General features: G+C 52.1%; 61 protein-coding genes (2 of these 61 running past the window's edge). 16 read left to right on the top strand and 45 right to left on the bottom strand.

Annotated features, from left to right (window positions below):
- A protein-coding gene (locus KE531_15195) for an MATE family efflux transporter (GenBank protein MBR9954936.1) crosses the window boundary here: on the bottom strand, window positions 1-260 show its 5' portion. The gene continues 1,060 nt to the left of window position 1, outside the view; 260 of the gene's 1,320 nt are visible here — the first part of the coding sequence; it begins with the start codon at window positions 258-260; its stop codon lies beyond the left edge, outside the window.
- Window positions 261-482: 222 nt separating this feature from the next.
- Here KE531_15195 and KE531_15190 point away from each other — a divergent pair, with 222 nt between their 5' ends.
- From KE531_15190 to KE531_15180, 3 genes are all read left to right on the top strand, one after another.
- Window positions 483-1,208, top strand: a complete 726-nt coding sequence (locus KE531_15190; protein MBR9954935.1) for a tRNA threonylcarbamoyladenosine dehydratase — start codon at window positions 483-485, stop codon at window positions 1,206-1,208.
- Between the two features lie 323 nt (window positions 1,209-1,531).
- A complete protein-coding gene (locus tag KE531_15185; protein MBR9954934.1) occupies window positions 1,532-2,941 on the top strand; it encodes a spore germination protein in 1,410 nt (469 codons plus the stop codon).
- 113 nt (window positions 2,942-3,054) lie between these two features.
- Complete coding sequence (locus tag KE531_15180) at window positions 3,055-3,819, top strand: creatininase family protein (GenBank protein MBR9954933.1); 765 nt, start codon at window positions 3,055-3,057, stop codon at window positions 3,817-3,819.
- Between the two features lie 408 nt (window positions 3,820-4,227).
- Here KE531_15180 and KE531_15175 read toward each other — a convergent pair whose 3' ends face one another.
- The gene (locus KE531_15175; protein MBR9954932.1) at window positions 4,228-5,109 is read right to left on the bottom strand and encodes a PHP domain-containing protein; all 882 of its coding nucleotides are present in this window, start codon (window positions 5,107-5,109) and stop codon (window positions 4,228-4,230) included.
- A 150-nt stretch (window positions 5,110-5,259) separates the two neighbouring features.
- On the opposite strand from KE531_15175, the gene KE531_15170 reads away from it, so the two are divergent.
- Window positions 5,260-6,162, top strand: a complete 903-nt coding sequence (locus KE531_15170) for a helix-turn-helix transcriptional regulator (GenBank protein ID MBR9954931.1) — start codon at window positions 5,260-5,262, stop codon at window positions 6,160-6,162.
- 12 nt (window positions 6,163-6,174) lie between these two features.
- Here KE531_15170 and KE531_15165 read toward each other — a convergent pair whose 3' ends face one another.
- The 13 genes from KE531_15165 to KE531_15105 all read right to left on the bottom strand — a co-directional run bounded on the left by KE531_15165 (window position 6,175) and on the right by KE531_15105 (window position 17,229).
- The gene (locus KE531_15165) at window positions 6,175-7,728 is read right to left on the bottom strand and encodes an ABC-F family ATP-binding cassette domain-containing protein (GenBank protein MBR9954930.1); all 1,554 of its coding nucleotides are present in this window, start codon (window positions 7,726-7,728) and stop codon (window positions 6,175-6,177) included.
- Between the two features lie 32 nt (window positions 7,729-7,760).
- Window positions 7,761-8,672 (bottom strand): AEC family transporter, encoded by a 912-nt coding sequence (locus KE531_15160; GenBank protein ID MBR9954929.1) that lies wholly within the window; start codon window positions 8,670-8,672, stop codon window positions 7,761-7,763.
- Between the two features lie 97 nt (window positions 8,673-8,769).
- Window positions 8,770-10,224 carry an IMP dehydrogenase gene (gene guaB, locus KE531_15155; protein MBR9954928.1) on the bottom strand — a complete coding sequence of 485 codons (1,455 nt, stop codon included), beginning with the start codon at window positions 10,222-10,224 and terminating at the stop codon, window positions 8,770-8,772.
- A 148-nt stretch (window positions 10,225-10,372) separates the two neighbouring features.
- A complete protein-coding gene (locus KE531_15150) occupies window positions 10,373-11,440 on the bottom strand; it encodes an aminotransferase class I/II-fold pyridoxal phosphate-dependent enzyme (protein MBR9954927.1) in 1,068 nt (355 codons plus the stop codon).
- On the bottom strand, window positions 11,437-11,850 hold the full coding sequence (locus tag KE531_15145) for a bifunctional adenosylcobinamide kinase/adenosylcobinamide-phosphate guanylyltransferase (protein MBR9954926.1): 414 nt from the start codon (window positions 11,848-11,850) through the stop codon (window positions 11,437-11,439). Before KE531_15145 ends, KE531_15150 begins: the two co-directional genes overlap by 4 nt.
- A complete protein-coding gene (locus KE531_15140) occupies window positions 11,847-12,386 on the bottom strand; it encodes a bifunctional adenosylcobinamide kinase/adenosylcobinamide-phosphate guanylyltransferase (protein ID MBR9954925.1) in 540 nt (179 codons plus the stop codon). Before KE531_15140 ends, KE531_15145 begins: the two co-directional genes overlap by 4 nt.
- Window positions 12,383-13,486, bottom strand: a complete 1,104-nt coding sequence (locus KE531_15135) for a cobalt-precorrin 5A hydrolase (protein ID MBR9954924.1) — start codon at window positions 13,484-13,486, stop codon at window positions 12,383-12,385. Before KE531_15135 ends, KE531_15140 begins: the two co-directional genes overlap by 4 nt.
- Before the next feature lie 45 nt (window positions 13,487-13,531).
- A complete protein-coding gene (locus tag KE531_15130; protein MBR9954923.1) occupies window positions 13,532-13,744 on the bottom strand; it encodes a small, acid-soluble spore protein, alpha/beta type in 213 nt (70 codons plus the stop codon).
- Between the two features lie 128 nt (window positions 13,745-13,872).
- The gene (locus KE531_15125) at window positions 13,873-14,061 is read right to left on the bottom strand and encodes a PspC domain-containing protein (protein MBR9954922.1); all 189 of its coding nucleotides are present in this window, start codon (window positions 14,059-14,061) and stop codon (window positions 13,873-13,875) included.
- A 13-nt stretch (window positions 14,062-14,074) separates the two neighbouring features.
- Window positions 14,075-14,944, bottom strand: coding sequence for a DUF4097 family beta strand repeat protein (locus tag KE531_15120; protein MBR9954921.1), 870 nt, complete (start codon window positions 14,942-14,944; stop codon window positions 14,075-14,077).
- Window positions 14,937-15,704 carry a hypothetical protein gene (locus KE531_15115; GenBank protein ID MBR9954920.1) on the bottom strand — a complete coding sequence of 256 codons (768 nt, stop codon included), beginning with the start codon at window positions 15,702-15,704 and terminating at the stop codon, window positions 14,937-14,939. The genes KE531_15120 and KE531_15115 overlap by 8 nt, the downstream gene beginning before the upstream one ends.
- Window positions 15,701-16,021 carry a helix-turn-helix transcriptional regulator gene (locus KE531_15110; GenBank protein MBR9954919.1) on the bottom strand — a complete coding sequence of 107 codons (321 nt, stop codon included), beginning with the start codon at window positions 16,019-16,021 and terminating at the stop codon, window positions 15,701-15,703. Before KE531_15110 ends, KE531_15115 begins: the two co-directional genes overlap by 4 nt.
- A 341-nt stretch (window positions 16,022-16,362) precedes the next feature.
- Window positions 16,363-17,229, bottom strand: a complete 867-nt coding sequence (locus KE531_15105; protein MBR9954918.1) for a hypothetical protein — start codon at window positions 17,227-17,229, stop codon at window positions 16,363-16,365.
- 289 nt (window positions 17,230-17,518) lie between these two features.
- Here KE531_15105 and KE531_15100 point away from each other — a divergent pair, with 289 nt between their 5' ends.
- A complete protein-coding gene (locus KE531_15100; GenBank protein ID MBR9954917.1) occupies window positions 17,519-17,791 on the top strand; it encodes an acylphosphatase in 273 nt (90 codons plus the stop codon).
- A 95-nt stretch (window positions 17,792-17,886) separates the two neighbouring features.
- On the opposite strand, the gene rpsA is transcribed toward KE531_15100, so the two are convergent.
- From rpsA to KE531_15070, 6 genes are all read right to left on the bottom strand, one after another.
- A complete protein-coding gene (gene rpsA / locus KE531_15095; protein ID MBR9954916.1) occupies window positions 17,887-19,020 on the bottom strand; it encodes a 30S ribosomal protein S1 in 1,134 nt (377 codons plus the stop codon).
- Window positions 19,001-19,852 (bottom strand): 4-hydroxy-3-methylbut-2-enyl diphosphate reductase, encoded by an 852-nt coding sequence (ispH, locus tag KE531_15090; GenBank protein ID MBR9954915.1) that lies wholly within the window; start codon window positions 19,850-19,852, stop codon window positions 19,001-19,003. The genes rpsA and ispH overlap by 20 nt, the downstream gene beginning before the upstream one ends.
- A gap of 16 nt (window positions 19,853-19,868) precedes the next feature.
- Window positions 19,869-20,540, bottom strand: a complete 672-nt coding sequence (locus tag KE531_15085; GenBank protein ID MBR9954914.1) for a (d)CMP kinase — start codon at window positions 20,538-20,540, stop codon at window positions 19,869-19,871.
- 131 nt (window positions 20,541-20,671) lie between these two features.
- The gene (locus KE531_15080) at window positions 20,672-21,277 is read right to left on the bottom strand and encodes a hypothetical protein (protein MBR9954913.1); all 606 of its coding nucleotides are present in this window, start codon (window positions 21,275-21,277) and stop codon (window positions 20,672-20,674) included.
- Between the two features lie 10 nt (window positions 21,278-21,287).
- A complete protein-coding gene (locus KE531_15075) occupies window positions 21,288-22,325 on the bottom strand; it encodes a hypothetical protein (protein ID MBR9954912.1) in 1,038 nt (345 codons plus the stop codon).
- A gap of 592 nt (window positions 22,326-22,917) precedes the next feature.
- Window positions 22,918-23,829, bottom strand: coding sequence for a helix-turn-helix transcriptional regulator (locus KE531_15070; GenBank protein ID MBR9954911.1), 912 nt, complete (start codon window positions 23,827-23,829; stop codon window positions 22,918-22,920).
- 127 nt (window positions 23,830-23,956) lie between these two features.
- On the opposite strand from KE531_15070, the gene KE531_15065 reads away from it, so the two are divergent.
- The 5 genes from KE531_15065 (at window position 23,957) to KE531_15045 (ending at window position 27,810) form a co-directional block, all read left to right on the top strand.
- Window positions 23,957-24,547, top strand: a complete 591-nt coding sequence (locus KE531_15065) for a cytidylate kinase-like family protein (protein ID MBR9954910.1) — start codon at window positions 23,957-23,959, stop codon at window positions 24,545-24,547.
- A 5-nt stretch (window positions 24,548-24,552) separates the two neighbouring features.
- A complete protein-coding gene (locus KE531_15060; GenBank protein ID MBR9954909.1) occupies window positions 24,553-25,875 on the top strand; it encodes a polysaccharide biosynthesis C-terminal domain-containing protein in 1,323 nt (440 codons plus the stop codon).
- A gap of 30 nt (window positions 25,876-25,905) precedes the next feature.
- On the top strand, window positions 25,906-26,655 hold the full coding sequence (locus KE531_15055) for a dihydrofolate reductase family protein (protein ID MBR9954908.1): 750 nt from the start codon (window positions 25,906-25,908) through the stop codon (window positions 26,653-26,655).
- A 27-nt stretch (window positions 26,656-26,682) separates the two neighbouring features.
- The gene (locus tag KE531_15050; protein MBR9954907.1) at window positions 26,683-27,276 is read left to right on the top strand and encodes a flavodoxin family protein; all 594 of its coding nucleotides are present in this window, start codon (window positions 26,683-26,685) and stop codon (window positions 27,274-27,276) included.
- 117 nt (window positions 27,277-27,393) lie between these two features.
- Complete coding sequence (locus KE531_15045) at window positions 27,394-27,810, top strand: response regulator transcription factor (GenBank protein MBR9954906.1); 417 nt, start codon at window positions 27,394-27,396, stop codon at window positions 27,808-27,810.
- Window positions 27,811-28,140: 330 nt separating this feature from the next.
- On the opposite strand, the gene lnu(C) is transcribed toward KE531_15045, so the two are convergent.
- Both lnu(C) and KE531_15035 read right to left on the bottom strand, forming a co-directional pair.
- Window positions 28,141-28,635 (bottom strand): lincosamide nucleotidyltransferase Lnu(C), encoded by a 495-nt coding sequence (lnu(C), locus tag KE531_15040; protein MBR9954905.1) that lies wholly within the window; start codon window positions 28,633-28,635, stop codon window positions 28,141-28,143.
- Between the two features lie 23 nt (window positions 28,636-28,658).
- Window positions 28,659-29,696, bottom strand: coding sequence for an IS1595-like element ISSag10 family transposase (locus KE531_15035; protein ID MBR9954904.1), 1,038 nt, complete (start codon window positions 29,694-29,696; stop codon window positions 28,659-28,661).
- Between the two features lie 105 nt (window positions 29,697-29,801).
- Here KE531_15035 and KE531_15030 point away from each other — a divergent pair, with 105 nt between their 5' ends.
- The 4 genes from KE531_15030 (at window position 29,802) to KE531_15015 (ending at window position 32,879) form a co-directional block, all read left to right on the top strand.
- On the top strand, window positions 29,802-30,164 hold the full coding sequence (locus KE531_15030; protein ID MBR9954903.1) for a cysteine-rich VLP domain-containing protein: 363 nt from the start codon (window positions 29,802-29,804) through the stop codon (window positions 30,162-30,164).
- A 370-nt stretch (window positions 30,165-30,534) separates the two neighbouring features.
- A complete protein-coding gene (locus KE531_15025) occupies window positions 30,535-30,885 on the top strand; it encodes a replication initiator protein A (protein ID MBR9954902.1) in 351 nt (116 codons plus the stop codon).
- A gap of 4 nt (window positions 30,886-30,889) precedes the next feature.
- Complete coding sequence (locus KE531_15020) at window positions 30,890-31,126, top strand: hypothetical protein (protein ID MBR9954901.1); 237 nt, start codon at window positions 30,890-30,892, stop codon at window positions 31,124-31,126.
- A 94-nt stretch (window positions 31,127-31,220) separates the two neighbouring features.
- A complete protein-coding gene (locus tag KE531_15015; protein MBR9954900.1) occupies window positions 31,221-32,879 on the top strand; it encodes a DUF4368 domain-containing protein in 1,659 nt (552 codons plus the stop codon).
- Between the two features lie 85 nt (window positions 32,880-32,964).
- On the opposite strand, the gene KE531_15010 is transcribed toward KE531_15015, so the two are convergent.
- The 6 genes from KE531_15010 to KE531_14985 all read right to left on the bottom strand — a co-directional run bounded on the left by KE531_15010 (window position 32,965) and on the right by KE531_14985 (window position 39,369).
- Window positions 32,965-35,121: an RNA degradosome polyphosphate kinase gene (locus KE531_15010; GenBank protein MBR9954899.1), complete on the bottom strand. Its 2,157-nt coding sequence runs from the start codon at window positions 35,119-35,121 to the stop codon at window positions 32,965-32,967.
- Window positions 35,122-35,123: 2 nt separating this feature from the next.
- Complete coding sequence (locus KE531_15005; GenBank protein MBR9954898.1) at window positions 35,124-36,668, bottom strand: exopolyphosphatase; 1,545 nt, start codon at window positions 36,666-36,668, stop codon at window positions 35,124-35,126.
- Between the two features lie 21 nt (window positions 36,669-36,689).
- Window positions 36,690-37,826 (bottom strand): chorismate mutase, encoded by a 1,137-nt coding sequence (locus tag KE531_15000; protein ID MBR9954897.1) that lies wholly within the window; start codon window positions 37,824-37,826, stop codon window positions 36,690-36,692.
- 2 nt (window positions 37,827-37,828) lie between these two features.
- On the bottom strand, window positions 37,829-38,575 hold the full coding sequence (locus tag KE531_14995) for a 1-acyl-sn-glycerol-3-phosphate acyltransferase (protein MBR9954896.1): 747 nt from the start codon (window positions 38,573-38,575) through the stop codon (window positions 37,829-37,831).
- A 69-nt stretch (window positions 38,576-38,644) separates the two neighbouring features.
- Window positions 38,645-39,061, bottom strand: a complete 417-nt coding sequence (locus KE531_14990; protein ID MBR9954895.1) for a hypothetical protein — start codon at window positions 39,059-39,061, stop codon at window positions 38,645-38,647.
- A 128-nt stretch (window positions 39,062-39,189) separates the two neighbouring features.
- Window positions 39,190-39,369 carry a DUF4250 domain-containing protein gene (locus tag KE531_14985; protein ID MBR9954894.1) on the bottom strand — a complete coding sequence of 60 codons (180 nt, stop codon included), beginning with the start codon at window positions 39,367-39,369 and terminating at the stop codon, window positions 39,190-39,192.
- Window positions 39,370-39,525: 156 nt separating this feature from the next.
- Here KE531_14985 and KE531_14980 point away from each other — a divergent pair, with 156 nt between their 5' ends.
- Both KE531_14980 and spoIVB read left to right on the top strand, forming a co-directional pair.
- Window positions 39,526-40,539, top strand: a complete 1,014-nt coding sequence (locus KE531_14980) for an asparaginase (GenBank protein MBR9954893.1) — start codon at window positions 39,526-39,528, stop codon at window positions 40,537-40,539.
- 483 nt (window positions 40,540-41,022) lie between these two features.
- A complete protein-coding gene (gene spoIVB / locus KE531_14975; GenBank protein MBR9954892.1) occupies window positions 41,023-42,300 on the top strand; it encodes a SpoIVB peptidase in 1,278 nt (425 codons plus the stop codon).
- A gap of 228 nt (window positions 42,301-42,528) precedes the next feature.
- Here the strand turns inward: spoIVB and KE531_14970 are convergent, their stop codons facing one another.
- The 16 genes from KE531_14970 to KE531_14895 form a co-directional block, all read right to left on the bottom strand.
- Window positions 42,529-43,083, bottom strand: a complete 555-nt coding sequence (locus KE531_14970; GenBank protein ID MBR9954891.1) for a YHYH domain-containing protein — start codon at window positions 43,081-43,083, stop codon at window positions 42,529-42,531.
- Window positions 43,084-43,102: 19 nt separating this feature from the next.
- Entirely contained in the window at window positions 43,103-44,776 is a 1,674-nt protein-coding gene (recN, locus tag KE531_14965; GenBank protein MBR9954890.1) for a DNA repair protein RecN, read from the bottom strand.
- Between the two features lie 11 nt (window positions 44,777-44,787).
- Window positions 44,788-45,237 (bottom strand): arginine repressor, encoded by a 450-nt coding sequence (argR, locus tag KE531_14960; protein ID MBR9954889.1) that lies wholly within the window; start codon window positions 45,235-45,237, stop codon window positions 44,788-44,790.
- Window positions 45,238-45,255: 18 nt separating this feature from the next.
- The gene (locus tag KE531_14955; protein MBR9954888.1) at window positions 45,256-46,104 is read right to left on the bottom strand and encodes an NAD(+)/NADH kinase; all 849 of its coding nucleotides are present in this window, start codon (window positions 46,102-46,104) and stop codon (window positions 45,256-45,258) included.
- Window positions 46,104-46,910, bottom strand: a complete 807-nt coding sequence (locus tag KE531_14950; GenBank protein MBR9954887.1) for a TlyA family RNA methyltransferase — start codon at window positions 46,908-46,910, stop codon at window positions 46,104-46,106. The genes KE531_14955 and KE531_14950 overlap by 1 nt, the downstream gene beginning before the upstream one ends.
- Before the next feature lie 12 nt (window positions 46,911-46,922).
- Complete coding sequence (gene dxs / locus KE531_14945) at window positions 46,923-48,806, bottom strand: 1-deoxy-D-xylulose-5-phosphate synthase (GenBank protein MBR9954886.1); 1,884 nt, start codon at window positions 48,804-48,806, stop codon at window positions 46,923-46,925.
- Window positions 48,807-48,850: 44 nt separating this feature from the next.
- On the bottom strand, window positions 48,851-49,744 hold the full coding sequence (locus tag KE531_14940) for a polyprenyl synthetase family protein (protein ID MBR9954885.1): 894 nt from the start codon (window positions 49,742-49,744) through the stop codon (window positions 48,851-48,853).
- Window positions 49,728-49,937, bottom strand: coding sequence for an exodeoxyribonuclease VII small subunit (xseB, locus tag KE531_14935; protein MBR9954884.1), 210 nt, complete (start codon window positions 49,935-49,937; stop codon window positions 49,728-49,730). Before xseB ends, KE531_14940 begins: the two co-directional genes overlap by 17 nt.
- Window positions 49,938-49,992: 55 nt before the next feature.
- Complete coding sequence (xseA, locus tag KE531_14930; GenBank protein ID MBR9954883.1) at window positions 49,993-51,219, bottom strand: exodeoxyribonuclease VII large subunit; 1,227 nt, start codon at window positions 51,217-51,219, stop codon at window positions 49,993-49,995.
- Window positions 51,216-51,671 carry a transcription antitermination factor NusB gene (gene nusB, locus KE531_14925; GenBank protein ID MBR9954882.1) on the bottom strand — a complete coding sequence of 152 codons (456 nt, stop codon included), beginning with the start codon at window positions 51,669-51,671 and terminating at the stop codon, window positions 51,216-51,218. Before nusB ends, xseA begins: the two co-directional genes overlap by 4 nt.
- A gap of 97 nt (window positions 51,672-51,768) precedes the next feature.
- Complete coding sequence (locus KE531_14920; GenBank protein ID MBR9954881.1) at window positions 51,769-52,317, bottom strand: nitroreductase family protein; 549 nt, start codon at window positions 52,315-52,317, stop codon at window positions 51,769-51,771.
- 86 nt (window positions 52,318-52,403) lie between these two features.
- Window positions 52,404-52,799, bottom strand: a complete 396-nt coding sequence (locus KE531_14915) for an Asp23/Gls24 family envelope stress response protein (GenBank protein ID MBR9954880.1) — start codon at window positions 52,797-52,799, stop codon at window positions 52,404-52,406.
- A gap of 157 nt (window positions 52,800-52,956) precedes the next feature.
- Entirely contained in the window at window positions 52,957-53,880 is a 924-nt protein-coding gene (locus tag KE531_14910; GenBank protein MBR9954879.1) for a rhodanese-like domain-containing protein, read from the bottom strand.
- Between the two features lie 136 nt (window positions 53,881-54,016).
- Window positions 54,017-54,997, bottom strand: a complete 981-nt coding sequence (gene arsS, locus KE531_14905; GenBank protein ID MBR9954878.1) for an arsenosugar biosynthesis radical SAM protein ArsS — start codon at window positions 54,995-54,997, stop codon at window positions 54,017-54,019.
- Between the two features lie 4 nt (window positions 54,998-55,001).
- Window positions 55,002-55,334: an arsenosugar biosynthesis-associated peroxidase-like protein gene (locus tag KE531_14900; protein ID MBR9954877.1), complete on the bottom strand. Its 333-nt coding sequence runs from the start codon at window positions 55,332-55,334 to the stop codon at window positions 55,002-55,004.
- Window positions 55,331-55,552: the 3' end of a TVP38/TMEM64 family protein gene (locus KE531_14895; protein MBR9954876.1), read on the bottom strand. Its footprint extends 483 nt past the window's final position; only the last 222 of its 705 coding nucleotides appear in the window; the start codon falls outside the window, past its right edge; its stop codon occupies window positions 55,331-55,333. The genes KE531_14900 and KE531_14895 overlap by 4 nt, the downstream gene beginning before the upstream one ends.

Genomic DNA, 55,552 nt, shown 5'->3' with positions numbered 1-55,552 from the left:
GCCTGCTGCATCTTTTTCTCCGCCTTTGCCCCGTAATACTGGGAAATTACGACGCCGGCGCCGGTGGAAATTCCCATGAACATGCCGATAATCAGGTTGATTAACGAGTTGCTGGAGCTGACGGCCGCCAACGCCTCACTTCCGATGAACTGGCCCACGACGATGGAGTCCACCGTATTGTAAAGCTGCTGGAGCAGGTTTCCCAAAAGTAACGGCACGGCAAAGCCGATGAGCTGCCTCCAGATCACGCCGTCTGTCATCATGGTTGCTTTCTTTTTCTGTTGTTCCCCCAAAATCATCTTCCTCCCGTTTCTGCCCGGAACGTCCCCCAACGTCCGGACGCAGTCTTACGCCTCTGTTTTTTCTGAAACCGGGACGCTTTTTCTCCATTATACACGGTTTTGCAAAAAAAGGGAAGATATGTTAGAATAATGAAAGATTCCGGCAGGCAGACGCCGCCGGATGGAAATGGAGACTCATGGATGAACAGAGAAATTTTTACAAGAACGATTCAGATTTTAGGCGAGGACGGCTTTCTGCGCCTTCAAAACGCTTCTGTGGCCGTTTTCGGGCTCGGAGGCGTCGGCTCCCACTGCGCCGAAGCCCTGGCAAGGAGCGGAATCGGGGCGCTTTTCCTCGTGGATGCCGACCAGGTGGCCCCCTCCAATATCAACCGCCAGAGCATTGCCCTTTTAAGCACCGTAGGGCGGAAAAAAACAGAGGTCATGAAGGAAAAGCTTTCCGACATCAGCCCCTCCTGTCAGGTCACGGTGAGCGACGCCTTCGTACTCCCGGAAAACCTGAACGAAGTCTTTGCTTCTTTTCCCGGGAAGCCGGACTACATCATCGATGCCATCGACACGGTGAGCGCCAAGCTGGCTCTGGCCGTCTATGCCAAGGAAAACGGACTCCGTCTGATTTCCTCCATGGGGACGGGCAACAAGCTGCACCCGGAGCTTTTTAAAATCGCCGACATTTACGAGACAAACGTCTGCCCCCTCTGCCGCGTCATGAGGCGGGAGTTAAAAAAGCGGGAGATTGCGTCCTTAAAAGTCCTCTATTCCGAGGAAATCCCAAGGACGCCTGACATCCCAGGAGAGCTTAAAAACACAGGCCGGCCAGCACCAGCAAGCATCGCCTTTGTCCCGCCGGTGGCCGGGCTTCTCATTGCCGGCGAGGTGATCCGCGAGCTTTCCGGCGTTTCGTAATTCACGTCTTCTCCGCCAGGCATGTTCCTCTGCACGAGGCACACCCGCAAGGCAAAAGGCTGCATTCCCCCAATGAATGCAGCCTTTCTTCACGTACAATACCTCACCTTATACAGTTTCACGAAATTGATACCCCTTCAACTTCATTACATTGTGTAATATAGCAGATTTTTCCCGTTTTGTCAACGGATTATCTCGTAAAATATGCACAAACAGAATATAGTAAATTCACTGACAGCCCGTGGCGGCGCCTGCATAATCTTTCATGCTTTGGGGCATATTAGAGGACAAAACATCTGCATCATATGCCGAAAGGATGAAATATGAAGATTTCCTCAGATATCAAACAGAACATGGAACATTTTCACAGCCTCTTTGACGTGTCCAAAAACTTCGACATCGTCTATCATACCATCGAAATCGGCGGGAAACAGGCCTGCCTGTATTTCGTGGACGGCTTCACAAAGGACGAGGTGCTTTTGCGGCTCATGCAGGGCTTCGCCTCCATAAAGCCTGCGGACATGCCCGAAAATGCCCATGATTTTTCCAAACAGTATGTGAGCTACGGCGAAACAGGGCTTCTCTCCGAGGACAGCCAGATTGCCGTCCAGCTTCTCTCCGGCCTCACCTGCCTGTTTATCGACGGGTACGGCCAGTGCATCACCATCGACTGCCGCACCTACCCGGCCCGCGGCGTCACAGAACCGGACAAAGACAAGGTGCTGCGCGGTTCCAGGGACGGTTTTGTGGAGACGTTAATTTTCAACACGGCCTTGATCCGCCGCCGCATCCGCGATACGAATTTCACCGTGGAAATCCTGTCGGCCGGCGACAGCTCCCACACGGATATCGCCGTCTGCTATATGAAAAAACGGGTGGACGAAAAGCTGCTTTCCACCATCAAGGAGCGGATTGAAAAGCTCCATGTGGACGCCCTCACCATGAACCAGGAGAGCCTGGCCGAGTGCCTGTTCCCCTATAAATGGTACAATCCTTTCCCGAAATTCCGTTTTTCCGAGCGGCCTGACACGGCGGCTGCGTCCATTTTGGAAGGCAGCATCGTAATCCTTGTGGACACCTCTCCGGCCTGCATGATCCTGCCCTCGTCCGTCTTTGACATCATTGAAGAAGCCGACGACTATTATTTTCCGCCGGTCACAGGAACGTACCTTCGCCTGTCCCGCATGACCGTAAGCCTTCTCACCCTGTTTCTGACGCCGGTCTGGCTTTTGCTCATGCAGAATCCCCACTGGATCCCCGACTGGCTCCAGTTTATCCTGCTGGCCGACGAGATCCATGTGCCGTTAATTTTCCAGCTCTTGATCCTGGAATTTGCCATCGACGGCCTGCGGCTGGCTGCCGTCAATACGCCGAGCATGCTGACGACGCCTTTAAGCGTCATTGCCGGTATCGTCCTCGGTGAATACTCGGTGAAATCCGGCTGGTTCAACAGCGAAACCATGCTCTACATGGCCTTTGTGACGATTGCCAACTACTCCCAGGCAAGCTTTGAGCTCGGCTACGCCTTAAAATTCATGCGCGTGATCCTGCTGGTTCTGACTTCCCTGTTGAACCTCTGGGGCTTTCTCATCGGCACGGCCCTCGCCGTCCTTGCCGTCGTCTTCAACAAGACTATCGCCGGGAAGAGCTACATCTACCCTCTGATCCCGTTCTCCTGGTCGGAGTGCAAAAAACGGTTCTTCCGCGGCCGCCTTCCTCACGCAGAAAAGTAGCCAAAACCCATGGACTTTTGCACCTGGACATTGTATTCTATAAGAAATGAAAAAGGGCTGCGCTCTTTTGACGGCGCGGCCCGAAAACCACCTTGGAAAGGACGGAAAAGCGTATGTTTCTTGAACGGATTACATGGGTACAGGCAAAGGAATATTTTGAGAAAAACGACACGGTTATCATCCCGGTCGGCAGCACGGAAAACCACGGCTCGCAGCTTTCCCTTGGGACGGATTTTCTGATTCCCAGGAATTTATGCGAGCGGATGGAACCAAAGCTCTCCTGCCTGGTTGCGCCGACGGTTCCTTACGGCGTCGCGGATCAGCACACCAATTTTCCCGGCACCATCACCATCGGGGCTGACGGGCTCTACGACCTCTTAAACAGGATCACCGATCAGCTCTACGGCTTCGGCGCCCGGCACTTCGTCTTCTTAAACGGCCACGGCGGAAACACGCCCGTGCTCCAGAGGCTCTGCCTCGATCTGGATAAAAAAGGCGCCCTCGGCTGCATGTTAAACTGGTGGATCCTGGCCGGGGAATTAAATCCCGACTGGAAGGGCGGCCACGGCGGCGGGGAGGAGACGGCGGCCATGCTGGCAGTCGACCCGTCCTGCGTACATATGGAGTATTTCATGCCCTTTGAGCCCATAAACTTGAGCGATGACCTGACCTTTGGCGGTGCCTCCAACGTGAATTTTGGCGGCGTCTCCGTCCCGGTTCCCCGCCATGTGGACCGGTACTCCGCAAGCGGCTGGTACGGCCCGGATTCCCCAGAAAAAGCCACGAAAGAATGGGGTGAAGCCATGCTGGCGGCAACGGCGGACTTCTGCGCGGAATTTATAAAGAAGTTTATGGATGTGAAGATTGAAAGGGGATAAAACGGCGTTTTAGGAAAGAAGATCAGCATTTTAATGGTTGAATTTCATGAACCAATATGTTAGAATTTAAAGCAGAAAGCACTCATGACAGGAGTGGCGGCCTCTTTTTGGTGTACCCGCAAGGGAATACATAAGAAGGAGGTGGTGCGGATGACAGCTTATGAAACTGTTATGGTCGTATTAGGGATTCTGAGCCTGCTCGTATCCTTCAGCGGTCTGATTGTCGCACTTATTTCCTTTCTGAAAAAGTAAGTAAGAAAGTTAAGAAATAAAAAATGCCCACCCTGTCTAACCCCCAGGATGGGCGGTGTCCGTTAGGACGCTAATCACCTAAAGGGCATCCACTGTTGGAGTGGGTGCTTTCTTTTTATTATTATAATCGCTTTCTCTCTCTTTTTCAAGTGCTTTTCACGCTTTCTCCAAAAGGCGCTGAATTTCCCTCTCCATCTCTTCCTCCAAAAGCATACACCCATGCCCTCCGATAGCGACGGCCGGCTTGACCTTCCCATGGAAATCGCTGCCGCAGGTGAGGATCAGGCCGTGCGCCCTGGCATACGCCGCATAAAATTCCCGCTCTTTTTCGCCGTGATAGCTGCAAAAAGCCTCGATTCCGTCCAGCCCCAGCTCACGCATGGGCTCCAGCAGCTCTTCGCGTCCCTTTAAATTGTTTCCAGGGTGGGCAAGCACCGCCTTTCCGCCGTTTCTGTGGATGACGGAAAGCGTCTCTTCAAAGGACGGATACTCCATGGCCGCATGGCAGGGCTTTCCCTGGGAATAGTAGTCCCAGTAGAAATTCACATACGGGTTATCGCTCCGCTTCCCGCCGGGCCGGTACGGCAGAAGGAGCGGCGAATCCCGGTATTCCTCTTTGGCAAGCAGAAGCTTTCCAAAGGTCTCTCCGGCCCACACATGCTTCCAGTAGTTTCCGGCCGTCTCCTCATCCAGTTCCTCTTCCGTGAGGAAAAATCCAAGCGCTCTCGTCTTGTTTAGCCTTTCATGGGACGCCTTTTCACTCTGCTCTGCAATCCGTTCCTCGATCTTTGCAAAATCCTGGCTTTCATATCGGATCCCATAGCCAAGCACATGAAGGTCCGTCCCGCGAAACGTACAGTCAATCTCAACGGCCGGCACTGACCGGATCCCAGCCTCTTCGGCCGCCGAAAGAGCCGGCCCGCAGGCCTTCGTACAGTTGTGGTCGGCCACAGCCATCACCCGGATTCCTGCTTTTTTGCACAGGTTCACCAGCTCCTTTGGCGAATACTCCCCGTCGTCGCTGTAAAAAGAATGCATATGAAGGTCAAATGGCACCATAAGCTTCCCGCCTTTCCATGTTTTTCCGAAACATTTTTCATACAGAAAGAATACCGCCTTTTTCCAGTTGAAGCAACTAAATTTCCGCCCTATAATATAAAAATAACGACTGAAAGGAGGACTGATCCCATGGCCTTAAATTCCTGCGCCCTGAACCTTGATGGAGACCGCCGCGAACTTCTCCCCCGCGGGGACGCCTCGTTTCCCTGCGCCGGGTACCGGATGTCCCTTCAAAAGGCCGGAGACGCTGTCATTCCCTGGCACTGGCACCAGGAACCGGAATTTCTTTTTGTGGAACAGGGCTCCCTCCGTTTAAAGATGCCTGACGGCAGCCTGCGCTTAAAACAGGGGCAGGGCGCCTTCCTCAACTCCAACGTCCTTCACGGCGCAGAAGCAGAACATGCCTGCACGCTTCTCTCCCTGGTGTTCGATCCGCGCCTGATTTCCGGCCATCCGCAAAGCAGCATCGAGACGAAATATGTGAACCCATTGACTGCATGCCCGGCCGTAAAAGCCGTCCTTCTCGATCCCGCGGAAGACTGGGCCGCCGAAGCCATTTCCTGCTTTTTGCTGGCTTTTTCTGCCCTCGAAAACGATGCGCCCTGCCATGAATTCACCGTCCGGGAACAGCTTTCGGCCATCTGGAAAAATCTCTATCTCCGGTTCCGGCCCATTCTCCTTACGCCTGCCGGAAAGGAGCCGCCGGACGCCAGACGCATCCGGCAGATGATGCATTTTATACATGAACACTATATGGAACCCTTATCCCTTTCGGAAATTGCCGCCTCTGCGGGAATCGGCGAGCGGGAATGCCTGCGCTGTTTCAAGCGCAACATCGGGATTTCTCCTGGACAGTACCTCGTAAAGCACCGCATGGCAAAAGCGGCCGTTTTCCTCAAAGAAACCGACCGCTCCGTCACCGGAATCGCCGCCGACTGCGGCTTTGAAAGCCCCAGCAACTTTTCGCGCACCTTCCGAAAATATTATGATGCCACGCCGCTGGAATACAGACGGCAGGCGGGAAACCTTTAAATCCGCACTGGCTTAAATTTTAAGCGACCACTGGCTCATGTCCCAGACCTTCGATACCAGCCCTTCGTAAAACTCCGGCTCGTGGCAGATCAAAAGGACGGCGCCCTTATATTCCGAAAGCGCCTTCTTAAGTTCTGCCTTCGCATCCACATCCAGATGGTTGGTGGGCTCGTCTAACAGGAGCACGTTCGTCTCCCGGTTGATGAGCTTGCAGAGGCGCACCTTCGCCTGCTCGCCGCCGGATAAGACACGCACCTGGCTTTCGATGTTTTTCGTCGTCAGGCCGCACTTGGCAAGCGCCGCTCGCACCTGGTACTGGGTGTAGGACGGGAATTCCTTCCAGATCTCCTCGATGCAGGTAGTCGTATTCCCCGGCGCCATCTCCTGCTCAAAATAGCCGATGGCCAGATAATCGCCAAGCTCCACCGTACCGGACACCGACGGGATCATGCCGAGGATGCTCTTTAAAAGCGTCGTCTTCCCGATTCCGTTGGCTCCGGTGACGGCGATTTTCTCGCCCCGCTCCATGGCAAAATTGAGGGGCTTTGAGAGCGGCTCGTCATATCCGATCACCAGATCCTTCGTCTCAAACACCACCTTGCCCGTGGCCCTGGCATTCAGGAAGTGGAACTCCGGCTTCGGCTTCTCCTTTGCTAACTCGATGACCTCCATCTTATCCAGCTTCTTCTGCCTGGACATGGCCATGTTCCTGGTGGCCACACGGGCCTTGTTTCTCGCCACAAAATCCTGAAGCTCCGCAATCTCCTGCTGCTGGCGCTTGTAGGCCGCCTCAAGCTGGCTCTTCTTCATCTCATAGACCTCGAGGAATTTATCGTAATCGCCCACATACCGGTCGAGCCGCTGGTTCTCCATGTGATAAATCAGGTTGATGACGCTGTTTAAAAACGGGATGTCGTGGGAAATCAGGATGAACGCATTCTCATACTCCTGAAGATACCGCTTTAACCATTCAATGTGCTGGACATCCAGATAGTTGGTGGGCTCGTCTAAAAGCAGGATGTCCGGCTTCTCAAGGAGAAGCTTTCCAAGAAGCACCTTCGTCCTCTGGCCGCCGGAAAGCTCCGACACGTCCTTATCGAGGCCGATTTCATCGAGTCCGAAGGCATGGCCGATTTCCTCCACCTTCGCGTCAATCACATAAAAATCATGGGCCATCAGAAGATCCTGGATCGTGCCGAGCTCCTCCATCATGGCCGTCATTTCCTCTTCGCCTGCCGTCCCCATCTGGTCGCAGATGGCGTTCATCTTTTCCTCTAACTCAAACAGGAAGGAAAACGCGCTCTTTAAGACCTCACGGATCGTCATGCCCTTTTCCAGAACCGTATGCTGGTCAAGGTACCCGACGCGGACATTTTTTGCCCACTCCACCTTGCCCTCATCCGGCATAAGCTTCCCGGTAATGATGTTCATAAAGGTGGATTTTCCCTCCCCGTTGGCTCCGATCAGGCCGATGTGCTCGCCCTTTAAAAGCCGGAAGGACACATCCGTAAAAATGGCCCGGTCGCCGAAGCCGTGGGTCAGATGTTCTACATTCAAAATACTCATGAAAAAGCTCCTTTATCTTCGCATCGCTCCATCTACACGAGAAGCGTCATAAGCGGAATTGTTATAAAAGAAAAAAGCGTATTGGTAAGCAGGCATTTCGTCCCGTACACGGCGTCAGCCCCGTATTTTTCCGCGAGAAGCGCCGTCGTGCTGCCTGCCGGCATGGCTGTTAAAATCACGGCGCAGGCCGTCATCACCTCATCGCCGCCGCAAAGACGCATGAGCGCCAGAGCCAGAAGCGGCAAGGCAATGAGCCGCACGGCCGCCAAATACACGGTGCTCCAGTCCTTAAAGGATTTTAAGGTCAGGGCCGTCATCATGGTTCCGACGAGCATCATGGAAAGAGGCGTTGTGCTGTTTCCAAGGCCTGTAAGGGCGCTCTCAAGAAAAGCCGGCAGCGAAATCCCCGCCACGCTCCGGATAATCCCCAGGAACACGGCAATGATGCAGGGATTTAACAGGATCTTTTTAAAGGCCTGCTTTTTGTCCGACGTATCCGAAAAAATGGAGATGCCGGCTGTCCACATGAAAATCCGGTTGGGGATGATAAACACCGTCGCCAAAAGAAGCCCCTCATCCCCGAGAACCGAGGAAATAATCGGAAGCCCCAGAAACGCGGCGTTGTTCACCAGCGTCGCATACTGGAGAATACTCCTTTTTTCAAAGGGATACATGCAGTAAATCCATTTTCCCGCCAGCCAGGCGGCCGCACAGACTAAAACAGCCACCAGAAGGCAGAGAGACGCCTTAAGAAGCACCTCCGACGTGAGCTTCGTGTTGAACGACTGGAAAATCATGCAGGGAAGCGTCACTCGCAGCACGAAATCCGTCATTTTCGACTGGGTGTGCCTGTCCACAATGTTCCGTTTGCTGCAATAAAAGCCGACGCCCATGTAAAGAATCAGAATGAGCTGCGTCGACAGCATCTTCATAAAATTATCCATCTTTTCCCCCTTGGCCCAAACCGGCCTCCAACGCAGACAGGCCGCCGCGGCGACAGTCGGTCCCGTCCGCCCGCGGCAGCCTGTTATTCGTCTTGTCTTATTCGTCCATGCTGTAATTGGGAGCCTCTTTCGTGATATGGATATCATGGGGATGGCTCTCTTTTAAGGCAGCAGCCGTAATCTTGATGAAGTGGCTGTTCTCCTGAAGCTCTTTGATGTTGTGTGCGCCGCAGTAGCCCATACCGGCACGGAGGCCGCCGAGCATCTGGAACACCGTATCTTCAACATAGCCCTTGTATGCAACGCGTCCCTCAACGCCTTCCGGAACCAGCTTCTTCGCATCCGTCTGGAAATAGCGGTCCTTGCTTCCGTTTTCCATGGCGGCGATGGAGCCCATGCCGCGGTAAACCTTGTACTTTCTTCCCTGGAACAGCTCGTAAGTTCCCGGGCTCTCGTCGCAGCCTGCAAACAGGCTTCCCATCATGCAGACGCTTCCGCCTGCGGCCAGGGCCTTCGTAACGTCTCCCGAATACTTGATTCCGCCGTCTGCGATGATCGGGATCCCGTACTCTTTGGCAACCTCATAGCAGTCCATGACAGCCGTGATCTGCGGAACGCCGATGCCGGCCACCACGCGGGTCGTACAGATGGAACCCGGCCCGATACCGACCTTTACGGCATCCACACCGGCCTCGATTAAAGCCTTTGTGGCCTCGCCCGTCGCAACATTTCCTGCGATTACCTGAAGCTCCGGATATTTCTCCTTAATCATCTTCACGCAGCGGATGACGTTTGCGGAATGGCCATGGGCAGAGTCAAGGACAATCACGTCCACCTTCGCATTCACAAGCGCCTCCACGCGCTCTAAGACGTTTGCCGTAATGCCGACAGCAGCGCCGCAGAGAAGTCTTCCCTGTGCGTCTTTTGCGGAATTCGGGTACTTGATCTGTTTCTCAATATCCTTGATGGTAATTAAGCCTTTTAAGTTAAAATCGTCGTCGACAATCGGAAGCTTCTCCACTCTTGCCTTCGCAAGCATCTTCTTGGCTTCCATCATCGTGATGCCTTCCTTTGCCGTCACAAGATTCTCAGAAGTCATACACTCCTTAATCTTCTTCGAGTAGTCCTCCTCGAATTTCAGGTCGCGGTTCGTAATGATGCCGACTAACTTCCGTCCCTCGGTAATCGGAACGCCGGAAATACGGAATTTCGCCATCAGCTCGTCTGCGTCCTTCAGTGTATGCTCCGGGGATAAATAAAATGGGTCTGTGATGACACCGTTCTCAGAACGCTTTACCTTGTCGACCTCTTCGGCCTGCGCCTCAATCGACATGTTTTTGTGAATAATACCGATGCCGCCCTGTCTTGCCATTGCAATCGCCATGCGGTGTTCTGTAACGGTATCCATTCCTGCACTCATAAAAGGAATGTTCAGTTTTACTGTTTTCGTCAGGTATGTAGAAACATCGACCTGATTCGGAATTACTTCGGAATACGCCGGGACTAACAGCACGTCATCAAAAGTAATGCCGTCTCCAATAATCTTACCCATTCAGGTTCCCTCTCTTTCTTTTGACTGTAAATGAGTTCTCACACTTCTCCTGTTGCTGCTCAGAAGTATTTTATAGAGTATAACAGCTTTGTCCGTTTTCTGCAACCACCGGGCCGAAATAATTTTCAACAAGATTTTATTAAAATTTCTAATAAAGGCTGTCAATCATTTCCAGAAATCTCCCGTTTTTCTCCCTGGAACCGACAGAAACCCGGTAAAACTGCCCGTCAAGGCCGCGGTAATTGGCACAGCTCCTTATTAAAATGCCGCCGGCCAGGCACTCCTCGTAGAGCTTTCCGTCCCCCCGCCCCGGGATATCCTCAAAAAACAGATAGTCGGCCGCCCCGTCATATACGAAAAAGCCGCGCTTTTTAAGCTCCTCAGAAAAATACGGCCGCTCCTTTAAAAGGAACTCCCGTGTCTTCTTAAGGAAAGCTTCCCGTTCAGGCCCGAAAGCCGCCGCTCCGGCCGCCTGCGCCGTCACAGAGACGCTCCAGGGCTGCCTCGCGGCTTCCATCCGCTCCCTCACGGCCGCATCCGAAAGAAACCCGTATCCCAGGCGGATTCCCGGCACTGCAAAGGTCTTCGTGATGGCCTGGAGAACAAGAAGCCCCTTTTTCCCGGCACGGACGCGGTCTAACACCGAATGCCGTTCCGGTTCCATGACAAATTCCAGGAAGCACTCATCCACCACGGCAAAGATGCCGCGCGTTTCGCAGAAATCCAGAATTTTCCCCATCTCTGCCCTTTCCGTAAGCACCCCCGTGGGATTGGCCGGATTGCAAAGGAATATCATCTCCGGCTTTTTTTCCTCCAAAAACGAAAGGAACCTGTCTGCCGGAAGATGGAAACCATCCTCTTTCTTTAACAGGAAAAAGTCCGCCGGCACATCAAAAGCCGCAAGGGCCGTCTCGTATTCCAGAAACGACGGCGCCGTTATGACGGCACGCTTCGGCCTCAGCGCATGAACTGCCAGGAAAATCAGCTCTGCCGCCCCATTCCCAAATATAAGCGTATCTTCTGAAACACGGTACCATGCGTCCGCCGCCGACCGAAGCTTCCGGCACCTGGTGTCCGGGTAACGGCTCACGTCATCAAGGCTTGATGTCATGGCCTTTTTTATGAAATCCGGCGTCCCAAGGGGATTGATGTTGACGGAAAAATCCAGGACGACGCCGCGATTCCCGTACACGTCCCCGCCATGCTTTGCAATCATTTGTCCTCTCCTTTTAGCTTCATTGGAATCCCGCAGATCACCCGGTAAACCTCGCGGGAATGCCCGGCCAGAAACTGGCAGGCCTCGCCGGAAAGATCCCGCCACAGCCTGTCCGCCGGGTCAATGGGGACAATGCCGCAGCCAAGTTCCCGGCAAATAACGATGGCCTCCGGATTTTCCTTTAAAAGCCGCCGCAAAAAGGATTCTGTCTTCTCCCTGGCCGCTTCGGCGCTCTCCTCTTTTGCAAATTCCCGGATATACTCCTCGAGCCGGTTCACCACCGGCCGCTTCATCACTGCTTCAAAATCCGGGACATAGCTGCATTCTGCCGGGCGGCCACAGTTTTCTTCATAAAGGCGCAGCGCAAAGGAACGCTTTCCCTGGCACGCACCGCCGACAATCAGGATCACGGCTCATTTCTCCTTTCTGCACGCTTTAAAAAGACCGGGATCCCGCAGACCACCTCCACGGCCTCATCGGCAAGCGCTGCGATGTCCCTGTTTAACCTTCCCAGTCTCTCCATATACTCCTTCGTCTCTTCCGAGTACGTCTCCCCGTCGGAAAACACCTCGTTCGTCACCACAACAAGGTTCGCGGCCTCCCTGCGTATCTTAAGAATCCCGTCTAAAATCCGCTGTTCCGGCGTCCCGCTCACTGCCTCTTTATCTTCCCGGTACATTTCGTTGGCCGTCAGGTTGGAAAGGCACTCCAAAAGCACGTCCTTTCCCTGAATCCCGTCAAGTTTTTTGAGATCCAGCGGGCATTCCACTGTGACAAACTGCTTCTTTTCCCGCATCTTCCGATGCCTTTTGATCCGCTCCCTGCACTCCGCGTCCCAGGGGATCATCGTCGCCGCGTACACCCGCTCCCCGCCGAATTCCATCAGCCGGTTTTCCGCCCACCGGGATTTCCCGCTGGCGCTTGCCCCGGTCACCAGGAGCATCATAACAGGCCTCCTTCCGGCTCTCCGAAAAGCTCCGGGCAAAAGTACGCCGCCGCCACGGTCACTCCGTTTCCCGCCCATTTCCGGAACAACAGGCGGCTGTTTTTCGAGACCTCCATGCAGGCCGCCATGGCCGCCCGCTCGCAGACGTTTCCGATGCCTGTCGTCTGACGGACAAAGGCCGAATCCGTGTAGATGCCGGGCACCTCCAAAAGCTCTTCCCGGGAGTATGTAAGGAACGGGATCCCGAGCTCCCTGGAAAGCTCCTTAATTCCGGCTTCTTCCTTCTTAATGTCGATGCTGGAAAAGACGCAGATGCTTCTCATGTCCAGCCGGTTCTTTTCCATGGCCTCCGAAAGCGCCTCCCTGATTCTCTCCTTATTTGTCCCGCGTCGGCAGCCGATGCCCACGGCCACGCAGGAGGGGATCAGCCGCAGCATCCGGTCGCTGGAAAACAGCCGTCCCTTCTTTTTGCTGATGGTGATCCAGATGTTGTGCCGGCACATGGTATTGGAAAAAAGCCCCTCAGGAACGGCGCCGCCCGGCGGGAAATCGCAGAAAAGCCCCACCGGCTCCCCGGCCAAAAGGTCGGCGGAAATGCTCTTCGCCGTGGCGATTTCGTCGATGACGAGGCCTTTTTTCCTGGCAAAGACGTCCACGGAAAATTTTTTATTGATATCCGTCGCCGTCGTCACCACCGGCTGTGCCCCCAGCGCCCGGGCCGCCGTCACTGCCAGCTCATTGGCGCCGCCGATATGCCCGGAGAGAATCGGGATTACAAAATTTCCGCCCTCATCCGTCACCAGAACGGCCGGATCCGTCTGCTTATCCTTTACAAACGGCGCAATGGCGCGGACGGCGATCCCGGCAGCGCCCACAAAAACAAGGGCATCCGCCTTCGGAAACCACTCGCCGGCCCATGGCACAAGGCCGCCCGCCCGGACGGCTGAAAAGCTGATCTCGTGATCCTTCGCCGCCGCCTGAAGAGCATACGTTCCAAGCACAAAAGGCATCGTCTGATGGCCCGCAGCAGAAAACGCACGCACCAGCCGCTTTTCAGTTTTAAACCCGTTTTCCGTAAAACAAATGAGTGTAATCTTCAATTTCCGGCTCCCGTCGTTTTTTCTTTCCTCTATTATATTTGATTTTCAGGAATCTTTCAACGCCTCTTTCTTCATTTCCCGTTTGCGCTTCGTAATCAGCCCGCCGATCCGCCCGCTCTCCTTTGCGGTCAGGCACCGCCAGCCGCCGGCAATGACCTTGTCGCCAAGCCCAAGCTCTGTGGCAATCTCAAATTTCAGCTTGTCCTCCGGCTTCAGATTTTCCGGGTCAAAGGGCTCCTCTGTCTTCTTTTTCGGCATATCGAAATCTCCTTTCCTGTGATGATAAGAAGTATTTCCCATTTTCTGCCGCCTATACACCTGCCCGCCCCGGGACAAACTGCAAAGAGGAGAGGCACCAGGCCTCTCCTCCTCGCAAAACAATATCCTTAAACCGGTTCCTGCGGGATAATAATCGCCGCAATCAGGTAAGCAATCAGTCCCGGGCCTGTACAAACGAGAATGGCCCAGATCAGGCGCACCAGCGTGGAATCCACATTCAAATACTCTCCGATTCCGCCGCAGACGCCGAAAATCATTTTATCATGTGCCGACCGGTATAACCGCTTTGGTTCCATAAAATCGCCTCCTCTAATAGGAAAGGGAAATACTTCCGTCGTCCCTTGCCTCTGCTGTCAAAATATTTTCTGCCTCCTGGTTTCCAAGCAGCACGCCTTCCGAGTTCCGGAACATCCCGTCCGGGCATACAATCTCCCCGTCGTGGCAGTCCAGGCGGATATTATAGTCCTCCCCGCTTCCCGGCATGTTCATTACCATGTTTCCGCTGCTGCACACGGCGCTCAGCTCTTTTACCGGCTCTCCGGAACCGCTCCACACGGCATTTCCGTCCTCACATACAAGGGATATTTTCCCGCCGTAACCCTGTGAGACAGACATGTCGCCGCCAAGGATGTGAAAATCAGCCGTCTCCGCCCGGAGACCGTCAAAAGCAGACTCCCCATCGTCCACCACAACCGAAATGCTGTCCAGAATCCATTCCGACGGGATCGTGAGCCAGTACCGTTCGCCGTCCTCCACTGTCAGGGTAAGGCTGTGATTCGAGCCGGACTCCGAATAGGATGTGCTGTTGATGTCCCCGCCTTCTCCGCGGATGGAAAATACCTCTGCCCCATCAGACGTCTCAAATTCTATGCTTCCGCCGTTCTGGATGATTTCAAGATCCGTGAGTGCCGTGTATTCTGCATACCAGTTTCCGTCGTAGGGTTCCTCATCCTCAAAGGCATAAACCGGATCCGCCTCCTCATAGGCCGCCTCCGCGCGAGTGCCTCCTCTTGTCATCACGCTGACCTGCCATTGATGGTCGAAGGGGTTCCTCTCCTCAAGCAGCGTCTCCATCTTCTCGAAGCTCACCCCCATGGCCAGGGCCGCCGTGCAGATGCCCGCTCCAACCAGAATCAGCAATATCCCGGAAATAATCGTAATCTTCAAAAATTTACTCATGTTTCTTCTCCTTCCCCCTGCCGGAAAAGCTGCCGGCAAGCTTTACAAGGCACCGCCACAAAAACGGCAGAAACATTCCGATAAATGCCACAGTCATCGCCAGCCCAATCAGTCCGCATCCCAGGCTCACGGCGCCGCCGCCGATGAGCAGAAGCCCTTCTAACGGGCTTGCAAACATGAAGACGATGCCGCAGACCGCTAAAATCACAGCGATGAGGAACGCCACCCCCGTCAGGCATACGACTGTAATGATAATGCCGAACAGGAGAGACAAAACGCCCGCCAGAATCCCGAAAAGGATGCCGCCGATCCCCAGAAGGAACGGGCTTGCAAGAATCAGAAGCACAGCCAGAAGCACGATTTTTAAAGGCTTGCTGGTCCATCGCTCCTGTTTTACATGGCGGTAGGTTTCATGCACCTTTTTCTCCCTGTACTCCGTATGGCTCTCCTGCCTCTCAGGCTCTTTTTTCTCCGGCAGGTCATACCGCTTCGCCACCTGGTAATTGGGATCACGGAACCGCTCATCTTCGTATCCTGTTTCCGTGAAAGAACCGCCGTCCTCCAGATTTCCCATGAGATCCGCCCGGATAATGGCTGCCACCCGCTCCGGGCTTCCGAATTCCCCGATGACCTTCTCCTCCCGCTCCGGGCCTGCCTCTTCCAGATAATCCCTGTAATATTGAAGCGCCTCTTCCTTGTCCTGCTCCGGCATATCCTGGAGCAGGTACTCAAGACGTTTAAAAAACTCTTCCTTTCTCATATCCTTGCCTCCTCAAAAATATGGGATATTTTTGCCGAATAACTCGCCCATTCCCCCTTATAGAGCATAAGCTGCGCCCGGCCGGTCTCCGTCAGCTTGTAATACCGCCTGTTCCGCCCGTCTATGGCCAGGTCGTAAACCTCCAGGCACTTCTCCTGTGAAAGGCGCCGCAGCACCGGATACAGCGTCGACTCGGAAATGTCAATGGCCTTCCGCACGTCCTGCGTAATCTTGTATCCGTACGTCCCGTTCTGTTCCCGGGAGACAACCGCCAGCACAATCGCATCCAACAGCGCCGCTCCTGTGTTAAATACCATTAGGCCTCCGCTCCTTTCCGGCTCCCTTCGATAAAACGAGAAAGCCTCATAAAAACCTTCAAACAATATCTTTATATCTTTTATAATACTATACGTTGTATAATATTGTGCCTATATTATATGACGTATAATATTATATGTCAATAGGATTTTACAAATTTTATTCCAAAATGTACTGCGGAAATTTCCAGACTGCATGGGAAGGTCTGACGGACTGTACCTTTAAGAAAGTGTGCGCTGCTGCGCACACTCGCGCCGGAGCGCGGCTGCGCCAGCAAACGAAACAGGCCCGGCCAAATCCGGCCGAGCCCGTTTCCCATCCTTTATCCCTGTTCTTTTTTTCAGTGAAGCGCACCGCTTTCATCCGGCGTAAAGACACGCGCCTCCGTAAGCATTCTTCCGTCCTCATTCAGATAGTAAGTTTTTCCGTCCACTGTTACAAAGCCCGTCTCCATCCGTCCCGTTTCCGGATCCAGATAGAACCAGTCGCTTCCGTCCCAGAACCAGCCTGTTTTCTTCTGTCCCTGGTCGTAGTAGTACCAGCCGTCACTTTCTTCCAGCCAGCCATGGCGCTCTGCCGTTTCCCCGTTTCCAGCGCCGTATCCGTTCTCACCCTGGAAGATCACAATTTTATAGGCATTCTGTCCGCCGTCCGCAGCCGGCCAAACAAGAAATTTCACACCAGGCTGAAGGTTTTCTGCAAACACCATGTTTCTCGTCAGATAAGGAAGCAGGATCGTTTCCCCGCTCACCGCATACTGGTTTCCCGCCAGCGTCTCCACCGTGTACGTGCCGTCACCATTTGCCGTCAGGGATGTCACGGTCTCATAGGAGGGAACGACTGCATCCGCCGGGATCCCTGTAAACACCAGCTCCGCATTGGTAATCGGCGGCAGGCTCATGGTCATTGCCGGGCCTGCGTAGACCCGCACGCTTTCCCCTTCTTTCAGGCTGTCCGCTCCGGCCGGGAATCCGTTCACTGCGTCCAGGATCAAGGTTTCCTCTGTGAGATTGATAACCACCTCTTCTGTCCCGGATTCCAGGACGCGGTTCATGATAAAGCGCCCGTCCTCCATACTGGCCACCGTTCCGTCAAAGCAGGCCGCCGGCAGCGCCCCCTGGCCGTTTTCCGCCAGGCTTGCAAAGCTCATGGCCGCCGCAAGACCTGCCGCACAGATGACTCCCATCCATTTCTTCCATTTTCTCATAGTACAATCTCCTCTCTGCATGTTATCATTCAGAATTGTTTTCCCTTTTGACGGTAATTGTACCATGAATTTCCTAAAAATCCAGTCTCTTTTTGTTTACGGATTCATTACGGCTTTCTTTAGGGAAACGCTTTAATCAGCGTTTCCCGTGCCGGATTTGCGCTGCGAAGCAGCAATTTCCCTTGCAAATCCGTGCACATCCACCGGAGGTTCTAATCCTCCCCCTCTTTCTTCTTCACGAAAAGGGGATTTTATGGTATGCTTGTTCCCAGAAGAAGGAGGAAATTTCATGGAAATCATCCGCATGCATTACCATTTTTACGGCTGTGTCCAGGGCGTCGGCTTCCGCTTCCGTGCCTCCCACGCGGCAAAACTTTATAATCTCACCGGATGGGTCCGAAACGAGTGGGACGGCTCCGTGGAGCTGGAGCTTCAGGGCCCATCCCAGGATATCGAACAAGCCGTTTCTGCCATCTTTTCCTCTCCCTATATCCAGATCAGCCGCACCGAAGCCGGGCAGATCCCGGCCGTCTCCGAAAACGGCTTTTCCGTCCGCTGGTAGCTAACGCCGTTTCCCAGACGCAAAAGGGACACTGCATCCGGCTTTTTCTGCCGTGCAGTGTCTCTTTTCTTTCGTACATAAAAGGGGATTGATCCTTATTCCTCTTCTGTTTCCTTTGCAACAGCCTCAACGTCCACATCAGCCACATCGGCATCCTCAGCCGGTGCCGTATGGGCAGCTGCTTCCATTGCCTTGATGCTTAAGCTGATCTTCTTGTCTGCCTCGTTGAAGTCCACGATCTTAGCCGTGATCTCCTGGCCGATGGACAAAACGTCAGACGGTTTTGCAACATGCTCTCTGGAAATCTGGGAAACATGAAGCAGTGCGTCAACGCCCGGCTCCAGCTCAACGAATGCGCCGAAGTCGGTCATGCGTGCAACTTTTCCTGTTACGATATTGCCGGCAGCATATTTCTCTGCGGCATTTGCCCACGGATTTGTCTCCGGGAACTTCATGCTCAGGGCGATCTTCTCGCCGTTGATGTCTTTAATCAGGGCCGTTACCTTCTCGCCTACCTTGAAGACCTTCTTCGGGCTCTCCACACGTCCCCAGGACATCTCGGAGATATGAAGCAGGCCGTCTGCGCCGCCAAGGTCGATGAATGCACCGAAGTCGGTCACATTCTTAACGGTTCCTTCTACCTTCTGGCCAACTGCGATTCTCTCGAACAGCTCTTTCTGCATCGCTGCCTTCTTTGCAACGATGAGCTGTTTGCGGTCACCGATGACTCTTCTTCTCTTCGGATTGAACTCAGTGATTACGAATTCGATCTCCTGATCTGCATACTTGGACAGATCTCTCTCATATACGTCGGATACAAGGCTTGCCGGGATGAAGATCCGTGCCTCGTCAACAAGGACGCTGAGGCCGCCGTCCAGAACCTGAGCAACCTTTGCGGTCAGGACTTCATGGTTCTCAAACGCTTCCTCTAATCTCTTGTTTCCTCTGTCAGCTGCCAGTCTCTTGTAGGAAAGGGCAACCTGGCCTTCGCCGTCGTTTACCTTCACTACCTTGGCTTCCATTTCGTCGCCGACCTGTACAAGGTTCCGCAGATCCACATTGGACTCGTTTGTGTACTCGCTGCGGGTGATGATGCCATCTGATTTATAGCCTATATTCAAAACGATCTCGTCTTCTTTTACGTCAATGACCTTACCAGTGACAACCTCTCCTGTACGTATTGTTTTTAATGATTCCTCCAACATTTGTTCAAAACTTAACTCGGACATTAGTATGAACCTCCTCGATAATATTATTCGGGGTGGACGCCCCGGCCGTAATACCTACACTGCTCACAGAACCTATACATTCAGGATTTAAGTCGCCGAGGGTCTGGAGGTAATACGTGTTCCTACATTCCTTCTGGCAGATCTCGTATAGCTTCTGCGTGTTGGAACTATGCTTACCGCCAATGACAAGCATTACATCCACCGAAGAAGCTATCTTCTTTGCTTCCACTTGTCTTTCCTGTGTTGCATTGCAAATCGTATTTAAAACAAGTATATCATAACGCGTTTTAGAAATTTTTTCAACTAAATCTTGAAATTTATTGTAATTAAATGTCGTCTGGGCCACGATGCAGAGCCTGCTGCCCTCCGGAAGCTGCAAATCGAGGAAATCCTGCTCATTTTCGATGACTTTTGTCCCGGAATCGCCCCATCCGCGGATTCCCTGAACCTCCGGGTGGGCCGCATCGCCGACGATTAAGACCTGTCTTCCGGCTTTGCTCTGCTCCTCCACGATCCTGTGGATCTTTTTCACATATGGGCAGGTGGCATCCACGATCTCTGCGCCGTTTTCCTCCAGAATCCGGTAGACATCCTTTCCGACTCCGTGGGAACGGATGACCACGACGCAGTCCCTGGCGGCCTTCAGTTCCTCGAGGGAGTCTATGACCTCCACGCCCTTTTTGCGGAGATCCTTCACGACCTCCTCGTTGTGGATGATCGGCCCGTATGTATAGATCGGCTTCTCGGTCTTTCCAATCTGCTCATAGACCTTCTCCACGGCCCGCTTCACGCCGAAGCAGAAGCCGGCTGTCTTAGCGACAATCACTTCCATCTGCGGTACCTCCGCCCTATGCTTCTCTTTTTTCCCGGATCATGGCCTCGATGGTTTCCACCACCTGACGGAGCGTCATATCGGAACTGTCTAAAAGCACGGCATCCTCAGCCTGGGAAAGAGGGGAATTTTCCCGGTGCATGTCCCGGTAGTCCCGGTCGATGATGTCCTTCTCGATCTCTTCCAGATTACAGGAGATCCCCTTTTCCGTCAGCTCCTTATACCTGCGCTTTGCGCGGACAAGGGAGCCGGCCGTCAGATAAATCTTCACATCTGCCTCCGGAAGCACGCACGTCCCGATGTCCCGGCCGTCCATGATTACATCCGCCTTTTTTGCCAGCTCTTTCTGGAGCTCCACCAGCTTTTCCCGCACGAGCCGGTATCCGGAGGTGGCCGATGCCATGTTCCCGACCTCCTCGGTACGGATCAGGCCGGATACATTTTCCCCGTTTAAAAACACCTGCTGGACACCTGCCTCATAAGAGATTGTGACAGACACCCTGCGGCATGCCTCCGAGACTGCCGCCTCGTCGGACGGATCAATGCCCTCCCGCAGAAAATATAATGCCATGGCACGGTACATGGCGCCGGTGTCCACATAGATAAAATTCATCTCTCCGGCAACCGTTTTTGCCACCGTGCTTTTTCCCGCACCGGCGGGGCCGTCAATCGCTACGTTGAATGACATGGACTTCCTCCTCTATTTTACTTCTGTTTCCAGGATTTTATACATCTGTCTGCCGCCTGGACGGCCGTCTTGTACCATTATATCCGAATTGGGCGTGTGAAGCAATTATAATTTTGAAAAAATCCCCTTTCTCACGGGCTTACGAAAGGAAGAAAGCCGGGATCTTCGTACGGATAGCTTCCCCGGACGGCATCTGCCTGCGTCTCTGAGATGGGGACTTCCTGCTTCGGGCTCTGGCCGTCCGTGTAAAACCATGGATGTTCCGGGTCCCGGTTCCCATCGTAAAGGACGGCTTCCGCAAGGGAAAGCCGCAAGCCGTCAAAGGCATAATACTCCCAGGCCGAATCTGCCGCCCCGCTCGAGCTTTCATTTGCAATTTCCCCGTTTTCACAGAGATAATACCGGTTCCGCTCCCATCCGCTTAAAACATGGAGAAGGCTGCCGTCCGAAACCGTGTAAAGATCATAGACCACGTTTCCCTCTCCCAGGAGAAGCTCGTCCGTCCCGTCCCCGTCAAGGTCAGCGATCCGGTACCCCGGCGCACCGAAATTTTCCTGTCCCAGGGCGTAACTGAAGCCGTAGGCTTCCGGAACGCCGGCGCCGGAATCCCGGACATACCTTTTTGCCGCCTCAATGACAGGCGCATAGGCCTCCTGTGCCCCCGCGTCTTTTTTCGCGGCATTGAAAAACAGGCCGGAAAAAGCCGCCAGCATGCCGGTCAAAATCAGTACCTTCATAACACCCCTCCTAACCGGCTGTCGGGAATTCAAACGTAATGGCCCGGATGATGCCTTGTTCATCCGCCATGAATCCCACGTATTTCGGCAGTTCGCCGCCGTATAAAACCTCTGCAATCCATATTTCCGCAAACTGTTCGCACCAGCCGTCCGGATAGGACGCAGGGTTCCAGCCTGACGGTTCTTCTGTGCTGGAGAGAAAAAGCCCCGGAAGGATTTTTTCTGCCTCTGAGACCGGCATTCCCACATGGATCCCGCAGCTAAGCACCACATTTTCCCCGGTAATGGCATAGTTCATATTCTGGAAAGAAGCCTCGCCCTCCAGCTGGAAATAAAAAAATGTGAAATCCCCGGACACGACCGTGTACGCCGTTCCAGGCGAACCGCCGTACACCTCCGGTTCGCCTTCCGGCAGGATCCCCATGTCTTTCGTCACAGCCTCAAAATCCAGGTTTTCCGGGAGGCCTTCAAAAGAAACACGTTCCTCTTCTATGCGCGGGATGGCCCGGCCCCCTGTCGTTTCTTCACTATCTTCCGGTGTGCCTTCCTCTGCCGCATTCGTTTCCATGGCGGCTGTATCCCCGCCGTTGATTCCCAGAAACTCTCTGATATCCGCAGGAATATAACTCAGAAATTTCTGCTCTTCCTCCGAAAGCCCGTTATATGCGGAAAGCCACTGAAGGGTATCCTCAGACAAACGCTCCTTCGGAATCCACTCTTTATCAAATCGCACCTCGATGACGGCCGTATCTGCCTCATCTTTCTCATTGTACCCCACCTTCAGCCGCCTCCAGCCGTCCACGGGCCAGACATCCTCCGTACCTTCTTTGGACGCCTCCGGCTCTCCCCACGCGGCAAGAAGCTGTTTTCTTTTGTATCCCGAAAGCATTTCGTCTGCATATCCGCTTCCGTTTTCCATCACCTCAGCCAGAGGCGGAAGGCTGTCCGCATTTTTCCGTTCCCTGGACAGGAACAGGAAAAGTGCCAGGACGCAAAGGACGGCAGCAGCGCCGAAAACAATGCCGGCCTGTTTCATGCTTTTTTCCATTCAGATCCCCTCTTTCCTTGGATGGGCAGCAGATACTGCCCTCTATGGAATCATTGTAGCAGAGGACGGCGAGGGCTGCTTTAAGCTTCTCTTACGTTTTTTTGACGATTTTTTCCAGATGGATGGGAGTGTTCCATATAAAAAAACAGGCGCCCTGCAAAGGCAGCAACTCATAAGGAAATATTACAAAAACTTATGATTTATGCCAGGTAAACGAAAAAACAAAAAATGCTATGCAAAAGGTTCGCCGATTGCATAGCATTTTTTATGTTGGCAAAATATTAGGATTCGATTTTTTAGCGTTTCAACGGAACGCGCAGCCATCGCCGCAGGCGATGATCTCAGGGGTTTGGGGGCGCAAGACGTCCGGTGGACGTCTGCCCTGCGCAGACCGAAGCGGAGCGGAGAACGTTACCAACAAGCATTTTAGGCAGGAATACCGGCAACGGTTTCCTGCCTAAAATACGCAATCTTACGGAAGATTGCATTGCTTGCCGATATATTTCTCGAAAGATAAGCGATAACTTATTTAGTTAGCTTGGCATTGATTTAGGACATTTATCATTTAATAAAAAATTAAAGTATAAAGTATTTATTTTTCTCGGAGCTGGTCTCTGTATTTTTTGGGGGACATACCATGATGCTCCCGAAAAACTTTCCCGAAATAGCTCGCGCTGTTAAAGCCGCATGAAATAGAAATATCTGACAGGGTTCTGTCTGTGCTTGCAAGCAGTATGGTGGCTATGGATAGTCGATATTCTGTAAGATATTCAATCGGTTTTTTCCTTAAAACAGTCTGAAAACAGCGAAAAACCTCGGTTCTGCTGATAGCGGCTGTTCTTGCCATATCGTCTGCGCTGATGCGCTCACCATAATGTGCATGAATAAAAGTCATAATCTTTTGTAAGCGCTTAGTCTGAGTACTTTTTGAAATAGGTGTGAGCAGATTTTTGTTTGCACTTATTTGCTCTACCAATAAGCGGAATATTTTACAAACAGCTTCCATGCAGCGAAGTTCGTATGTTTGTTCTGTCCTGTTTATTTCATATAACTCTTTTAGGCCGGACAAAATGGCAGCGTTGGACGGATTGCTTTGTGCAAAAACCAAACATTCCGTCCCCGATTCCAGTATAGGGTAAATATTCTGATGATAAATGGTACGAAAAGATTCTGTATTAAAAAAATTAGTCGGCAAGATGATGCCTGCCATCACTGTACCCGGTTCGAGTCCTTTGACACTGTGAAAGCATCCGGCATTCAGGAAAATACCATCGCCTACGGAGATTTTATGTACTGACAATTGCTCGTGTTCATTATAAATCGTGTATTCTACAACGCCTTGCAAAACAAGTCCAAACTCAAATTCGTCATGCCAATGACAACCCCATTCTCTGTGCAAATAATCGTCGAAATGGTCGCTGCAAACAGCAAGCGCAAGAGAGTCGCTGTCATATAATATATTTTCCCGAAAATTTTCCGCAATTTGAAGCGTCTTATACTCCATGAGTTACCTCCTTTTGTGAAAATGGAACGATTTTTACAAAAATATGTACTATTCTCTCTTTGTTTCGCTCAATATCGGTATTATAATCATATGACGTGCAAATGTCAACAAAAGGAGGAGGTACGTTATGAACAAAGTCATTACCATCAGCAGGGAATTTGGAAGCGGAGGCCGGGAGCTGGGAATGCTTATCGCCCAGCGGCTGCAGATCCCATTTTACGATAAAGAGCTGATTTCCCTTGCTGCTCAGGATAATACCCTGTCGGCTGAAGTAATTGAACAATATGAGGAACATTTGCAATTAAATACGCTTTGGAGCGCAGGACAAAATCTGCTCCCGTTTTATCAGCAGCCCATTACGGATCAGATTTATTTTAGGCAGTGTGAAACAATCCGGAACTTGGTGGCAAAAGGCTCTTGTGTCATTGTAGGGCGCTGTGCTGACAAGGTGCTGGAGGAAGCAATTCATATCTTTGTATATGCGGATCTGCGGGCGAGAGTAGAGCGCAAGATCCAACAGGGAGTTAACGGCCCTGCGCAAGAGGTGGAACATCAAATCAAGGAAACCGATCAAAAGCGAAGCCGCTATTATGAGCATTATACAGATTCCAAGTGGGGATCTATGAGAAACTACCATCTCTGCATCGACACCACATACAATTCTTTGGAAAGCTGCGCCGATGCTGTGGCTGTCTTTGCAGAACATTTCAGGAGGTAAATAGGATGGATTTGCTGAAAAGCCCAATCAAGAAATTATACAGGAGTTATTTGGTTCCGTCATTATCCGCAGCAGTTGTAACTTCTGTCTATGGGTTTGTGGATACGATTGCCATTGGACAGGGTGTGGGGCCGGACGGGGCTGCGGCTCTGGCCATTGCGCAGCCGATTTTTGGCGTTGTCTCATTTTTCGGTTTGCTTTGCGGTATCGGTGGCAGTGTATATTTAGGTAAGGCCCGCGGCAAGCAGAAAATGGAGAAATCAAATGCGTATTTCTTCGCTTCGCTATGCCTTGCCGTTGCTTTAACGCTGATTGCATGGATCACCTTTACTGTATTTTCGACTCCAATTTATACATTTTTTGGCGCTACCCCCCGATTGATGCCCTATGTGCAGGATTATACAAACTGCATTGTCTGGACTATGCCATTTTTCATTCTGTCAGCGTATCTTTCCTGCATAGTACGCAGTGATGGCTCCCCCAATCGAGTGATGGCAGCAGTGGTGATTGGCGGCGTATTCAATATTTTTGGCGACTGGTTCTTTGTATTCCCTATGAATTGGGGAATGACAGGCGCAGCATTGGCTACCGTACTTGGTACTGTGTTGCAATTTATTATACTGTGCAGCCACTTTTTTACAAAAAATTGCCAGCTTCGGATTGTAAGACCATTCCGTATATTGAAAGCATTTCGCAATGTATTGTTTGCTGGTATCAGCTCCAGCGCCATCGCCATTTCCTTTATTATACTGACAGTTATTCTCAACAAACAGGTGCTTGTCTATGGCGGAGAATCGGCCCTGGCGGTTTTTGGCGTTGTCATTTCGTTCTCCTCATTGTTCCAGAACCTGTTTGCAGGCGTGGGGCAGGCGATACAACCGATTGTTTCAACGAACTTTGGAGCCGGCTTAAAGCTGCGCATCCATGAGATTAGAAACCGTTCCATTTTCACCGCTTTGCTTATGGGAATTGGCTTTGCTTTTGTAGGCGTGGCCTTCCCCATACAGATTACAAAGCTGTTTATTGCGGTAACCCCGGAAATTATAGAAATCGCCCCCGGCATCCTCCGGGTTTACTTCCTTTCCTTCCTCCTAATGGGCATCAATTTCCAGGCGATTTATTATTTGCAATCGGTTTTGATGACAAAGCAGGCCACCATTTTGGCTTTGCTCCGTGGCTTGATTGTCAGTGGAATATTCGTCTATACACTTCCATTGATATGGGGTGTCAGCGGCATATGGTGGGCAATGGTGATTGCAGAAGTCGTGTCGGTTGTTGCTGCATTGGTATTCTCGAAGCGTGCAGACAATTTGCCCTCCATGCAATGATGAAATTTATGAAAAGAGAGGTACTTTACCATGAACAGACCTTATATTACCTGCTATATGCTGAACTCCCTGGACGGAAAGATCATTGGGGGGTATTTCAATACCGGACGAGGCCGTGAATACATCGCCAAATATGAGCAGTTTCATGACAGGATGGACGCAAAGGCCTGTATGTTCGGGCGGGTCACTTTTATGGATTGGCCCTGGCAATTAGCCCCCGGAAACAAGCCGGAGCTTCCAGAAAATGTTCCTCATATAGACCGGACGGACTATGTGGCGGATGTGGAGGCGGATAAATACTGCGTCGCAATCGACCAGTCGGGGAAGCTGGCGTGGGGAGCGAATGTAATGCTTCGCGGCTCATCCGATATTTACACAAACCGGGTGGGCGACCATATCATTTCTGTCCTGACGGAAAGAGTTTCTGACGCCTATCTGCAATACCTCCGAAATATGAAAGTTTCCTATATCTTCGGAGGCAAGGAGACACTGGATTTCAAGCTGGTGGTTGAAAAACTGTATGCCCTATTTGGGATCGACCATCTGCTCTTGGAAGGGGGCGGACATCTGAACGGCACTTTCATCAGGGAGGGGCTGGTAGATGAGTACACTGTGCTGCTGGTTGCCACAGTGGACGGCGGTTCCCCGAACGAGCCGACCAAGACCTCTTTCGAGGCGAGTCTAAATCAAGAGGCGATGGTTCCGGTTGATTTTACCGTGAAAGAGGTGGAAAAGATTGACAACACCGGCCTGCTGATAACATTTACCAAAAATAAATAAGCGACAATTTGCAAAGGAGAGGATTTTATGAAACGTATTTTAGTGATACAAGGTGGCGGAAGACCAAACGGAAACACGGCCCAGCTTATCGCTGCTTTCGTGGAGGGAGCTGAAAGCGCCGGACATCAGACAGAAGTTATATCGCTTCTCAAAAATGAGGTAAAGGACTGCCTGGGCTGTAATGCCTGCCGGTATGGGAAACCCTGTGTACAAAAGGACGCTTTCAATGAAATGGTTCCCAAAATTAAATCGGCTGATTTAGTTGTGTTTGCTTCGCCGCTGTATTACTGGACATTTTCAGCCCGCTTGAAAGCCTTTATTGACCGCTTCTATTGTATGGCAGAGGAATGTGAACCTTCGTTGGGGAGGTATGAATCCTATCCTGTCAAAGACAGCGCCCTTCTGATGACAGCGGCAGATAACTTTTTTTGGACCTTTGAGCAGGCGGTGTCCTACTATCAATTTTCATTGGTAAACTACATAGGCTTCCACGACCGGGGAATGATTCTTGCCGGGGGCTGCGGGGATACCAACAGAACAGGCAGGATCAAAGAAACGGAATGGCTTGAAAAGGCGTTTGCGTTTGGAAAAAATATCTATCCCAACGAGTACTATGGCTAAAAAGCTCAAAATAGAGAAGCATTGCATTTGACAATCGTTAGGTGGTGGTAATATGGGAAATTAGCTGTATTGGATATATCTGAAACCGGTGTACAGATTGGTGAAAAATTAGCACTCCTGCTTAACGAAAAGCAACAAAAAGAGCTTGCTCAATATCTTCTTGAGGATATAGTATCAATTGTTGATGCAGGTGCAAATTCAGCAAAGCATAACTGGCAGCAGGATAGTCCTCTCACAGAAATACGGGAAGGCGATTTATACCTCTGCCTGGAACAACGGCTTGTAAAAGTCCGTGAACAGGAAATTTTTTTGACTGCAAAAGAGTTTGATATATTGTTTTTACTTGCCAGCAATCCGAAACGAGTGTTTACCTATGCCCTTATCATGGATTTCGTCTGGAACGAGGGCTATACCTACTATTCCCGGAAAGCAATTACCGACCATGTGAGCAATCTGCGCAAAAAATTAAAGATACGGCCGGACGATCCCGATTATATTAAAAACGTTGCCGGAATCGGATATAAATTTGAATGACAATAGATTCACACCATAGGGCAAAACCTGCGGTGTGAATTTTTTTGTATTTTTCAGGATAGACGGCAACTTTTTCCTGAAATATGTACTGAATAATGGAGGGAATTTTGCGTCTGCCCTTTTCTGACAAGGCTGATTATGAATTTTTTGAGAATTTTTCAAAATACCCCCGTAATTTTGCCCGAAAAATGTCCTGTATAGTGAAGGGATATTTTTTGACGGTCAGGAGGTGAGTATATTAAAAATAAAGGCTATGTCACAACAAACAGTTGATAAATAGCCATTTTTATAGGGGAGTATCAGAACTCCCCTATAAACTGTTATTTGCAGTTATCTATACTCATTTGGAATTTCGATATGAAGTGTCTCACACAATAACTTCACATCATGTGCATCATTTTCATCAAACTCGTATCCCAGATGGAACATTACTTGACTATATGGTTCAATACAGGAAACCTCTATTTCCTCAATTCTTCCTTTACCCGAAAAAGTTTCTACCGGAAAACAATCCCCATCATAAAGAATTTCACCTTCGTCCGTATATTCAAAACAATGCAAATCAATAATTCTGTTTTTCAAATCTTCCCATACAGTATGGTTCAATGTTGTATATTCCATCTTAATCTCATAAAAGCCATTAGCTTTCATTATTTCTATAAAGTTCTGATAATCGTTCTTTTCTACAAAAATGTCAATATCATTATGGGCTCTTGACTGATATCCAAGAAGAGCATCTACACCCCAGCCACCATCAAGAAAGACTTTAATCTCCGCATCTATTGCAAATTGAAGAATCTGTTTTACATCTGTTATATTGACCATCTTATCATCTCCACAAATTCTAATTAGGCGACCAGAGGAACTGCTGGTCTGTTTGATAAATCTCTGCATTTAGCAGTTTTCAATGTTGCCAAAACGAAAGTTAAGAAGATGTTCCTTTTCTCCATGTCGCTTTCTTTGGCGTAATTTACAAGGTTATTCCACACAAGATAGTTGTTCAGATACTTGGTAGAAACACCGTTAAAGCCACGCATAAACCTCTTTAGCTGGCTATGGTAGCTATTGATATGTTGGATATTATAAATGCCTTTCTTGGCTTTGCCAGTCTTTAACTGCACAAGGTCAATGCTATTGGCATTTGTAAATCTCACATAGGAGTTCATCTTGTCCGTAACAAGAGTGGAATTGGTCTTAATCCTACCATCATAAATATGATGTAAATCTCTTGTAGAAACCCTACCAGTATTCGTAATCTTGGAGATAGACAAGCCATTCCTATTAACCGCACAAGGAACACATACCTTTTCTTGGGACAAGCCTCTGATATGTGTAGAATGACCACGCTTATGAGCCTTGCGTGGCATAGCAAATGTCTTACTCTTGCTATGATTGCCCTTGTACGAGATGGCGAAAAAAGTTTCGTCAGCCTCAATAATGCCGTCAAGGGTAACATCGTCTGCCATATTCTGAAGTGCATCCAAAATCTTGTGTCTCCAAAGGAATGCGGTGTTTCTGTGAATCCCACAAGCAACAGCAGTCTTACGAATGGATAAGCCATTCATCATACAATCAATGTACTGCTCCCACACGGACAAGTCTTTTCTTGTACCAGACACAATGGAGTTCGTAGCAATCACGAAGGACTTGCCACAATCCTTACATACATATCGCTGTGTGCCATCTTTACGATGACCATTGCGAACCACATGGATACAGCCACAAAGAGGGCATACACGACCATTTGCAAAGCGTTCCTTTGCTACGAAATCTTCAATATTCAAAGACTTTACAAAGGCAGGACTTAAAAGCATTGTTTTAAGGCTTTCCTGCTCTGCGACAGTCAACTTACCGATAATATCTAATGCGTCTTTGATAGTAGGCATATCCAATTACCTCCTTCGGTGGTACTGTTTCTTACTATTATTATACGCTATTTCTCGTCAAAAATCAACCATTTGTTGTGACAGAGCCAAAATAAAATATGGGGCATGGATTACAGGCAGTACCGCAGGGCAAGGAAATTAGTCCATGTGTGCTGCAATTATGACAACGGAAACTGCATCTTGCTGGATGATGGGGAGGAATGCGTCTGTGTTCAGAGCATTTCCTATTCACTTTTATGCAGATGGTTTCAGATTGCGGTTCTTCCGCAGGACAAGCCTTTAGAGGCAGCCCTGTTACACAGGGACAGTATGAAGCGGTGTGTTGTCTGTGGTCAGCCGTTTCTCCCAGGCTCCAACCGGGCGAAATACTGCAAGCCCTGTACGGCAAAGGTACATCGAAAACAGAAGAATGCTAGCGACCGCAAAAGAAGGCTTCTATGCGGACAATTAGGAGCGAAAAAACCTTGATATTACTGGCTGTTTCAACACTTGTCAGCGGGCAGGCTTTATAAATCCCTTCTATGCCCGAAAAACCGGCCTGAAACTGTCCGCAGAGGCAATTTCACCTATCCGGGATTTTCCCGGTCAGGCATCTATCTGTTTCTCTTATAGTTCAAGTATCCTTGCGTTCCCGCCCAAACGGGGGTATCCTGTCCTGGAATTTCAGAGACTGGAAAAGCGGACGCTCTGTACGGCCCCAAAACTGTCTTTCCGGCAGTGGGTATTCCGACCCTTTGGAGAGCCGGAAATTAGACGGAAATCAAAGAGAAATAAGTAAATGATAAAATAGTCAATATCAATCCAATCAATCAGGATGGATTGATGGAAAGGAAAATGTATGCAGAACAATATTTTTATCCCTTACAAAGCGGACTCAGCAGTGCCGCCTTATCTGCCGTTTCCACGATTTTTAATTCCATTGGATTTATCCAATGACGCCAAGGTGCTTTATGCCCTGCTTTTTGACCGGGCAGGCATTTCAAAGGAGAATGGCTTTATAGAAGCAGACAGAACTGTGCGGCTGTATTTTACCGTACAAGAAGCAAAGGAAAAGCTGCACCGTAGCCGTCAGGTAACAACCTGCGCATTTCAGGAATTAGAGCGCAGTGGCTTGATTGTCCGCAGGAAACAGGGGCTTGGCAGACCGGCGGTAATTACGCTGAGGATTCCTGCAGGAAAGGAGGACTGACTAAATGGCAGAGAAAAAAGATTTAAGTACACTTCCGCAGTTTCTAAAACCGGAAGTGGCGGAACGTGTGGCAGAGCATTTCAAAGACGGCGCGTTTGAATTTGATTTTGATACCGGGGAACATATCGCCGTGGAGGGCAACACGGTTTACCATGTCATTCCCCATTATGCCGGTGACGGCGCGGAAAGCGTGCTGGACAAGCTGCGACGGATGATTGCAAAAAATATGGAGGAAATATAAATGCGGGAGGCTGAAAAAGCAGGAAGAATACGTTATAATACAGGCAACCGTTTACCTGGCTGTTATCCCTTTTACGGGAGGAAAGGAGCTACTTATGAATCAGCAGCCAGACGTGTCCCCGAACGGGGGTAAAATTACAGCTTTATATTGCCGTTTAAGTCAGGATGATGCCCTTGACGGGGAATCCAACAGCATTACCAACCAAAAGGCTCTGCTCTCCAAGTATGCAGCGGAACACGGCTTCCGCAACACTATGTTTTTTGTGGACGACGGATTCTCAGGAACGAATTTTCAACGACCTGGATTTCAGGAAATGATGAAATATGTGGAGGACTATTCCGTGTCTACCCTGATTGTCAAAGACCTGTCCCGGCTCGGCAGGGAGTATTCCTATATGGGGCGTTTGCAGGATTTCATTTTCCCGGCTTACGATGTCCGTTTTATCGCAATCAATGACGATGTGGACAGCGCCAAAGGGGAAAATGATTTCGCCGTTTTCAAAAATGTGTTCAATGATTATTACGCAAAGGACACCAGCAAGAAAATAAGGGCGGTTGTCAAAATGCGGGGAGAAGCCGGAGAACACCTTGCCAGCAATCCGCCTTATGGATATGTCAAAGACCCGCAGGACAAGAAGAAATGGATTGTGGATGAAGAAGCGGCTAAGGTGGTGCGGCGTATCTTTGATCTGTGCATTGCAGGGAAAGGGCCGATGCAGATCGCAAAAATATTGACAAATGAAAAGGTACTGACTGTTACCGCCTACCATGCAAAACAGAAAGGCTGGACAATGCCGGAGCATTTGTATCAATGGTGTGCAAAATCGGTTTCCGGTATTTTGGAACGGTGGGAATATACCGGCTGTACCGTCAACTTCAAGACCTATACCAAATCCCTGAAATTTAAGAAACGGCTGCAAAATCCAAAAGAAAACCAGCGGATATTTGAGGGAACGCCGCCGGCAATCATTGAGTACGGACAATGGGAACGGGTACAGGTCCTTCGGGAAAATAAACGCAGGCCGACAAAAACCGGTAAGACGAGTATGTTCTCCGGCCTTGTCCGCTGTGCTGACTGTGGGGCAAAATTCTACTACTGTACCTGCAACAGCTACAAAGATGATTCGCAAGACCATTTCGTCTGTTCCAATTACAAGAGCAATACCGGTTCCTGCCGGATTCATTATATCCGTGAAATTACGCTGTATAAACGGGTGCTGGAATGTGTTCAACGGACGCTGACTTATGTTCGCGCATTTAAGGATGATTTCACACAGGAAATGCTGATGCAGGACGAGGCCAGCCGGAAAGCGGAACTGACACAAAAACGAAAAGCCCTCTCCGGTGCACAGAAGCGCATGGAGGAGTTGGATAAAATTATTCAGCGCCTTTATGAAGATAGTGTATTGGGAAAACTGAGCGACCTCCGTTTTCAGAAGTTATCAGCACAGTATGAGACAGAGCAGGCAGAAATCCGGCAGCTTTCCGAAACACTGGAGCGGGAAATCCAAGAAGAAGCTGAACAGGTTTCTGATGTAGGGCGTTTCTTACAGCTTGCAGAACGGTATTCCGATATACAGGAACTTGACGCCGCGACAGTCAACGAACTGATTGAAAAAATCGTCATACACAGCCCGGAGAAAATCGATGGGAGAAAGCATGTGACGATTGAGATTTATTTTACTTATGTAGGCAAGATTCGGATTCCGCTTCAGAAACCGGAACTGCCTGCAAGCACGGAAAAACCGGCGTGATTTCCAACACGCCGGTTCTGCCGGGAAATTTTATTTACTTCCTTATGAGCCTCCGGCTAATGAGGGCGCCGTTATCCTTTCTTTCCTATTCATGACTCTCCACCGGCACAAACAGCCGGCTCTTTGTCCCGCCCTCTGCCCGTCTTCTCTCCTCCTCGGCAGCCGCAATGGCTTCCTCGCAGAAGATCATCTGGGAGTTTACCGGCACTTTGCCGCGGCGGTCAGGCTTTTCGTAGGTGCCGTCCGGCATCAGGACGTGGGCTTTCATGTTGTCGGCCAGCTCCAGCTCCATGATATGACGGACGCGCTCCTTTAATTCCGGACGCAGGACGGGGAACAGAATCTCCACCCGGCGGTCCAGGTTTCTCGGCATCCAGTCGGCGCTTCCCATGTAGATCTCCTCGCAGCCGTCATTTTCAAAAATGAAAATCCGGCTGTGCTCCAGGAAATTCCCGACGATGGAGCGCACCTCGATGTTCTCGGAAAGGCCCGGGATCCCGGCCTTTAAAGAGCAGATGCCGCGCACCACAAGACGGATCTTTACACCGGCGCAGGAGGCCTCATAGAGGGCCGCAATGATGTCCTTGTCGCAGAGGGAGTTCATCTTCGCCATGATGGACGCCTTCTTTCCGGCGCGGGCATGCATGGCCTCCCTGCCGATGAGCCGCAGAAATTTTCCTCTGAGCCAGAGCGGCGCCACCGAGAGGCGGTTCCAGTTTAAAGGCTCCGAATAGCCTGACATCATGTTGAACACGGCCGTCGCGTCCTCGCCGATCTGCGGGTCGCAGGTCATGATGCCGCAGTCCGTATAGAGCTTTGCCGTGGAGTCGTTGTAGTTTCCTGTTCCAAGATGGACATATCTGCGGATCCCGTCCTCCTCACGGCGGACGACCAGGGTGATTTTGCTGTGGGTCTTTAAGCCCACCAGGCCGTAGATTACGTGGCAGCCGGCTTTTTCCAGCTTTTTTGCCCATAAGATGTTGTTCTCTTCGTCAAACCTGGCTTTTAATTCCACGAGGACGAAAACCTGCTTCCCGTTGTCGGCCGCCTCTGCAAGGGCCGCGACAATGGGCGAATTGCCGCTGACGCGGTAGAGGGTCTGTTTGATGGCCAGAACCTCGGGATCCTTGGCCGCCCGGCGCACGAAGTCCACCACCGGGTCGAAGGTCTCATATGGATGGGATAAAAGGATGTCGCCTTTTCGTATGTTCGCAAAAATATCGTCGTCGTTCATCAGGGCCGGAACCGGCTGCGGCGTGTATTTCGGCGCCTTGAAAAGCTCAAAGCCCTCCAGTCCGTACATTTTCATAAGGAAGGTCAGATCCAGGGCGCCGGGGATCTCATAGATGTCCTCCGAGCTTACGGAAAGCTCCCTTTTTAAGATTTTCAGCAGCCGTTTATCTGCCTTTTCCTCGATCTCCAGCCGGATTACCTCGCCCCACTGGCGCTTTTTCAACTGCTTTTCGATCTCCTCGAGAAGATCCATCGCCTCCTCTTCGTCCAGGGCAAAATCGGCATTCCGCATGATCCGGAACGGATGGGAGGTCACAATATCATAATTTAAGAAAAGCTGGCGAATGTTCCGCTCAATGATTTCCTCAAGGAAAATCACCTTCCTGACCGTCTTCCCGTCAGCATCGGTGGTGGACGGCAGTTCTACGATCCTCGGAAGGCCGGAAGGCACCTGTACCATGGCAAACTCCAGCTCTCCGCCGCCTTTTTTCTTCTTTAAAAGTGCCGCGATGTTAAGGCTTTTGTTCCGGACAAGGGGAAACGGCCGTGACGAATCAACAGCCATGGGCGTCAGCACCGGATAGACATTTTCTTTAAAATACTGGTCGGCAAAGGCTGCCTCCGCCTCATCCAGATCTTCATGGGAGGTGATGACCGTAAGCCCTTCCGCCTTCAGAGCCGGGAGCAGCGAGCGGTTATAGACGGAATACTGGTGGCCCACAAGCTCATGGGTCTTTTCACTGATCCGGTCAAGCTGTTCCTGGGCCGTGAGACCGGCAATATCCAGCTTTGTATAGCCTGCATGCACCATGTCCTTTAAGGATGCCACGCGCACCATGAAAAATTCATCCAGGTTCGAGGCTGTGATGGATAAAAATTTCAGGCGTTCAAATAACGGCGTGTTCTTATCCCTCGCTTCTCCAAGTACACGATAATTAAATTCCAGCCAGCTCAACTCCCGGTTCACGTAATTGGCCGGATTCGTAAATTTCGTTTCCTGCTCATTCATAGTTATACGCTCCTTTTCTGCTTGAGAACCGGCCGGATTCCGAAGATTTCCTCAAAAAATTCTGCCTTCTGTTCAAAGGACATGGCCTCCAGCGTGATGTCTCCGGGATACTCCGTGGAAACGATCAGTTTCCCGTTTTTCACGGTGATCCGGCAGTTTTTTAACTTCTGCCTGTGGCCGCGGTCCATGGAATTTGCCAGCCGCAGAATGGCCGTAAGCTTCGCCGTCAGGATCGTTGCATCCCGGTTTTCCGCCATGCCCGTCTCCTCGCGCACCATGTTGTAGTCAAAGTCACGGATGTTGTACCGCACAATATCTGCAATCATCACCCGCTCCGGGTGGGAAATGCCGATGATTTCCGTCGACATGATGATGTTGTAGGCGCACTCGTTGGAGTTTTTCACGCTGATGAATTTCCCGCAGGCGTGGAGAATCACGGCAATCTGAAGAAGAAGCCGTTCCCTGGCCCCCATTCCATGATACTTTTTCATCACGTCGAAGATTTCCAGCGCATATTTTTCCACCGCCTCCGCATGGGAGCTCTGGCAGCGGTACCGCTTTGCCATGTTCCTGGAGGCGGTGATAATATCGTTGTCAAAATTATGCTTGAGCCGGAGCTTTTTGCTGTCCATGGCATACTCCGCCGCGATCCCGTCGCAGAGCCGGATGCCGGGAATCCAAAGCATCTCGGCGCCGCTTAATTCCATGATCTTTTTATAAATGATGGCGCCTGGCATCAAAAGGGCGGCATATTCGGAATTGACGCCGAAATGCTCTTCCATTTCCGACTCGCTCATCCTGGAAAGCCGCTCATAAAAAGCGTCAAATTCTTCCCGGCTGACCCGCTCCATGGCGGCCCCTCTGTTTTCAAACCGGAACATGTAGAGAATAATTTCCCCGATGCCGATGACATGCTGGATCTGCCGGTCTTTTAAATACATTTTTTTGTAGTTGAAAAGCTCATTGTCCACCATCTCGGCAATCAGCTCCCTGTTTTTCTCCAGGGTCGTCCGCACCGGCGAAAGGAGACCGCGGATCCTCAAAACGCCAAGAGGAAGATTCTGGGTGGAAATCAGGAGATTTTTGTCAAACAGGGAAATCTGCATGCTTCCGAAGCTCACGTCCACAATCGCCGTCCCGCTCCGGATGTTTTTATCGAATTCGGCATCCCGGGAAGCGACAGCCTTGTAGCTTAAAAACCGCTGTTCTGAGTTGCTGATGATGCGGACTTCAATGCCTGTCCGCACCCGGATCTGGTCGATGACAATCTGGCTGTTCCTGGCTTCGCGCATGGCGCTGGTGGCATAGGCGCGGTAGTCCTTTACCCGGTAGGTTTTCATGACCGCAGAAAAATCCCCGAGCACCTGGCAGAGCTCTTCCACCATGCCGTAGCTGATCTTTCCATTTTTGTATGTCTCGCTCCCGAGGGAGATGACATGGCGCATCCGGTCGATCTGGCGGATCCCGCTTCTGGCCGATATCTCATATATGCCAAGCTCCAGCTCAAAGGAACCCACGTTGATTGCTGCAAATGTGTCGACAGCCACTCCAATTCCTCCTCACATCCATCAGTAGTTTCCAAGTATCTTAAGCACGGAGGCCTCGGCGCGGATCCCGTTTAAGGCATTCTGCACCGCCGCGTCGCCGAGGTTCCCCTCAATATCCACAAAAAACCGGTACTCAAACGGCTTTTCCGGAATCGGCCGCGATTCGATCATCACCATGTTGACATGATTGAAAATCACGTTGCCCAGGATGTTGTACAGGGAGCCGCTGACATGGGGGATCTCGAAGCTGATGCTGATTTTCCCTGCGTGTTCCTCGTAAACCGGCTCTCTGGAGAGGATGATGAACCTGGTCGTGTTGCTTTTTGTGTTGTTGATGCTCTCCGCCAGCTCTTTTAAGCCGTAGAGCTCGCCGGAGGTGCGGCTTGCAACGGCCGCCTGGCTCTTATCCCCGTCCTCCATGACTTTTTTTGCGGCCACAGCCGTGTTTTCCATGGCAATCTGGCGCCATTCCTTATGGCTGTCCAGGTATTCCGAGCTCTGCATGAGCGCCTGGGCATGGGAATAGACCGTCTTTATATCGGAAAGCTCGGCGTCTTTTAAGCCCAACAGCATGTGGCTTATGGGCACGTAGACTTCTCCGACTATGTAATTTTTGTATTTTGCCAGCAGGTCATAATTCTTGATGACAAAACCGGCCGTGGAATTTTCGATGGGCAGCACGGCATAATCGGCGCGGCCTTCTTCCACCTCCCGCATGGTGTCCTCAAACTCGGCCACGTGGTAGGTCTCCGCCTTGCTCCCAAAGAATTTTCTTGCGGCCGCATGGCTGTATGCGCCCTCGACGCCCTGGAAAACCACGCGCACCCCGTCTTTTTTGAGCTCTTTTACTTTTACAAAGCCGGTCGGTTCTGTCTTTCCGTTTTCTGCCAGAAGCCCATACTGGAACCGGCGGCTCATGGCCATAAGCTGCGAAAAGAGCTCGCGGACGGCTTCCTTATTGAAATCGCCGTGGGCCAGCTCCCGGACTGCGGCAAGCTTCTGCTTCTCGCGTTCCGCGTCATAAACAGCCTTTCCTGTCCTGATTTTATAGGATGCCACATCGCCGCAGATCTGCATCCTCTCCTCAAACAGCCGGACGATTTCCTTGTCGATCACGTCCAGCCGGTCCCTGCATTCCTGTAAATCCAAAGTTTCCATCCTTACTTTCCTGCCTCTTCCTGTAATTTTTCCAGCATGCCGATTATGACGTCCCTTGTGTAGGCGCCGGCCTTTTTCCTGTTTTCCGGCTCCAGCTCTTTGATGTAAAACGGCTTTCCATATTCCACAATCACATGGGCCGGGCGGATGAACGGGATGTGCTTTTCAAACACGTCCGCCGTCCCGAACATGGCCACCGGAACCACCGGGCACCCCGATTTTTCTGCGATTTTCAAGCTCCCCTCTTTAAACGGCAGGAGCTCTAAAATATCATCGTGCCGGTTCCTCGTTCCCTCCGGGAAAATCCAAACGGACACGCCGTTTTTTACCTTTTCAATCCCGTCTAAAATCATTTTGAGGCCGGCCTTGATGTCGTCCCGGTCGAGAAATAAGCAGTTCACGTTCACCATCCAGTCGGAAAGGAGCGGATACCGCAGCATTTCTTTCTTCGCCACGAAGCCCATGAGGCCGGGAACCGTCGTGTAGCCCACCAGAATATCAAAATAGCTCCTGTGGTTCCCCACGTAGAGGACGGCGCTGTCCTTCGGGATGTTTTCAAGCCCCCGCACCGTCACCTTTACGCCGGAGACCCGCAGAATAAAAAGGAACATGGTCTGAATGATTTTAAGACTTTCCAGATCCCTCTGATGGGGCTCCTTTTTTCCAAGGGAATTCTGGGCCGCAAGAAGCGGGAACCCAAAAATCAAAAAACCTATGACGGTAACTGCCACCACTATAAACCTTATCATCTGCAACCTCTTTTCTCGTTGGTTTATCGCATCTATTATATAAAAAGATGCGGGCAAATGCAAGGATATCTATGGCGTTTTCTTCCTGGTGATCTGTTCAAAAAGAAGGCCGGCGCCGAACCAGCAGGGAGCAAAATCCAGGCGGATCAGACCGTCCACGTTGAGGCCGCGCCCCGTGTAATCCCAGGGACAGATTCCCGCGCTTTTTAAGAAAAAGCCGGTGACGTATTCGACGAGGAAAATTAAAACCATGTCGTTTACGCCGTGGCGCCAGAACATGTCGGAAAGCTTAAGGCTTCCCCTATCGCCCAGCCAGCCGTCTAAAAGGCGTCCCAAAGGGCCTAAGAATGCGCCGAGGCCGTAAATCGGGAACATCAGAAGGGACGTGCGCCCCATGAGCCGCAGATCGCCGGCCGCTATGGATTCCATGGAGGTAAACAGGATTTCCATGCACCAGCCGGCTACGCCGCATTTTAAGAAATTCATGCAAAATTCTTTTATCACATCTGTTTTTTCCATGGGGTTAGTATGACTAAAAAAAGAAAACCTATACGAAATCTGACATGCCAAAGGACGGCTTACCCTGATTTTTCTCCGGGAAGCCGTCCTGCATGTCATACATATTGATTTTTTTCGCTGTCATAGCGGTAGTCAATCCCGGAAAGCGTTTCATCCAGTTCCTTTCCGTCGATGGCGAGCGCCGCACAAAGCTCGTCCTTGCTGTGATAAAAATCACGAAGCTGGGTATTGATATAGCTTAGGAGCATCACCGGGTCTTTTGGGATTCCTGACATACGTTCCACCTCCTGTTTTCCAGCCGACTATATCACAGATTTTCGGAAAAAGCCACCATGTGAATGTTGAAATTTTTGCCATGAACGGCTATACTGACAATAGAGCATTTCTGCCGTTTCGGCAGGCCAATACAATCCAAGGGAGGAAACATGACCATGAAACACATTCTGCTTCTCGGGACCGGCGGCACCATCGCCTGCAAATGCGGGGACTCCGGCCTGACTCCGCTTCTTACCGGCGACGAGCTTTTATCCTACGTCCCCGATGCCAGGACCTTCTGCGAAGTGGAAACCATCCAGGTCTTAAATATCGACAGCACCAACATCCATCCGAAGCACTGGCTGATGATCGCCAAGGTTCTCGAGGATAATTATGACAATTACGACGGCTTCGTCATCTGCCACGGCACCGACACCATGGCTTACACGGCGGCTGCCCTTTCCTATCTTGTGCAGCATTCCAAGAAGCCCATCGTCATTACAGGCGCCCAGAAGCCCATCGACCTGGATGTGACTGACGCCAGGACAAACCTTCTCGACAGCCTGAGATTCGCCTCCTGCGAGCGTGCCCACGGCGTCACCATCGTGTTCGACGGAAAGGTCATCGCCGGCACCCGCGGCAAAAAGGAGCGCACCAAGAGCTACAATGCTTTTTCCAGCATCAATTTTCCATATCTCGCCGTCATTCAGGAGGAGCACATCCTCTTTTACATTGACGACAAGTGGCAGGATCGGGAAAGCGTCCGCTTCTATCATGAGTTAGACAACCGCGTGGCCCTGCTTAAGCTGATCCCGTCCCTGGATTCCAGCCTTCTCGACTACATGGCAGAGCATTATGACGCCGTCGTCATCGAGTCCTTCGGCGTGGGCGGCCTTCCGTCTTACGATTCCGGAGACTTTTACAGCTCCATCGCCCGCTGGATCGAAATGGGGAAGACTGTCGTCATGACAACCCAGGTGACGCAGGAGGGCAGCAACATGTCCGTCTACGAGGTCGGGCAGAAGATCAAAAATGCCTTTGGGCTGATCGAGTCCTACGACATGACCCTGGAAGCCACGGTGACGAAGCTCATGTGGGTTCTTGGACAGACGAAGGATGCGGAGAAGGTGAAGGAGCTGTTTTATAAGACAGTAAATCACGATATTTTATGGAACGTGGGATCGCATTAACGTAATTTGACGTATTTTTTTCAAATTTCCGGAAACAATAACAAAATGGATTCTGGAAAAACGCCAGCAAAAAACTGACAGGGTGAAACCAACTGAATTTCACATACTAGGAGAGGAGCAGAAACTGCCCTCTCTTATCTTTTGCTGTACAAGCCCGGCAAGCGGCATCATGCTTGCATGAAATGCCATTTGCCGGGCGTAAGGACATGAAGCACGATAGTGCGGAATGTTCGTGTACGATGATCGAGCAGGGGAAATCTTCCCCTACTCGATCCAAAAACCGGGAATACTCTATTTCGCGGCAGACAAACACGGCAAAATGCAGGGCAGCAGCTCCGATGCTTTGTCCGTTTTAACGGCAGACGCCGTGCAGGGCAAAGTACATGCATCTGGGTATTTGACCCGCGGCATGTGCCGAATGGACGCACATCTGTATCCGCCCGGCGCATCGTCCGCGGGAATAAAGGAAAAGGAGGTTTTGCCGTGACTAGGAAAGAAAGATTTCATCGGATCCTTGTCTATGTGTTCTGGTGTTCTCTTGTTTTTACCGTCGTTTTTTCCTGGTTTTACCTAAAACAGGCTGTTCCGGACCGTTTGAATCTCGTGGCAAATGAGGAAGAAGTTTTTGATTTTTCTCTCCCGTTCGGAGTGACCTTCGAGAGCGAAAGCGAAGAGGTGGTCGTCGGAAACAGCTCCAACATCCCGGCCGGGCAGGTGAGAATCCAGGCGGCGGAGCCTGTTTCCATGTATGGGAAAAACGAAGGCAGCTATCAAATCGGAATGAAGCTGTTCGGCCTCATTGACTTAAAAGAAATCCAGGTTGATGTGGTCGATACCATGTATGCCATCCCCTGCGGACTCCCGGTCGGCATTTACTTAAAATCCGACGGCGTCATGGTCATTGGCACCGGGCAGATCGAAGACGCGTCCGGGAACGTCTCGGAACCTGCCATCGGCGTCTTAAAATCCGGCGATTACATTGAAAAGGTCAATGGAGTGGAACTAAAAGATAAGGAAGACCTGATCGGCGCCGTCGATGCCTCCGGCGGAAAAACCGTGGAGCTGGAAATCCGGCGGGATGGGGAAATCATGTACGTCAATTTGGAGCCTGTCCTCGCGTCGGACGGTTCCTATAAGCTCGGCGTTTGGGTGCGCGACGACACCCAGGGCATCGGGACGGTCACTTATGTGGAGCCTGACGGCGGTTTCGGTGCCCTTGGGCATGGAATCAGCGACAGCGATACCGGCATGCTTGTAAATATTGAAGGCGGGGAGCTTTATGAAACACAAATTCTCGGGATTGAAAAGGGCGCCTCGGGAAAACCAGGCGTCATGTCCGGCGTCATCTATTATGGGAGCGGGACGAAGCTGGGAGAAGTGGACTCCAACACGGAGGAGGGAATCTTCGGCCAGGTAAACGAAAGCTTTCTGGAGACGGCAAGCGCCCCGGCTGTACCCATCGGCTTCCGCCAGGATGTCCACAAGGGACAGGCTTATATCCGAAGTGATGTATCCGGGGAACTGAAGGATTATGAAATCGAGATCCAGAAGGTAGATTATTCCGCTTCCCACAAAAACAAAGGGATCGTCCTTCAGGTGGTGGACGAAGAACTTCTCTCCCTCACCGGCGGCATCGTCCAGGGCATGAGCGGCAGTCCCATCCTCCAGGATGGAAAGCTCATCGGCGCCGTCACCCACGTTTTCATCCAGGACAGCACACGCGGGTATGGGATTTTTATTGAAAACATGCTGGAGCATTAGAAACGGAGCAGCCAGGCTTTTACGGCCTGGCTGCTGGCTAATGTCTGGGTTTGCCTGTCCGGATGGGAATGGCGAGAAGTGATGTGTGCCGTACTTGACAAACTTCATAATTTCGTTATAATGAAGATAGAAAAGGGCATTGCCGATAAGCGGTTAACCCAGTAAATTTTAGTTAGTTAAGCACAAGCCTAAGAAACCGTCACTTTGCCGAGTGGCGGTTTCTGCTTTTTACTTACAGACCCGCCCTTCCGCGCATCCGTGGTTCATATAATGGTCGTAATAAGACGCCCAGTTCTCCCCAAAGGCATCGGCCAGATCCTGGTTGTTCTCCTTATAGGCATGCACCTCAAAGCTCTCGCAGCCCTGCCGCCCCTCGGCCATTCCGTTGTCCAAAAAATGCCTCATGAGCTTGTCCGCATCTGCCCCGATGGCCGTCTGGAGATCCGGGTTATTCTCGTAATAATAATCCGCATCAAAAACCAGCGCAATGTTTTCCGGCACAGCTTTTTCTGTCTCTGCCGGCTGCGCCTGCGTCTCTGTCACTGTCACACTGTACGGGCAGACACCGTTTTCATGAAGGTGAGCCGGATGGCCGCCGCAGTGGTAATGATAGCTTCCGAGGCCGCTGGCATTTTTGTTGTCCCTGTGGCCGCCCTTGCTGTCCGTCCGCCCGGAATGCGCCTCGGACACGATCAGAAGCCCTTCCACCGGTTCCGCGCACGGCGCCGCGCCGACCATCACTGCCAGCAAAAGAGCTGCCCCGCGTTTCCATGTTTTTCTCATTTGTAAATCCCCCTTTTCCTTACTGAATCCGTTTCTTCGTCTCCTCTGCCAGCCGCTTCATCTCCTCCGCGCTCTCCCGCACCTTCTCGGTGATCTCCGCGCCGCCAAGGAGCCTCGCCAGCTCGTCCACCTGCTCTTCGTGATTTAACATGTGGATTTTCGTGACGGTCTTTCCGTCCTCCACCGACTTTTGGATTTCAAAATGCGTATCCGCCATGGCCGCGATCTGCGGCAGGTGGGTGATGCAGAGCACCTGGTGCTTCTTTGCAATGTAGGAAAGGCGCTCGGAGACCTTCTGGGCCGTCCGGCCGCTGATGCCGGCGTCGATTTCGTCGAAAATCAGCGTCGGGATATCGTCGCTGTCCGCCAAGACAGTCTTGATCGCCAGCATGATTCTGGACAGCTCTCCGCCGGATGCCACTTCCCCGAGGGGCCTCGGCGGCGCGCTTCCAAGGTTCGTGGAGATACAGAATTCCACCTCGTCAAACCCGTTTGCCGTCATGTGATTCATCCGCGCCATGTTGATCCGGAAATCCACCTGGAGGAAATTGAGATCCACAAGCTCCTCCTTAATCCGCTCACAAAGCACGCCGGCTGCCTTCTTCCTGGCCTCGGAAAGCCTGAGACAAATCCCATAAAGCTCCTTTTCCTGGGCAGCCAGCCCGCGCTTCGCCTTTTCCAGGCTCTCCTCATAATGCTCCAGCTCCGAAAGCCGCGCCTTCTTTTCCGAAAGCCGCCCGAGCACCGCTTCTTCGGAATTCCCGTACTTTGCCATCATGCCGCGGATGAAGTCCAGCCGCTCTTCGGTCTCCTTAAATTCCTCTTCGTCAAACTCCATGTCTTCCATATAATCCGCCATGGAGCGCCCGAGATCGGAAAGCATGTTCTCCGCGTCGGAAAGCTGGCCCACGATATCCGAAAGCCTGTCGTCATAGGCAGCCACCGACTCCACCGACCGCAGCGCCCGCCCGATCTCATCGCTGTCCACGGCCTGATAGGCCGACTGCATGGCCTCCATGATTTTCTGCCCATGGATGAACCGGCGGTACCTGGCCGCCAGCTCCTCTTCTTCTCCGGGACGGATCCCGGCCTGCTCAATCTCGTCGATTTCAAACCGCAAAAAATCGGCCTCCCGCCTTCTCTGTTCCCCGTCCATGGAAAAGCTTTCCGCCTTCGTCTTAAGCTCCAGATACCGCTTGTACGCCTTTGCCGTCTCGGTCTTCAAGCTTTCCGTTTCCTGTCTGGAGTATTCGTCGAGAATCTCCAGATGCTTCTGGCGGTGGAGCAGGGACTGGTGCTCATGCTGCCCGTGGATGTCAAGAAGCAGGCCTGTCACGGCTTTGAGCTTCGACGCAGTAACCGTCTCGTCATTGATCCGGCTGGTGCTCCTGGCCTGGGAAATCTTCCTGGAAATGATGAGAAGCCCGTCCTCGTCCGGATACACGTCCAGGGCCTCCAGCTCTTTTCTCTTTTTCTCTCCGTCCACGGAAAAGACAAGCTCGATATACGCATAGTCTTCCCCGGCACGGATCATATCCTTTGATGCTTTCGCTCCAAGCGCCAGCCCCACCGATCCGATGATGATGGATTTTCCGGCGCCGGTTTCTCCCGTCAGTATATTGAGGCCCCCGGCAAACTCTACCTCGGCCCGCTCAATCAGGGCCAGGTTTTTCACGCGCAAGCCAAGCAGCATGCAGCCACCCCCTATTCTGCCACGATCTTCCTTAACTTGTCCATTAAAAGAATCGTATCGTCCACGGAACGCACCGCGCACATGATTGTGTTGTCTCCGGCCACACAGCCTACAATCTCGTGGAAGTTGATGACGTCAAGGGCCTCGGCCACGGCCATCGCCATGCCGGAGACCGTCTTGATGACAAGGATGTTCTGGGCCATGTCCATGGTCACAAAGCAGTCCCTTAAAATCCGCAGGTACTTTTCCCCGAAGTCCTTCTTGGCCTCCATCACGGCATAACACTGTTTTCCGCCGTCCCGCGGCACCTTCGTAAGCTTTAACTCCCTGATATCCCGGGACACGGTCGCCTGAGTCACCTTGTAGCCGGCCTGCTTCAAATACTCCGCTAACTCCTCCTGCGTCTCAATCTGGTACTTCCCGATCAGCTCCACGATCTTGCTGTGTCTGTCTACCTTCACCGGTTTTGACTCCCCTTTCTATTCTTCAAACATCTTATGCTTTAAAATCTCCAGGAACGAACGCTGATCCAGCTTGACAACCCGCGTCACAAGCTCTGACTTTTCGATCTCAATAAAATCCCCCTGCTCAAGCCCCACGTAGGAATCGCCGTCAAAGGCTGCCGTCTGTCCGCCGCTGTTGGCTCTGGAAATTTCCAGGCGGATTTTGCTTCCGGCCTCCAAAACGATGCTTCGGGACGTGATCGTGTGGGGCGAAACCGGCGTCAGGATCATGAGCTTTGCCCCCGGCGCCGCGATGGGCCCGCCGGCCGAAAGGTTGTAGGCCGTGGAACCGGTGGGCGTCGCCACGATCATCCCGTCGGCGCTGTACACATTTAGAAGCTCTCCGTCCACATAAATCCGGAATTTCAGGACCCTCAAAGGCCCTTCCCTTGTGAGGACAATGTCGTTTAAGGCGATGTTTTCCGCCGTCATGACGCCGTTATGGTACACCCGGCCGGTCAGCATCATCCGCTCCTCGATCTGATAGCGGTCTTCGATTAACGCGTCCAGGTGGCTTTCGATGTCGTCGGTGCCGGCAATCTGGGTCAAATACCCCAGCGTTCCCATGTTGATGCCGATGATCGGCAGGTTCCGGCCGGCAAGATCCCTGGCCGCCTGGATTAACGTCCCGTCGCCGCCCAGGGTGATGACGCATTCCGTGTCCTCCGGCACCTCATCCGGCTCCGTATAATGATTCTGCCCTGAAAACGCCCGCTTCGAGCTTTTGCAGGTACAGCCGCGCGCCTCAAGATATGCGGCAATCTCGTCCTTTGCCTGCTTTGCGCGCTCCTTTTCCGTGTTTGCTATGATATAAAACTTCCGCATCAGTCCAAAGCCCCGTGGGCCTCCTCCACAATCCTTCCGGCCGCGATTTTCGTGTTTTCAAACGTCCTGCCGTCCGTACAGTTTTTAAGCCAGAGCAGGTATTCGATGTTTCCCTCCGGCCCTTTGATCGGCGAATACTCCAGTCCCAGTGCCTCAAAACCGATGGAACCGGCGAACATGGCGACGCTCTCAATGACCTCCAAATGGACGGCCTTGTCCCGGACGACGCCTTTCTTTCCGACCTTCTCCCTGCCGGCCTCAAACTGCGGCTTGATTAAGCAGACCACCTGGCCGTCCGGTTCCATAAGTGCCTTCACAGGCCCCAGAACCTTCGTAAGAGAAATGAACGACACGTCGATGGACACGAAGCCCACCGGATCCGGGATATTCTCCGGCGTCACATAGCGGATATTCGTCTTTTCCATGCAGACGACCCGCTCGTCATTCCTTAACTTCCAGGCAAGCTGCCCATGGCCCACGTCCACGGCGTAAACCTTTACGGCCCCGTTCTGAAGCATGCAGTCCGTAAAGCCGCCGGTGGAGGCGCCCACGTCCATGCAGATTTTCCCGGCAAGGGAAACGCCGAAGCACTCCATGGCTTTTTCCAGTTTCAGCCCTCCGCGGCTTGCATATTTTAATGTATTTCCGCGCACCTCGATCTTTGCCGTCTCCGGGAAGGTCTGGCCCGCCTTGTCTTCCTTCTGCCCGTCCACATAGACGATGCCGGCCATGATGACCGCCTTCGCCTTCTCCCTGGACTCCGCCAGGTTCCTCTTTACCAGCAGAACATCCAAACGCTCCTTCATCCTGTACTCCTTTTATCTGCCGTCCTCTCCCGCCATGGAAAGGTACTCCTGTTCGATTTTCTTAATTACAGAATCGCTGTCGATCCCAAGCATCTCCCGAAGAAGCGAGACGTTTCCGTGCTCCACGTAGGCGTCGGGAAGCGCCACCTGAAGGACGCGGACGTGGGGGTAATGCTCGTGGATATATCTGGTGGCGCACATGCCCATACCGCCCCGCAGGACGTTTTCCTCCATGGTGACGATGAGCTCGTGGGTCTTGCAGAGGTAATCCAGCATATCCGTGTCCAGAGGTTTTACAAATCTGGCGTTTACAAGGGTGCAGGCATGGCCCCTGGCCTTTAATTTCTCCCGCACATGTTCTCCCGTGCTCACCATGCTCCCGAGGGCGAAAAGCGCCGTCCCGCTCTCCTCATAGAGCATCTCCGCTTTCCCGTATTCGATGGGCGCTGCAAATTCCTTAAGGCCGCGGTACGCCTGCCCTCTCGGGTAGCGGACGGCCAGCGGCCCGTCAAAGCCCACGCCGAATTCCAGCATGTTTTCCAATTCCCAGAGGTTTTTCGGCGCCATGATGCTCATGCCGGGCACCAGGCTTAAAAAGGAAACGTCGAAAATCCCCTGATGGGTCTCGCCGTCGCTTCCCACGAGACCGGCCCGGTCGATGCAGAAAAACACCGGCAGCTCCTGGATGCAGACGTCATGAAGCACCTGGTCGTACCCCCTCTGGAGGAACGACGAATACACGGCCACCACCGGCTTTAAGCCGGCAGACGCCATGCCTGCCGCTGCTGTGACTGCATGGGCCTCAGCGATTCCCACGTCGAAGAACCGCTCCGGGAACTTCTTCGCAAACCGGGAAAGCCCGGTTCCGTCCGGCATGGCCGCCGTCAGCGCCACAACATTTTTATTTTTCTCCGCAAGCTCACAGATTTTTTTGGAAAACACATCCGTGTAGCTCGGGTAAACCTTTTCTTTAAGCGGCTTCCCCGTCGCAATGTCAAAGGGCTCCACGCCGTGAAACCTGGACGGGTTCTTTTCCGCAGGGGCATAGCCCTTTCCCTTTTTCGTGATGACATGGACAAGGACGGCATGGCGGACGCGCCTGGCCTCCTTAAAGGTCTGCACCATCTCTTTCACGTTATGGCCGTCCACCGGCCCTAAGTAGGTGATTCCCATGTCCTCAAACAGCATGCCGGGCACCAGAAACTGCTTAATCCCGTTTTTTGCAAGATACAGCCCGTAGGACAGGCTTTTCCCCACAAGCGGAATCGAAGAAAGCGCCTTGTCCACGCCTTTTTTTAAGTCGGCATAGCTCTCCTTCGTCCGGACGCTGCTTAAATATTTCGACATCCCTCCGACGTTTTCCGAGATGGACATCTCGTTGTCGTTTAAGACGATGATAAAATTTTTCTTCATCTGGGCCGCATTGTTTAAGGCCTCGTAAGCCATGCCTCCGGTCAGCGCCCCGTCGCCGATGACGGAAATCACGGCATAATCGTCGCCTAAGATCTCCCTGGCCTGGGCGATGCCGAGGCCGGCCGAGATAGACGTGGAGCTGTGGCCCGTGTCGAAGGCATCGTAAGGGCTTTCCTTCCGCTTCGGGAAGCCGCTCATGCCGCCGAACTGGCGCAGCTCGTCAAAGCCATCCCGCCTGCCGCTTAAAAGCTTGTGGGTATAGGCCTGGTGCCCCACGTCCCAGATAATCTTATCCGTCGGGAGGTTAAAGGCCAGATGGAGCGCCATGGTAAGCTCCACAACGCCCAGGTTCGAGGCCAGATGGCCGCCGGTATGGCTGATTTTTTCTAATAAAAACTGGCGGATTTCCTGCGCTAAAAGAGGGTAGTCCTCTTCCCTCAGATTTTTGATGTCCGATGACCGCTCTATTTTCTCCAGCAGCATATCCTATCCTACTCCTTCGTTTTTCCGAGGACAGACGGCCCCCGTTACTTCTCCCGGCTCATCAACATCGTAATCAGATCCTTTAAGAACCGGTTCTCTCCGGGAAAGCCCGAAATCATTTCCATGGCCTCCTCCGAAATTCGTTTCACATCTGCCCTGGCTTTCTCAAGCCCCTCCAGGGTCACGTAGGTCGTTTTGCTGTTTTTTTCGTCGCTGAACACAGGCTTTCCCAGCACCTCCTGGCTGCTGGTGACGTCCAGGATATCGTCCTGGATCTGGAACGCCAGCCCCACATTGGCCGCAATCTGCTCCGTCTTTTGTACCTGCATTTCATCCGCGCCTGCCATGACGGCTCCGATCATCATGGACGCCTCCAAAAGCGCCCCGGTCTTTAACCGGTAGATGAAATCCAGCCGGTCGGCAGGGATATCTTTTCCCGTCATCTCCACGTCCACGGTCTGACCGCCGATCATGCCGTAAATCCCGGTCTTTTCCGCCAGGATTTTCATAGCCGCAAGGATCCGCTCCGGCTTTCCGCCCAGCTCCCATGCCTTAGCGGCCGTCTCAAAGGCGTAAATCATAAGCGCGTCGCCGGCCAGCACCGCCATATCATAGCCATAGGCCTTCCAGGTGGTCGGCTTCCCGCGCCGCAGCTCGTCGTTGTCCATGCACGGCAGGTCGTCGTGGATTAAGGACGAGGTGTGGATCATCTCGATGGCCGCCATGAGCGGCTCAATCGCCTCCCCCTCTCCGCCGAACATCCGGTACGTCTCCCGCATGAGGAGCGGCCGGATCCGTTTCCCGCCTGCCTTCATGCTGTAATTCATGGCTTCAAAGATTGTTTTCTGCGGCCCTTCCTCGGCCGGAAGATATTTATAAACCGCCGCCTCCGTCTCCCGGACGGCCTGCTCCATTTCTTCCTTAAAAGTAGACGACATCCTCTTCTTCCTCCGTCTTGTCTCCGCTTAAAACCATAACCTGTTTTTCAATGGCATCAATTTTATCATTGCAGCTCTTCACGAGCTTCATTCCCTGTTCATAGTTCTTAAAGGCGTCCTCCAAAGAGCCCTCGCCGCGCTCCAGCTTATCGATCAATGCATCCAGCGCCTCAAAGGTCTCCTCCACGCTCATGGCCGCCAGGCGCTTTTCTTCCTCGTCTGCGCCTGCCTTTTCGTTTCGTTTTACATCAGTCTCCGGATTCCTGTTTTCCAACCTTCTCTTCCTCCGTTTCCTTTACCTCCGCGATAATCCGCCCGTCCATAAGCCTTGCGGCAAACAAATCGCCGGGCTTCACCTGGCTTACGGACTCCAGGCGCCTCCCGTCCGGCCCCGTTAAAAAGCCGCAGCCGAGGCTTAATTTCTTAAGGGGCGAAAGTCCCCAGAGCTTTCCGCTCATGATGGCCAGCCTGTTTTTATCCCGCTCGATACGCCCATAGATCCCGCGTTCCAGGGATTCTTCCATCTCCGCCAAAAGGAGCCGCTTTTCCTGAATCTGGTGGCGCGGGTGCCAGACCTCGATCTGAAGCCGGTCATGTTTTAAATAATCCCGCATCCTGTCAATGCGGTAGCGCATTTCCCGGACAAGTTTTCGCTTCCTGGCGCGAAGATCTGCCTCAAACTGCTCATAGTCGAAGACGGCTAACTCCGCCGCGGCCGACGGCGTCGGCGCGCGAAGGTCAGCCACATAGTCGGCGATGGTGACATCTGTCTCATGGCCGACGGCCGAGATCACCGGCGTCCTGCATGCAAAAATCGCCCTTGCCACCATCTCTTCATTAAAAGCCCAGAGATCCTCGATGGAACCGCCGCCGCGGCCCACAATCAGGACGTCAAGCCCCATGGCATCCAGGGTTTCGATGCCCTTTGCGATGCTGTATTTCGCCTCCGCCCCCTGGACAAGCGCCGGGTACAGCACAAGCTGGACGTAAGGGTTCCGCCTTTTGCTGATGTTTATGATATCCCGGACGGCAGCGCCGGTGGGCGCTGTGACGATGCCGATTTTCGTGGCGTACCTGGGAATGTCCTGCTTATATTCTGCCGCAAACATCCCCATTTCCTCCAACTCGTTTCGCAGCTTTTCAAACCGCAAAAACAGATCGCCGCGGCCGGCAAGCTCGATTTCCGCCGCGTAAAGCTGGTACTTCCCGTCACGCTCATAGACGTCCACGTTTCCCTTTACAACTACCTGCTGGCCTTCCGCGAGACGGAAGGAGAGGCCTCGTCTCTGGCCTGCAAACATCACGGCCGACAAGGTGCCGCCTCCGTCCTTTAAGGTAAAATAGATGTGGCCGGACGTGTGATATTTGCAGTTGGAAACTTCCCCCTTTACCGAAATCCGGCGAAGAAGGAAGTCCTGGGTAAACATATTTTTGATATAAGAGTTGACCTGCGAAACCGAATAGACTCCTGTCATGGCTGTTTCTTCGCAAATTTCGCAAGGATCCCGTTTACAAAGGACGAAGATTCGTTTCCGCCGTATTTTTTTGCAAGCTCCACGGCCTCGTTGATGGCCACCTTCTCCGGGATGGATTCGTCCTCTTTTATCTCATAGACGGCCAGCCGCAGGATCGCAAGCTCCACCCGGCCGATGCGCCTGGTGCTCCAGCCCTCTGTCACCTCGTTGATCTGCCTGTCCAGTTCCGGGATCCGGGCCACGATTTTCTCCACCCGCTCCTCCAGGTACTTTCTGTCCTCTTCGCCAAGCTCCACCTTGTGCACAACCTCATCGGAGCCGTCCTGGTTCGTAAGCACCTCGTCCGGCGCGTCAAAATAGCTCTCCAACTGCTCTTCCTTCTCCTCTGCCGGGTAAAAATCCGTGCAGAACAGCATTTTAAAGCAATGCTCCCGTAATTCCCTTCTGGTCATTGGGTACCTCCGTTTATCTCTGTCCATACATTTCTGAATTATGATTATACATGAAAATGCATGCTTTCACAAGTCTTTTGTTTCCGCAAAAGAGGGGCTATTGGGCCTGATCCCACATTTCCGTCCGCACCATGTCTGCCATGGCCTTTCTCGGCCTGGGCTCCGGCGCCTCATCAGGGTAGCCGACGGCGATGAGCCCCACCACATAGCAGTCCTCCGGCACATGGAGAATGGGGCGGATGTCTTTCTGCTCGAACCAGCAGGCCCAGCATGTGCCAAGGCCCAGGGTCACGGCCTCTAAGGAGATGTGCTCCATGGCGATGGCGCTGTCGCGGATCATCATTTTCAGTTCCGGAAGCTCCGAATAGTCGTCCACCGGGCGGAAAACTCCGTCGTGGAACCGGCTTTTTGTGTCGGCCACGCAGACGAGCAGCATGGGGACTTCGGCAAGCCATTTCTGTTTGTGGGTGACATAAGCTAATTTTTCGATGGTGTCGCGGTTTCTTACGATGATAAAATTCCAGGGCTGGGTGTTGCTCCCGGACGGGGCAAGCCTGGCGCTCTCCAAAAGCTTTTCTATGAGCTCCGGTTCCACTTCTTTTTCTTTATAATGCCGGATGCTGCGGCGTTCTTCGATTTCTTTCATGGCGTGTCTCCTTTTCTTGGGGTTTGCAGGACATGCAGGAAAGGAAGGCCGCCTTTCGCGTCACCTTCCTCTTTTTTTCCTGATATTTATGCCATTTCTTTTTTATCTTCCAGGCTTACGCCGGCAATTTTTATGTTGACCTCCAAAACGGTCAGACCGGTCATGTTTTCTATGGCGTTCTTGACTTTTTCCTGTACGGTCTCACATACGGCCGGGATGCTGTAACCGTATTTTAAGTTTAACGACAGGACGACGGAGACGTGCTCTTCTGTTACGTCAACTTTGACGCCCTTGGAAAGGTTTTTCATGCCCAGTTTTCCGACGAGCTCGTTGGTGATGTTGCCGGCCATGGAATCGACGCCTTCCACTTCGGTTGCCGCCAGGCCGGCAATAATTGCTACGACCTCATCGGCAATCCGAACTTCGCCGATTTTTTCTTTTTCATATACTTTATGATTGCTTCTCTCTTCTTCCGGTGTCACAATAATTACCTCCTGTTGGGTGATGAATGTGTAATCTGATAGGAACAGTATATCACACTCCGCCTTTTTTGCATAGGCTTGATTTTTGCTTTCACAGGGACAAAAAACGGCCTCGCCGGGAGCATGTTCCGCGGCGGGGCCGTTTTTGATTCTGATCTTATTTTACGAATGCTGCCTGAACGTCGGCATTCTTTGCACCGTCCTCGATGATGAAGAGGTTGTTGGTGTCAAAGCCTGCGTCTTTCATGACGGAGATTGCTGTCTTCGCGCAGTTCTTGCCGCTGTAACACAGGATGTAGACAGGTTTCTCTTTGTCTAATTCTGTGGTGGCAAGCTCGTACATGGCTGTCTGGGCAGCCGGGTCTTCGATTTCTTTTAAGCCTACCTGAAGGGAACCCTCTAAATGGCCTTCTGCATAAGTAGCGTCGTCACGCACGTCCAGGATCTGGATGTCAGCGTTTCCGACTGCTGCGACTGCATCTGTGCCGGACACATACTGCCAGTCGATGTTCTCTTCCGTACGGTTGGTTGTCATGGATTTCTCAGAGTTCAGAGCCTTTGCGCCGCCCTCTACGGTGTAGATCAGGGATGCGTCGATGCCTGCCTCCTGGAGAACGCCGGTGGCCTTCTGGGCACCTTTCTGGCCGCTCATGCAGATGATGTAGATCTCTTCGCCGTCGTTTAAGTTGGCCTCAGCAAATGCTGTCATAGGCTCAACGAGAGAATCGTCGTCAAGCGGGAAAATCGGGCACCAGATGGAATCTGCTACTCTGCCGCCTGCATAGTCTTCCCATGCTCTTACGTCCAGCACATGCGCGCTGCCGTCCTTTGCTGCTGCAACGGCCTCGGCCGGCGTTACGAACTGGTACTCTCCTTCGGCTGCTGCCGCTGTCGTCGTTTCTGCCTCGGCTGCTGCTTCTGTTTCAGCCGCAGTTGTATCTGCTGCTGCCGCTGTGGTTTCTGCTGTGGTCTCGGCCGGAGCCGCTGCTGCGGTTGTCTCGGCTGCGTCCTGTCCGCATCCTGCAAGCACTGCCATGGATAAGGTCAGTGCAAATCCCAATGCTGCTATGTTCTTTTTCATTTTACTTTTCCTCCTGATTCTGGTACGAAATTTTGTCCATCCCCCATTATAGGAACATCCGTTCCTGAGGGCAACCAGATTTCCATTGTTTTTTTGTATGCAGTTTTTTGCTGCATCAGTTTTTTCTATACTATGTCTATTCCACCGCGCCGCCGCAGCTTGAGCCCTGTCCGGCCGTACAGCCGTAGCAGTGATTTCCGAAACAGATTTTTCTCGGCGCATATGGCTTTCCGACCAGATCAAAAATCGTCTCGCCGGTGGAAACCGGAAGCTCTGCCGCCTGGTTGAAATCACAGTCATAAAGGCTCCCGTCATAGCCCACGGAAAGCTGGAACCGGCACATGAGCCCGCCTAAGGTTCCGCCGTTAAAGGCGCCGCTTAGCTTCTGCATGTAGCCGTTCAGGTTCCCGCTCCTTTCCAAGAAGCCGTAAAACCGGCCGGTGGGGTTGTTGGTGATCGTGAAAAGCTGGTTGAAAACGATGCCGTAATCTGCCATGAGCCGCGTCTTATATTCCCGCTCCATGGCCGCCTGTTCCGGCGGGAAGAACGCGCCTGCCGGGTTATAAACCATGTTGAGCACCAGCCCTTCTTCCTTGCCGTAGCCAAGCCCGTTCAGGATTTTGATCACACGGATGGCCGCATCGAAGCTTCCGTCGCCGCGCACCCGGTCCATCTCCTTTGCCTTGTAGTATGGCAGGGAACAGACCACCTCGACGCCGTGATCCTTAAAAAACTGCGGCAGATGGCGGTACCCCTCTTCCTCTAAAATCACCAGGTTGCTCCTTACGATCACATGGCCGCAGATTTTGGAGGCTTCTTCCACAAACCACCGGAAGTCCGGGTTCATCTCCGGCGCGCCGCCTGTGATGTCGATGGTCTTTACCTTCTGTTCTTTGCAGACGGCAAGGCAGGCCTCCATAACCTCTCTTCCCATGATTTCCGTGCGGTTCGGCCCAGCCTCCACATGGCAGTGCTTGCAGGCCAGGTTGCAAAGGCGCCCCACATTGACTTGGAGCACATCCAGCGTCTTTTCCGTATATTGAAACGGCTCGTCCACGCGGCTTTCAAAAGGAGAAAGCCCTTCCAGTGCGTTTAATTTTACAAGGGATTCTTTCATAGGATTAAAACTCCAGCTTCTCAATGATATTTTTCATCTGTACTCCGTGAACCAGCGTCGCGCCGCCGCGGATGGCCGCTGCCACGTGGACTGCCTCCATCATCTGCTCGGGGCTCACGCCCTTGTTCAGGCAGTCGTTGGTGTAGGAGTCGATGCAGTAGGGGCACTGCACCGCGTGGGCCACGGCCAGGGCAATCAGGGATTTTTCCCTGGCTGTCAGCTCGCCTTCCGCAAAGACGGAGCCGTAGTAATCAAAAAATTTTTCCGCAAGCTTCGGGGATTCCTCTCCGATGGTTCCGAACTTTGCAAGATCCTCCGGGTTGTAGTAGGTATTCATTTCTTTTTTCCTCCCTGCCTTTCCATATAAATTTTTCTAAGCATGACGATGAGTGCCGATAAGGCAAACAGGATCATGAGCCCTGTCACAAAAAGCTTTGCGCCGCCGGTCAGCATGCCGCCCACATAGGAGTAGACGATGGTAGCCGGAAGCTGGCCGATGCCCGTGGCCACGAAGAAGGACCAGAAGGACATGGACGTGAGCCCTGCCGCGTAGCT

The sequence above is a fragment of the Eubacteriaceae bacterium Marseille-Q4139 genome (assembly GCA_018223415.1).
Classification (GTDB): domain Bacteria; phylum Bacillota; class Clostridia; order Lachnospirales; family Lachnospiraceae; genus CABSIM01.
This window is presented reverse-complemented; position numbering and strand designations above follow the sequence as displayed.

What these genes read in the sequence shown, in the direction of transcription:
- KE531_15190 (MBR9954935.1), top strand. Translation starts at nt 483, where the DNA reads ATGAACAGAGAAATTTTTACAAGAACGATTCAGATTTTAGGCGAGGAC.
- KE531_15185 (MBR9954934.1), top strand. Translation starts at nt 1,532, where the DNA reads ATGAAGATTTCCTCAGATATCAAACAGAACATGGAACATTTTCACAGC.
- KE531_15180 (MBR9954933.1), top strand. Translation starts at nt 3,055, where the DNA reads ATGTTTCTTGAACGGATTACATGGGTACAGGCAAAGGAATATTTTGAG.
- KE531_15175 (MBR9954932.1), bottom strand. Translation starts at nt 5,109, where the DNA reads ATGCATTCTTTTTACAGCGACGACGGGGAGTATTCGCCAAAGGAGCTG.
- KE531_15170 (MBR9954931.1), top strand. Translation starts at nt 5,260, where the DNA reads ATGGCCTTAAATTCCTGCGCCCTGAACCTTGATGGAGACCGCCGCGAA.
- KE531_15165 (MBR9954930.1), bottom strand. Translation starts at nt 7,728, where the DNA reads ATGAGTATTTTGAATGTAGAACATCTGACCCACGGCTTCGGCGACCGG.
- KE531_15160 (MBR9954929.1), bottom strand. Translation starts at nt 8,672, where the DNA reads ATGGATAATTTTATGAAGATGCTGTCGACGCAGCTCATTCTGATTCTT.
- guaB (MBR9954928.1), bottom strand. Translation starts at nt 10,224, where the DNA reads ATGGGTAAGATTATTGGAGACGGCATTACTTTTGATGACGTGCTGTTA.
- KE531_15150 (MBR9954927.1), bottom strand. Translation starts at nt 11,440, where the DNA reads ATGATTGCAAAGCATGGCGGGGACGTGTACGGGAATCGCGGCGTCGTC.
- KE531_15140 (MBR9954925.1), bottom strand. Translation starts at nt 12,386, where the DNA reads ATGATGCTCCTGGTGACCGGGGCAAGCGCCAGCGGGAAATCCCGGTGG.
- KE531_15130 (MBR9954923.1), bottom strand. Translation starts at nt 13,744, where the DNA reads ATGCCGAAAAAGAAGACAGAGGAGCCCTTTGACCCGGAAAATCTGAAG.
- KE531_15125 (MBR9954922.1), bottom strand. Translation starts at nt 14,061, where the DNA reads ATGGAACCAAAGCGGTTATACCGGTCGGCACATGATAAAATGATTTTC.
- KE531_15120 (MBR9954921.1), bottom strand. Translation starts at nt 14,944, where the DNA reads ATGAGTAAATTTTTGAAGATTACGATTATTTCCGGGATATTGCTGATT.
- KE531_15115 (MBR9954920.1), bottom strand. Translation starts at nt 15,704, where the DNA reads ATGAGAAAGGAAGAGTTTTTTAAACGTCTTGAGTACCTGCTCCAGGAT.
- KE531_15110 (MBR9954919.1), bottom strand. Translation starts at nt 16,021, where the DNA reads ATGGTATTTAACACAGGAGCGGCGCTGTTGGATGCGATTGTGCTGGCG.
- KE531_15105 (MBR9954918.1), bottom strand. Translation starts at nt 17,229, where the DNA reads ATGAGAAAATGGAAGAAATGGATGGGAGTCATCTGTGCGGCAGGTCTT.
- KE531_15100 (MBR9954917.1), top strand. Translation starts at nt 17,519, where the DNA reads ATGGAAATCATCCGCATGCATTACCATTTTTACGGCTGTGTCCAGGGC.
- rpsA (MBR9954916.1), bottom strand. Translation starts at nt 19,020, where the DNA reads ATGTCCGAGTTAAGTTTTGAACAAATGTTGGAGGAATCATTAAAAACA.
- ispH (MBR9954915.1), bottom strand. Translation starts at nt 19,852, where the DNA reads ATGGAAGTGATTGTCGCTAAGACAGCCGGCTTCTGCTTCGGCGTGAAG.
- KE531_15085 (MBR9954914.1), bottom strand. Translation starts at nt 20,540, where the DNA reads ATGTCATTCAACGTAGCGATTGACGGCCCCGCCGGTGCGGGAAAAAGC.
- KE531_15080 (MBR9954913.1), bottom strand. Translation starts at nt 21,277, where the DNA reads ATGAAGGTACTGATTTTGACCGGCATGCTGGCGGCTTTTTCCGGCCTG.
- KE531_15075 (MBR9954912.1), bottom strand. Translation starts at nt 22,325, where the DNA reads ATGGAAAAAAGCATGAAACAGGCCGGCATTGTTTTCGGCGCTGCTGCC.
- KE531_15070 (MBR9954911.1), bottom strand. Translation starts at nt 23,829, where the DNA reads ATGGAGTATAAGACGCTTCAAATTGCGGAAAATTTTCGGGAAAATATA.
- KE531_15065 (MBR9954910.1), top strand. Translation starts at nt 23,957, where the DNA reads ATGAACAAAGTCATTACCATCAGCAGGGAATTTGGAAGCGGAGGCCGG.
- KE531_15060 (MBR9954909.1), top strand. Translation starts at nt 24,553, where the DNA reads ATGGATTTGCTGAAAAGCCCAATCAAGAAATTATACAGGAGTTATTTG.
- KE531_15055 (MBR9954908.1), top strand. Translation starts at nt 25,906, where the DNA reads ATGAACAGACCTTATATTACCTGCTATATGCTGAACTCCCTGGACGGA.
- KE531_15050 (MBR9954907.1), top strand. Translation starts at nt 26,683, where the DNA reads ATGAAACGTATTTTAGTGATACAAGGTGGCGGAAGACCAAACGGAAAC.
- KE531_15035 (MBR9954904.1), bottom strand. Translation starts at nt 29,696, where the DNA reads ATGCCTACTATCAAAGACGCATTAGATATTATCGGTAAGTTGACTGTC.
- KE531_15030 (MBR9954903.1), top strand. Translation starts at nt 29,802, where the DNA reads ATGGATTACAGGCAGTACCGCAGGGCAAGGAAATTAGTCCATGTGTGC.
- KE531_15025 (MBR9954902.1), top strand. Translation starts at nt 30,535, where the DNA reads ATGCAGAACAATATTTTTATCCCTTACAAAGCGGACTCAGCAGTGCCG.
- KE531_15020 (MBR9954901.1), top strand. Translation starts at nt 30,890, where the DNA reads ATGGCAGAGAAAAAAGATTTAAGTACACTTCCGCAGTTTCTAAAACCG.
- KE531_15015 (MBR9954900.1), top strand. Translation starts at nt 31,221, where the DNA reads ATGAATCAGCAGCCAGACGTGTCCCCGAACGGGGGTAAAATTACAGCT.
- KE531_15010 (MBR9954899.1), bottom strand. Translation starts at nt 35,121, where the DNA reads ATGAATGAGCAGGAAACGAAATTTACGAATCCGGCCAATTACGTGAAC.
- KE531_15000 (MBR9954897.1), bottom strand. Translation starts at nt 37,826, where the DNA reads ATGGAAACTTTGGATTTACAGGAATGCAGGGACCGGCTGGACGTGATC.
- KE531_14995 (MBR9954896.1), bottom strand. Translation starts at nt 38,575, where the DNA reads ATGATAAGGTTTATAGTGGTGGCAGTTACCGTCATAGGTTTTTTGATT.
- KE531_14990 (MBR9954895.1), bottom strand. Translation starts at nt 39,061, where the DNA reads ATGAATTTCTTAAAATGCGGCGTAGCCGGCTGGTGCATGGAAATCCTG.
- KE531_14985 (MBR9954894.1), bottom strand. Translation starts at nt 39,369, where the DNA reads ATGTCAGGAATCCCAAAAGACCCGGTGATGCTCCTAAGCTATATCAAT.
- KE531_14980 (MBR9954893.1), top strand. Translation starts at nt 39,526, where the DNA reads ATGAAACACATTCTGCTTCTCGGGACCGGCGGCACCATCGCCTGCAAA.
- KE531_14970 (MBR9954891.1), bottom strand. Translation starts at nt 43,083, where the DNA reads ATGAGAAAAACATGGAAACGCGGGGCAGCTCTTTTGCTGGCAGTGATG.
- recN (MBR9954890.1), bottom strand. Translation starts at nt 44,776, where the DNA reads ATGCTGCTTGGCTTGCGCGTGAAAAACCTGGCCCTGATTGAGCGGGCC.
- KE531_14955 (MBR9954888.1), bottom strand. Translation starts at nt 46,104, where the DNA reads ATGCGGAAGTTTTATATCATAGCAAACACGGAAAAGGAGCGCGCAAAG.
- KE531_14950 (MBR9954887.1), bottom strand. Translation starts at nt 46,910, where the DNA reads ATGAAGGAGCGTTTGGATGTTCTGCTGGTAAAGAGGAACCTGGCGGAG.
- dxs (MBR9954886.1), bottom strand. Translation starts at nt 48,806, where the DNA reads ATGCTGCTGGAGAAAATAGAGCGGTCATCGGACATCAAAAATCTGAGG.
- KE531_14940 (MBR9954885.1), bottom strand. Translation starts at nt 49,744, where the DNA reads ATGTCGTCTACTTTTAAGGAAGAAATGGAGCAGGCCGTCCGGGAGACG.
- xseB (MBR9954884.1), bottom strand. Translation starts at nt 49,937, where the DNA reads ATGAGCGTGGAGGAGACCTTTGAGGCGCTGGATGCATTGATCGATAAG.
- xseA (MBR9954883.1), bottom strand. Translation starts at nt 51,219, where the DNA reads ATGACAGGAGTCTATTCGGTTTCGCAGGTCAACTCTTATATCAAAAAT.
- nusB (MBR9954882.1), bottom strand. Translation starts at nt 51,671, where the DNA reads ATGACCAGAAGGGAATTACGGGAGCATTGCTTTAAAATGCTGTTCTGC.
- KE531_14920 (MBR9954881.1), bottom strand. Translation starts at nt 52,317, where the DNA reads ATGAAAGAAATCGAAGAACGCCGCAGCATCCGGCATTATAAAGAAAAA.
- KE531_14910 (MBR9954879.1), bottom strand. Translation starts at nt 53,880, where the DNA reads ATGAAAAAGAACATAGCAGCATTGGGATTTGCACTGACCTTATCCATG.
- arsS (MBR9954878.1), bottom strand. Translation starts at nt 54,997, where the DNA reads ATGAAAGAATCCCTTGTAAAATTAAACGCACTGGAAGGGCTTTCTCCT.
- KE531_14900 (MBR9954877.1), bottom strand. Translation starts at nt 55,334, where the DNA reads ATGAATACCTACTACAACCCGGAGGATCTTGCAAAGTTCGGAACCATC.